This is a genomic window from Commensalibacter communis, from assembly GCF_947179015.1.
Taxonomy (GTDB): Bacteria; Pseudomonadota; Alphaproteobacteria; order Acetobacterales; family Acetobacteraceae; genus Commensalibacter; species Commensalibacter communis.
Genome location: NZ_CAMXCM010000010.1, coordinates 1 through 52,778, shown reverse-complemented (window position 1 = coordinate 52,778; position 52,778 = coordinate 1). Strand labels below are relative to the sequence as shown.

Below are 52,778 nucleotides of genomic sequence, written 5' to 3'. Positions count from 1 at the left end.
GTACAAGCATATTATACAGACATGCTTTACCACCGGGGTATCTGAGCGGGGAAACAAAGTTTCTCATTAGGTTATATCTTGTCGATGAAGAAATGTTTTTTAATTTTACACCATTTTATTTTTATTGGCCAGTAGAATTATTTTTAAGTTTTATAGCTTCTTCTATGCACTTTAAAATAACAGGTTCGATACAAGTGAGGTCATTATTAAGTTGGGTTGTGTTATAACAGGCATCAAGAGCACTATGTTTTGTTGCATTTCCAAGATCTGATATTATTTTAAATTTTTTTACATATTCTTTAGTTTGTTCTGTTTTGAAATTCCATTTATTCAATTTATCTTTATTTAGAAAACTATCAAAACTCGTTGTCTCTTTACGTTCAATATATGCAGTTAGTGTTTCAAGAAAAGCCCATAATCCTACGGTTAATAAGGGTGTATAATCATTCGTTATTGTGTCAATTTTTGTTTTCGTTAATGTATAATATAAATGTATGAGTTTCTGGTTTTCTAAATTATTAAGTTTCTTTTCTATTTCTTTATTAAAATGTAATTGATTGATTTGCTTGAGTGCTTTAGGTGTTGAATTGGTAACTTTTTTGGTTGGTGTTGAGGTTAAGGGTGTTGGTACTGTTTTTTGAGTAGAAATATTGCTGACTGTAGGTGATGGAGTGAGTGTATTAATTTTACTATCTTGTGGTCTGCTATGTAAGATAGGTTTTTGATTTATTCTTGGATGTTCAGTTGTATTTTGTAGTGTGTAATTATAAAAAAGTTCGGGGCTCTTTAAACTACTGCTATTTTGATTATTAGATAATAGTGATTTTATATAATCCTCTTGCTTAGCTGCTGTATTAATCAAACGGGTGTTGATTTTAGCGTTTTTAATATCTTTGACTATTACACTAAGCATATTGATTAATATTTCTGGATTTTTTTGAAATGTAGGGTGAGTAGTTGAATCAATTTGCTTAGAAGAAATTTGGAATGTATCTCTAAAAAATTTATTGCCTATAATATACTCCAGCGTAGATGCACCTTGTTCCCACAGATAGTCTTTAATCTCTAACCATTCATTATCTGGAAAGGTTGAATTTCGTTCAACAAATGAGATAACATCAACCAACGTTGCATCCCCTTGATACAATTGATTATCAATTGGTTTCCATGTTTGTTGTCCTGCCCCACCTGATTGACCTCCATGTCTTGCTAATAAAGTAGGTTCGGCTTCTTCTCTGGTCTTAAAAAGATAACAATCAATTTGCAAAGATTTTATGTTTGTTATTTCCTGCGTGGTAATATTATTTAAAAAAGTTTCGAGTTTATTTAAAAAGTTAGTGTCAAATGTAATTAACGCGTTATTTTTACAGATAATATCTTTGTTTAAGAGTGAGGATATAAGTTTAAGGCTGGTAATACGTCTATTTCCATCCAATGCTAGATATTGTTGTGAATTAGATGGCATTGGTAAAACGCATAAAGATTGTGCTTGTAACAGACCATTACGGCCTTTGATATCTTTCAGAAGTTCCAGAAAAGCAAGTGGATCTTGTTTAATAGTAGCCTTTGCTAAAATTTCTTGAGGTGTATTTACATCAAATTGATATCTTGTTTTAAAACGAGGGTTCGCATAGTCAAGGATAATACAATTTATCGGTAGCGTAATATAATTTGTTGCTGACATTATAAACCTCAAAAAATAAAATATATTGTTACGTACATAATATATAGGTTTATGATTGTTAGACAAATTTTTATTATAACCATTTTCGCCATACAACGAAATTGGTTAAATTATAATACTCAAAACAAACGGTATTAAATAAACAATAAAATCAGTTTTTCCTGCCATCAGGAAATAGGTTTTTACCTGAGGCGGTAAAAACTAACTACCCAATAAAGTACAGCCTCAAAATTATCATTAAAAATCATTATAGGAAATCATCATGAGTAAAGTCATGGGTGGAATTTATATTCTGCACTTAAAACAAGAAATTATCACCCCAGCATTGGATTATTTGGGTCTTGGTGGCGCGCGTGCCATTAACCAAGTCACAGGAACGTTCTTGGCAGAGGGATATGCTGGAGGTTGCACATATCTCAAGCAACTCGGCAATGGCCCTGCTGTGGGTGCCATGCAGATGGAGCCAGCAACCTATAATGATATTTGGAAGAACTTTCTGAGTAATCCAAAACGCAGCCATCTTGCAGCATTGCTTAAAAATATAGCTGGCACTTTTAATGCCGATAATAATGGTATTCCCAAAGCAGAGACAATGATTGGTGATCTATTCTTTGCAGCAGCAATGTGTCGTGTGTTTTACCTTCGTATCCCAGCAGAGTTGCCATTGGCCAATGATGCAAGCGCCATGGCTCAATATCACAAAAAATACTACAACACCGCTCTGGGCAAAGCCGTCTGGCAAGATAATGTCGACCGGTTTCAACAGGCGATTGATGGGTGAGTTGAATTATATAGATCTATATATAGATAATATATGTCGGTATTATTGTAGGTATCAAAAAAATATTTAACTAAAAATTATTATCATATAAGGTTTAAATAATAGAATTCGATGTCCGCCGTGGACACCATTAATCAATTGAATTAAAACAGAATATAAATATTTGTATATTAAAAAGAGTATTATTCAAACTATAGTTGTTTTGATCAAGTATGTATGGTAGTATAAGCAAGATGGTATTTTGTTGTTTATAGTAAATGATAAGATATAGTCCATCATATATTTATGGTTAACATTAGTTCAATAATGTTATGCAAAAGAGCAGCTATTTAAACAATTTAATACCTTGAATAAAAAGCGCATATTGCGCTTTTTTTGTTTTTCTGAGGCATTGTTTAATAAAGTAAGTAAAATATTGTAATTTATAAGAAAATTGATTTTAACAAGAGCTCTTAATAAATATATTTTTATTTTTTAAGAAAGAAAAAACATGACAGATGTAGCGAATAAAAATTTATCATTAGTAACAAGTGATAATGCAGGTCTAGTGATTAGCCATGATGCGCATAATGAGATGAATTCATTAACCTTAAAAACCGATGATGCAGGGTTAATGATCGATACCATTTTAAAAGAAGACGCCAAAAGAACAAGTTTGCAAAGTGGTTATTGTGTGGTTGATTTGAACTCTACCCCTCAATATAATCATTATCGTTCAATTGTACAAGCAAACCAAGCCCGTTTAGATATTACTTTTAATGATACGCCTAGCCACTATTATTCAGTAGTTAACTTGCAATCTTTAGGATCAAATTTAATTTTGAATGGTTCCGAGGGAGCTTCTGATACAGGTGAAGTTATTAATTCTTATCAATTTTTAGCATCAGCAGGTAGATGCTCATTAGAATTTTCAAGTATCATGTCCGATAATCCTTCAGACAGTTGCAGCGTGTTTATAGGTGATGGAATGCAATTGCAAATGATGAACCGTGCTGATGATCAATCTTTACAATTGTTAATACAAGGAGATCCTGTATTAACAATTGACGCCAAAGAGGGTATTTCTTTATCTGGGGTCGTTAAAGTTGATCAATTAGTTGTATCCCATAAAAACACAATCGAAACACAGGGGTTATTGGAAGGAACTCAAGCATGGGATCCAGTCTCTAAAAAACCTTGTTGGTGGAATGGGGAACAATGGGTTGATGCAACGGGTACTATATTGATTTAACCTGTTGAATTATTTGAGGCATGAAATGGGGCGCAACAGCGTCTTTTTTTATGCCTTTTTGATGGAGGATAAAATGAATCATTCCGACTTGATGATGCAGATTTTTCAAAGTTTCTTGGATGTTATTCCAGGGGATATTGCAGGGAATATAGTAGCTGTGGTCACGAGTGTTGCGACTATGTATAAGTTGATTGCTCGATATATGAAAAAGAAAACACTGCAAAAAAGAAGATTTAAACGGTTATATTTTTTATAAATATGGTATGTTTCAAACTTTATAATTTGTTCGTATTCATTCATGTTGTTTGTATTTATTTATGTTTAAACTGATTTGTTCTGTTATTATTTTATATTGTCTAGTAATGCTGTTTATTATTATGGGTGGGATGAGAGATTACTTATTCAAAACAGATTTGATGGTTGTTTTGGGAACCAAAGTGGAACGGGACGGTACCCCGAGCCGCGGGCTAGAAGCACGATTGAATAAAGCAATCAGCGTCTATCAACAAGGATATGCACCTGTTATTTTAGTCAGTGGTGGCACAGGGCTAGAGGGATATAATGAAGCCAGTGTCATGGCACAATATTTGGTGGATCATGGTATTCCTCAACAAGCGATTATTCAAGACAGTCAAGGTGTGAATACCCGAGCAACTGCCAAGAATACTGCTGAATATATGCAAACAAATCATATGAAATCCGTAATTATCATTTCTCAATATTTCCATATTCCACGTACAAAATTGGCATTTCAAGCGATTGGCATTGATAAAATTGGACAAGGTTCACCCAATTATACTTCTTGGCGTGATTTTTTCTCTGTTCCGCGTGAAATGTTGGGATATCCAGCCTATTGGTTAAATCTGAAATAAAATCAGTGAACAGATAGATTAAGAAATCCGATCAAAATGGAAACGGTGATAATCATGGTAAAAGTAGAAATTGCTAGAATGGATGCAGATTCTTCTTGATATTGTTTATATTGGTTGCTGAGTAAAATAATCATGGGACCGGAAGGCATGGCGCATAATAATAGCCCCTCATTAAAAATCGCTGTTCCTGATTTTAATAACCAGAGAGAGGCTATGCCAAAGAAAGCAGCAGGCAAAGCAATATCCTTGATTAGGGCAAAACCGATACATTCTTTTGTTAATCGAAACCGATTGACTGCCAATGTCATCCCTGCAACAAAGATGGCAATGCCAGAAGTGGCTTTGCCAATTAGAAAGCAGGTATCACTGATAAAACTGGGTAATTTGACCCCACAAAATAATAAAATAATCCCTAGTAAAGGCGCCCACACATAAGGACAATCTATAATTGCATGATAGATAGAGCTTCCGATAAGTTGATAGATTGGTTTTTGTTGTGTGGCACTTTGTTTTTCCAGTTCAATTTCGATGATGATGGTTGCCAAAGGAATTAATGCCAAATTAATGACCAAAGCAATCATGCTGATGGCGACACTGCTGTTATGTCCATATAAAGGATCCAGCAATGCGGGGCCATAGAATGGACCTGCTGAAAAACTGCCGCCCAGACCTGCTAATGAGGATTGAATAATATTTCTCTTAAAAACAATTCTGGCAACGAAAAACCCAATTAAATAAATCAATATGGTGCTTAGTAATAGAGCCAGAAATAGTAATAAAGCACCGTGTAGCTGTTCTTTGGAAACGCTGAGGGTTCCTGCAAATAATACAGGGGGTAATGTAATGGTTAAGACCAATTTGCTGAGAACAGAAATCGCATTGGCATTATCACCAAAAATATTTCTTTTTGCTGAAAAAAAACCAAAAATGAGGATAAATATAATGGGAATAATGATCCCAACAGATTGTAATAAATGATTCATAAAGCGCTTTTATCATTGAAATTAAGAAGGCAAAATAGTTTTATTAAAATTGAATATATAAATTTTGTTAAGACTGATAGTCAGTAAAATAATTTTTGTCTATTTGATCATAGTTGTTAAGATAGCGCTTTTTTAAGATTAAGGTAGAAACAGTAATATAATATAGGAACTCTTTCGGGGTGCAAGATCGGAAGTGAGGGCTTGTTTTCTGAAAGTCAGATAATGGCTGATTGACTGCCGATTTTTCAAAAAAAGAAGTATGGATAGGGTTGGGATCGCAATGATAAGGACACGTTCTTGAAAATAATTTGACAAATCGTAAAGCGCATAATCTGCAATCGCACATTTTTCTTTTGCTGGATCATATATTGATTTATTTTTATAGCAATTTTAATAGCTTGGGTGGCGTTATTGAGCCTTTGCCGACATATAATAGCAAGTATAAAATTCTCTGTTGTTGTTAATATTGCGTTGTTGGTTCTCAGAGTGTGATCTCGATCCCTTGCTGCATTAGGAAGTAAAATACAGAATGATATATATATCATTTTTAAAACATACATATTCAATCACATCGCATCCAGCCAATAACACGCTCTTGATGAGTATTCAAAGGTGCTATTTGCTTTGTTAAATTTAATATATATTTTCCTTGGTGATTGACCGATAATTGGTAAGGGAACAATCCATCTGCGGTCTTACATCTCAAAGATACAATAGATGGTAAGGGTAGCGCAATATTTCCTTGATTGACCAGCGTAATTTTTATTGCTTCAGGGGTGTTGGGATCAGGGATTTCTTTGACCATAATTTGTCCATGTAAATTTTGATGCTTAATCATTGCCATCCATGTATCAAGGCTCCAATTTCGTTGGTCGCTTGCGATTGGCAAGCGAAACCAAATGATTCCTCTAAGATTAATAGGTGTATTATGTTGTAATTGTTCAATTAACGCTCTGACTTGTTGAGGATTGCTGTATAATTCTTGACCAGATTTACCTGTTTTAAAGTCATTTTCTCCTTCTATGGCATAAATCGTTCCGGATGGTGTGGTTTGTATTTTTAGACCATAGGTTGGTAATGCGACATAAAATGGATGACGTGTTAACCTATTCATTTTCTGAATATACATAAGTGCAGTATTGTTATTAAATAATCCAATGTGGGGATTATCAACACTGTGGACTTGCAAAACAGGATAAGGGACTTGCTCTGTCAATTCTGGAAACACAGGCGACCGCATCCAATCTGGGATCATGGTAATATTTAACCGCACATCTTTGGGCAGTTTTGCTTTTAAAGAACGGAGCAATTGAATATATAAAGACAGTTTGGGCGTTGGCCAATCTAAATCAAGCTCTATGCGATGAATGTGGTGGATTTGATAGGCAGGAGATTGCTGAATGAGGGTTAAAACCTCGTCAACAGAAGGTAGCGGGCGCAAACGATCAAATCGATAGACAGCCGTCAAAGGTAAGTTCGTTTGTTGTAAATGATCAAATTGAATGGATGGATAAATGACTTGTCCATCAGGTTCAAACTCACCTGCTAAAAACCGCCATCCTATGACATAGGGCGTGGTTTGTTCTATGGCTGGTTGTAAATATTGATTCCATTTTTTCTGCCAAATATAGACTTCTTGTGGCAAAATACGGTGGCTGTGGGTGCTGTAGGTTAAGCAAAACAGCAGACAGATACATACAAATTGTATCAATCGATAACAATATTTTATTGTACAGTAATACAATTCATCCCTTTTTGTTTAAGCTGACGACAGGCTTGAATTGCTGATATTTGGCTAATCCCTGTTAATCGTGCGCGATAAAGTGTGGTTCCATTTTTATTGACGCTTTCTATAGATGGGTTGGCGAAAGAGAAACTATCTGCTATTTTTGATTGTGCTTTGGCGGTGGCTTGTTGTGCTAAACTGATTGAGGGATAGGCACCCACTTGAACACCCCAATTGCCTTTGGAAGCAGATGCAGTGGGGGCATAAGCAACTTGTACAATATTGGGGCGGGGTTGTGATTGGGTTGGATAAATAGGAGTCATCGGTTTATAAGTTGAGCCACTCTTTAAACTCCTTCTTTTCCGAGGCTGAACGGTATTTTGTGCAACCATTGTCGTCGGCGCATAGGATTTTGGAGTGTAATAGGCCTCTAGGGGTAAAGGTGTCTTTGATTTAGAACGTCTGGATGATCCACTAGCATATTTAGCAAAAGGCCCACTCATGGGAATGTCATTGCCAAGTTTAGCAGATACTGCGGTTAAATATTGTTTGGTTGCTTTGGGTAAAGAGGAACCGTGTTTTAAATGATTGCTGAGTGTGCCAGGTCCACCATGATACGCAGCAACAAATCCAGGCGCGCCAAATTGGTTATATAAAATACGAATGTACGCCGTGCCAGCCATAATATTATCTTGTGGATTATAGGGATCTTTGCCCAGCTTATATCGTTTTGCCATATCCCGATAGGTCGGGGTTTTCAATTGCATTAACCCTTTGGCACCATGAGGTGAGGTAATCGGGCGTTTATTATAATATTGATATCCACGGGATTCTTGCATTATTACGGCTCTGATCCATTGATCGGGGACATTAAATCGTTGTGAGGATTGATTAATATAAGGTCCCCAAGGATCAGCAGGTGGTCCTGGTGGTCGCCATTCTGGATGATTGTCCATGTAATTGCTGTAACGTGATGAGACAACGCCGCTTTTATTCTTATTACCGCCACCCCCACAAGCAGTTAATAAAATAAGTGCCAAAATTGGTGAAAAACGTAAGACATATAATAATGAATGATGTTGTATCTTGTGATGGATTGTCATTCTTATTCTAACCTTAATTAAGCAGTTATGTATAGGTATATCAGAGAATGATTGTTTTGTTAAAGTCATATTCAGTTTTTATAAAAGGAGATGATCTTGTATGATTATTAAAATGTCATTATTTGCAAGAATAAATTATGATATCGTGGCTAGGAAACGCCGTAATAAAGGATAGATGATGATTATTTTCGAGGGCGAGGAGCTGCTGTTACATTTTCATGAGGCAGAGAGTGATTATATTATCATTAGTTTTGCATCAGCAGATCAAACAGAACAGGCATATAATCGCTATTTTCTACAACCGATTGTCGAAAAATATCATTTATCTTGTTTAGGAATTACAACGAAGATTGATAATTTTTATCAGCATTCTGATATGCATCATATTATTCCTTTGTGTAATGAGATTACACAATATTACAAAAAAATCATCATCATTGGTCTATCTATGGGTGCTTATGCTGCGTTAAAATTCTCAGCAGCTCTGCACGCTAATATTGTTTTTGCAATGGGTGCTCGATACACGTTGGATGCAGAGATTGCGCCTGTCTGCCCGATTATGCAACGAACGGTTGATCGGTTGGAGCCATATTCTATTCAGGAAACCACGATTCAACCCGATGAAGTTACAGGGAAACTCTATATTGCCCATGATACTTACCATGGAATACCAGGCTATAACGATATCGATCATCAACATGCCAATAAAATTATAGAAAATTTACCCAATAGCGTGCTTGTGCCTGTGCCATTTGCTCATCATTTAGTTGTGAATAGCTTAAAAGGATCAGAAGAATTTAAATCTATTTTGGATATGTTAGTGACAGAAGAAGACCATCATGTCATTCGTAGAGTGGCTGAGGTTCGCAGGCATCATATTTATAATATTTATAGCAAGATCCTAATACTTAAAGATCGTTATCCTTTGTTGATTTATAAATTATTGATTAGCAAGGCTTTAGCGCAAGTGAAAAATAATCATATTGTCTATGACGATTACGTCCGTCATTTATCCGTCACTTACCAGCTAGCAATGCGTGGGTATATAAAAGAAAGCCGTTCATTGTTGCAAAGTTGTTTTTTAAGAGGTTTTTTGTATTGCAGTTTATATGAAGCCAATCAAATCAATGAACAATTTGAACTTCATCCTAATCCATTGTTGAATCAATTGCATTACCTAGTGGCGCATAGCGGTCGTTTACTTGCTTTTGATCAAATTCAGAAAAAAATTACGACAACACATATATTTATGCATGACACTCATCTTGTTCCTTTACGGCTATATAAAAATCAGCTTGTTTGTGTGTGGAAAGAAATGATGTTTGCATTGAGATATAATGAGCAAGCAATCTCTTTGGTGCCTTTTGATGCTGATAACCAAGCGAATGATATGCTGGCGATCGAGAAACAGGATCAAACAGTGATTATCTATACCCCAGAACGCAAATCATGCTTTCATGTAGATCTTGAAGGTAACAGCGAGTTCTGTCATGTCGAACCAAGAGAGTGGGAAAAATTCGCAGTAATTTAGAGGAAAATTTTAAATTTACCTCGTGATGATGCAAGACATCTGTTGTTGTTTTAATTCAGTACATGCTTGAGAGGCATAGTTTGCTGTTAATCCAGAGAGTTTCACACGATATAAAGACTGACCATTTTTGGGGATTGTATCAATTTGTGTTGTTGCGGAGGAAAGCAAAGAAGGTGCCTTTTGACGGGCTTGGCTGGCAGCACGATTGGCAACTACTTCAGATGAAAACGCCCCTATTTGGACGGCGTAATTGCCTTGGCTGGTGGCCGTGTTGCTGGTGCTGTAAGAGGATGAAGGTAAAGATGCCTTTTTCTTTACTTTACGCGATGTTGAATTATTGCTTGTTGGCGTATACGCCCCAGTGTTACCCGAAGAGGGTGACAAGATAATAATCGGTGGCTCTTTTGGAGAAGATGAGGGAACAATACGTTCATTAGGGGTTACCTTCAACGGTTCCGACGCGGGGTCTTTTTTACCACAGGCTGCAAAACTTAACAAAATCATCAAAGGAAGAAAGCGAGCGAAGTATAATGGACGAGCAAGACTAAATCTGTGAATAAGAACCATTATGATACTCTTTAAAATAAAGAAACGATTATTCATATATATCAGAAAATAACGAAGTGCTTCAATTTATATTTATGGTTTCACCTTATAATTTTATAGTAAGGCAAGTTCTTCTAATTCCTTGCGAAGTTTGACTGGAATATCAAGCAGTTGAGCTCCATTAGTAATCAAGTCAATCGGAGCATCTTGTGGCTTTAAATATCGCCATCCTTGAAAAGGACGCATGGCAATGGATTGCGTGCGAATAATTTCTGGTTCTAACAAAATTATTGTGCATGGATTGCCGTTATCTCTTTTGCTGGGGATAAAATCTTTGATGAGTTGACGACAGCATAAAGAGCCTTTGATGACCCGATATAAGGATCCACCTTGTAAAATATCTTCAACTTGTTTAGGAGGGAAGCGGGTTAACGTATAAGGATAGCCATTATTGTCCTTAGCTAGTCGCAGGTTAATTTGTTGTAATTCTTCAACATCTGTAACACCAACAGCAACTTTCGTGATATGCAGCATTAAAAACCCCTTTCGTTACACATATAGTGTATATTATTTCAGGAGAGCCTCCAAGATCGCATTCAGGCGTAAACGGCCTTGAGGTGTCGTTTTAAGACACTCTTGATCCCAAGAGAGAAAATTTTCTTCAACCAATGCACTTAACATGGACATATTCACTGCATCTGTTAAAGCCATTCCACACCTTCTTTCAAATTGCTGTGCTTGAACACCCTTTATTAACCTTAACCCCATAAGCAGCATTTCTTGTGCTTTTTCGGCGGGGGTCAATGCCTCTTTGACTGACAAAGCATGTCCGTTCTGTTGCACATGTTCCAACCATTTAACAGGATTTTTATGACGTTCTGTGGCATATAAAGTTTGATCCAAAGTCACCCGACCATGTGCCCCTGGCCCAATGCCGATATAATCTTTATATTTCCAATATGTTAAGTTGTGACGGCTTTCTGCACCAGGTTTGGCATAGTTTGAAATTTCGTAAGCCTGTAACCCATATTGGTTCGTAATCATTTCCGTAGTGGTCAGCATTGCTGTGCTGAGTTCTTCATCAGGTAACGTGATTTTTCCTTGGCGATATTGTTTGGCAAAAATCGTGCCTGGCTCGATGGTTAATTGATACAAAGACAAATGATCGTGCGTCAAAGCCAAGGCTTCTTGTAATTCACCTTCCCATTCTTGAATGGTTTGACCTTCACGCGCATAAATGAGATCAAAAGAAATCCTAGGGAAAATTTTCTTGGCGATGGTTAATGCTTCAATCGCTTGCCCAACAGAATGTTCTCTGCCCAATGCTTTGAGGGCAGTGGGGTTTAAACTTTGAATACCCAACGATGCGCGGTTAACCCCTGCATGATAAAAATCTTTAAGCTTTTGATTTTCAACACTGGTTGGGTTGGCTTCTAGGGTTATTTCCAGATTTTCAGATACAGGTAGTAAAGAAGTTGCAGTATCAATTAATCTCTGGGCAGTGGAGGGTAACATTAGAGAGGGCGTTCCCCCACCAAAAAAGATAGAAGTCAGGGGAACTTTAGGAATTTCAGCTAAGGTTGTTTGCAATTCTTGCACCAAGGCTTTGGCATAAGCCTCTTGTGGGATTTGTTCAGCAACATAGCTGTTGAAATCACAATACGGACATTTGGCAAGGCAAAAGGGCCAATGAATATAAAGCCCAATGCCTTGTTGTGTATGTTGAATTGTTGCTTTCATCTCTATTAGATAGATACGCGCACGGCTAATTCAACCACACGATCCGCAGGAATGCGTAAGAAGTCTGTCACAGGGCTGGCATTTCTGTTCATGAACATGAAAATTGCCATCCGCCATTTGCTCATCTTTGGAATAGAAGCAGGAACGATTTGCTCTCTGGTTGTAAAGTAGGATGCTTGTAAGGGATCAAAGAAATCTAATTGAGGTTGAGATTTTAGCAGTTCCAAAACTTTTGGCAAATTAGGCATTTCCATAAATCCATATCGCACAATAATTTGATAAATATTGGGCGCAAGCTGACGCATGGCAATACGATGGCCGTATTCTGCCTCGGGTTGCTTTAAGTTTTCAATCGTTACGAATAGAACATGGTCATGCAAGACTTTATTATGCCGTAAATTATGAATCAAAGAATTCGGAATGGACATCGGGTCTGGCGTCATGAAAATCGCCGTTCCAGAAACGCGGGTAATTTTTCCTTGAGGTAAACGAGCTAAGAAAGAAGCAATCGGCATCGCATCTTGAGCACGTTTTTTAATAATGATATTTCGTCCTTTGTTCCAAGAGGTCATCATAATGGTTAAACAAATACCAAGGAGTAATGGTACCCAGCCACCTTCGGGAATTTTTAACGCATTGGCGGTAAAGAATGGAATGTCAATACAGAAGAAAATACCAAATATGATCGCAACTTTATAGGCTGGCCATTTGTACAGTTTATGGAACACAACGCAAGATAACGTGGTTGTACAAATAAATGTCCCAGTCACCGCAATACCATATGCTGCTGCCAAAGCTTCGGACGATCTGAAACTGACAATGAGTAATAGTGCACCAATCATTAAAGCATGATTCACGTCAGGAACATAAATTTGCCCTTCTTCATGAGCATTCGTATGTAAAATACGTAATCGTGGGAAATATCCAAGTTGGGTTAATTGTTTAGCAAGGGAAAAGCCGCCTGAAATTCCTGCTTGGCTGGCAATCACAGTGGCAAAAGTTGATAAAATAACCAAAGGTATATTAAACCAATGAGGGGCTAAATAAAAGAAAGGATTACTTAATGCATGCGGATTGGTCAAAACCAATGCACCTTGACCCAAATAATTTAAAGTCAATGCAGGCAGTACAAAGAATACCCATGCATATCCAATCGGTTTTCTACCAAAATGTCCCATATCTGCATAAAGCGCTTCGGCACCAGTGACCGCTAACACAACAGATCCCAAGGCCAAAAATGCCATCCATTCATGATGGATCACAAAAGAAACAGCGTAATATGGGGATAAAGCAACAAGGACAAAAGGATGTTGTATAACTTGCAACAATCCCAAAATACCAATCGTGCTGAACCACAGGAACATGACTGGACCAAATATCTTGCCGATGCGTTCAGTTCCTTTGCTTTGCATACAAAATAAACCAAAAAGAATGATTAGTGCCATTGGTACAATAAATTCTTGAACGCTTGGTAAAGAAACTTCTAGCCCTTCAATCGCTGATAAGACTGAAACGGCTGGTGTAATCATTCCATCCCCAAAGAAGAGACAGGTTCCAGCAATCCCAACCATACCCAAGGCGACTTTGCCAGTGGTGTTTTTGGTAACACGTTGTGCCAAAGACATTAATGCCAATATGCCGCCTTCGCCATTATGGTCGGCACGCATTACCAGCATTACATATTTCACGGTCACAATCAAAACCAAAGCCCAGAAAATCAAGCTGATAATCCCAAATATTTCCCAGCGTTGTAAATCAGCGTGATGATTGGAAACAACCCCCATTGTTGCACGGAATGCATAAATAGGGCTTGTGCCGATATCACCATATACAACCCCAAGAACGGTCATCAAGATCGCTGCATTTATGGGTTTCATTTTATGTTCTGGTTGATCTGTTCCAAATTCAGTGATTTGGCTTTCTTCATCCAGTGAAGGAAGAACCATAACATCGCCTTGTATCTCTTCTGTTGGTTCTGGAACAGCATCACCATCAGCAGAAATAATCACAGATTTTGCATCATCAGCTTTTGTCGACGATGATTCGTCTTTGTGATGATTATCCTCTTCGTTTGAAGAATCAGTCATGTAAAGAAACTCCACATATATTCATAATCGCTACAGATTATTCAACAATAACTGTAAGCCAAAACAAACGACACATATAGCTTTTTATATGTTTTGAAAAGTTTTTTATATTTTTACGGGACGATCCCCAAATATAGCAGAGCCCACACGCACGAGTGTGGCACCACACGTAATTGCGTCTTCGAAGTCAGCGGACATCCCCATAGAAATTTCAGGTAAGTCATAGTGATGGGCGAATTTGGCCAGTTGTTGGAAATAGGGAACAGGATGATGACCAACGGGGGGGATGCCCATCACACCTTGTATTTTGCAACCAAATTGTTTCAGACAGAGCTCTATGAATTCGTTTGCTTCCGAAGGTAAAATCCCTGCTTTTTGTGGCTCTTGTCCAATATTAATTTGAATAAATAAGTTGGGGCATCGCCCAGTTTTATCAATTGCTTTTTGTAAGGGGTTTAGCAACGCAACGCGGTCAATTGTTTCAATGACGTTAGCAATTTTAACAGCATCGAGGATTTTATTGGTTTGGATAGCGCCGATAATATGTAATTGAATATTAGGATGTGCTTCAATCAGAGGCGTGAATTTTTCCTTGGCTTCTTGAATACGGTTCTCACCAAAAGTAAAATGATGATGGTCAATTACTGATTGAATGGCTGTGATCGGGTTAAATTTCGATACCGCAACTAATTGAATATCGTTGGGTTGACGACCACAACGCAAAGCAGCTTGCTCGATATTTTGTATAATTTTATCAAGATTTTGTTGTATATTAATATCGTTCATTATAAAAATCAGTATAGATGGAAATTCTTTTTATACTAGAATGAACAGGATGCTTTATCCATCATTTTTTTCCCATAGATGTTCGCGCAACTGTGTGATGTTGGCTTTACGTGCTTGGAATTTTTTTCTTAGATAACTGTAAAAAAACCAATCTTTTAGGAAAAAAGGTGTGAATTCATAGAGCATCTTTTCAAGTTTATTCCACTGAACCTTTTTACGATCTGCTCGTCGTTCAGAAGGCATACACCAATGTTTAGCAGAATAATATGTCTTTCCAACTTTAAGTAAACGATGGATAACTTCGTGATCCATCAGGACATATGGCCATATATTTTGGTCAAATCCTCCGACTTGTCTTAAACTTTCTGTGCGGAACGTTTGGGCATATCCACCCGCATGGCATTGTTTGCTGAATATTTTTGATTTTCTGACAATTTTACGGCATCTTTTCTGGCTTTGATAGTCGTAATAAGGGGCATAAATATCACAAGCCATTACCCCAACGATTTCGGGATCTTGTTCAAAGATATGATTGCAAAACCAAAGATAATAAGGGGGATAATAAGTATCGGCATCAATCGTGGCGACATAAGGTGTGTTAACCGCTTTTAATCCTGTTTGTAAAGCAAGGGTTTTTCCAGGCTGGGCTTCATATAGATACACAACATCAATATCTGGATAGGCAGCTAATGTTTTCTTAGCAATCTCTTCGGATTCGTCATCGGATGCATTATTGATTAAAATTAATGTAAAATCTTTGAAATGTTGAGAGCAAATTGACTCTAGTGTGCCAGGCAAGAAATTTTTTTCGTTATAATAAGGCAGCAAGATAGACCATTTCTTCATGGTGAAAAGTAACGTTCCTTGTCGTGGTATATTAAAATAAAGATACTATAATAAGCAGAAATGTGGCATATTTAAGGGATGTAGGATTGAAAATATGTATTTAAAGAGTACAACAAAGAAAATCCCATCAAACCGAAAACTGTAAGATTAAGTCAGAAATAATGAATAAAGAAAAAGACGACACACGTCAAATCGCTTTTGAAGCACTTTGTCAAGTTTTGGAACGTAACCGTTCTTTGGATGCTGTTTTAGACCATCTATTATCTCGTCATGCGGATAGTCGCGACAAAGCTGCTGCTTATCGATTAATTGTGTGCTGTTTACGACAAAAGGGCGTATTAGAAGCCATTATTGAACCTTTATTACGACGAGCGCCCCCTCAGCCTGTTTCTGTCATTTTGTTGTTAGGTGTTGCACAAATTATATTTTTGGAAACACCAAGGCATGCGGCAATTAATACAACGGTGAATTTGGCTCGTAAAAACGGATTTTCTGGGTTTACAGGTTTGGTGAATGCGGTTTTACGTAAAGTCGCCGATCAAGGAAAAGAATGTTTAGAAGGGCTCGATCAAGAGCGTTTAAATTTACCATCTTGGTTATGGCAAGAATGGGATAAAGCAGGCTTTCATCCACGCCAATTAGCGCAATGCTTGAATTATGAAGTGCCTTTGGATCTTTCCGTAAAAGCGGGTTTGTCTGCTCCAGAGGGTGGAACATTATTATGCGCAGATAGCTATCGTTATCCCGTCGGCACAAAAGTCAATCATTTGTCTGGATTTGAAGAAGGACAATTTTGGGTGCAAGATGTGGCTGCTTCATTACCTGCATATTTACTGAATGTGCAACAGGGTGAAACAGTCGCCGATTTATGTGCTGCACCTGGTGGAAAAACCGCTCAGCTTGTGATGGCTGGCGGACAAGTCGTGGCTGTTGAAAAAGATCCAAAACGCATTAAACGCTTAAAAGAAAATTTGGCTCGCTTGCAGTTACAGGCAAAAATTGTGCAATCGGATGCTGCTCAATTGCAATATAAAGACGAATTTGATGCAATTTTATTAGATGCCCCATGTTCTGCCACAGGTATTTTTCGACGCCATCCAGACGTGTTACATATCAAAAAACCAAAAGAAATTAGCACATTGGTCAACGTGCAACGTCAATTAATCCAGGCAGCCCTAAACTATTTAAAACCAGGTGGGCGGTTAATGTATAGTGTTTGTTCGTTACAAACGGCCGAAGCGGAAGAGCAAGCACGATATATGTCTAGTTTGCCTGAATTATCCCCTTTACCATTAACCGTTGATGACGTTCCGTTTTTGCCCGAAAGTATTACAAAGGAAGGCTGGGTTAGGACATTGCCCTCTATGTGGTCAGAAAAAGGGGGATTGGATGGATTTTTTATGGCTAGATTTATTAAAAAGTGATTTACTATGATGTATGAACGCAATTTTGCTAAAAAAACAGAGAAATTGGCAAAATTGTATGAATATCATATTTCTTTTTATCTGATTTAATGTCATTTTATTGAACTATTACAATAAAGTGTGAATCCTTTTATCATTCGAATGGAGTTTTTATGCCAGCTTTAGCCGTTCCTCTCATTGCCCCAAGTATCCTTTCTGCAGATGCTGCTCGTTTTGGTGAAGAAATCAAGGCCGTTGATGAACAAGGTGCGGATTGGATTCATTTGGATATTATGGATGGGCATTTTGTGCCGAATATGACGTTTGGTCCTTCGGTTATCAAAGCGTTGCGACCTTACAGTAAACTCCCTTTTGATGTGCATTTAATGATTCAACCTGTCGATTTATTCATCGAGCCTTTTGCCAAGGCAGGGGCAGATCATATTTTATTCCATATCGAAGCAGGTCCACACGCACATCGTACGTTACAAACAATCAAATCTTTTGGAATCAAAGCAGGGATTGTATTATGTCCGTCAACCCCAGCACAGGCAATTTCTGAAGTCTTGGATATGGTGGATACAATTTTAGTTATGACCGTCAATCCAGGCTTTGGCGGGCAAAAGTTTATTGCAAGCCAACTGCCAAAAATACAACAAATTCGCCAAATGGCTGATGCCACAGGACGGGATATTCGTATCAGTGTTGATGGCGGTATCACAGAGGAAACAGCACCATTAGTGATTAAGGCTGGGGCAGATGTTTTGATTGCTGGCACATCGGTTTATGGTCAAAAAGATTACCGTCAAGCGATGAATGCATTGCGTGGAACAGATAGAAAATAACAATTATTTATTATCTGTTGAACAAGAAGGGGGCAGGTCAGGATGGCTTTACAAAGCATGCTACGAAAAATGCGGCTGTCTTTGGCACGTTTGCCCCCCGTTGGTTATGGTAAACTCCCGTTAAATCCAGCCTATTTCTTGCGTGATTTATGGAATGGAAATTCCATTTATGGAATGCATCTGACCAAAGGGGAATTGATCTACAAAGATTATATCATCCCTTTGCAGCCAGGATTGTGGGGTAAGCAAAATATTCCTGTTGATGGGTTATGCAAGATTTACGATTTTTCTTGGTTACGTGATTTACGGGAATTTGGCACTGATAATGCCAGATTATGCGCACGTGCTTTAATCGTTGATTGGATGAGCCGTCCACCCAATACTCAGCATAAGGTTGCTTATCGTAGCGATATTTTAGGAAAGCGACTAATAAATTGGCTGGGTCATTATGATTTTTTTGCCTCCTCGGCAGATGAGGCATTTAAACGGCAATTCATGCATCGTGTTCTAATAGAAGGGCGTTATATAACAGCCATGTTACCTCCAACCGCAGGCAGCTATTATGCATTTGCGATGTTGAAAGGGGTCATGGCTGTTTCATTGTGCTTGCCAGAACAATTTGATTTATCCGTAAAAATAACCCGATGTTTAAAAAATGAGCTGGCCAACCAAATTTTAGAAGATGGTGTTCATATAGAGCGTAACGCCGAAATCCAATTAATGGTGTTACAAGATTTGGTTGAAATCAAATTAATGTATCAACTTACTAAACAACGACCACCCAATGAATTAACTAGTGCTTTGGATAATCTGAGCAGAGCATTAAGAGCACTACGCCATGGTGATGGTGGACTGGCTCTATTTAATGGATCAAACGAATCAAATCCGCAATCCATTGATCGTATTTTATTTCATGCAACCCAAAAACGCGTTGCGATGACCAATATGACCAAAGGGGGATATATTCGTTGTTATGCCAACAGGGCGACTTTGTTGGTTGATAGTGGAACACCTGCGGACATTGGCCGTAGAAGTAAGCATGCAGGGTGTCTTTCTTTAGAATTCTCGGTAGGTAAACAGCGTGTTTTTGTCAATTGTGGGGCGGGTGAAACCAAAACATGGCGATCAATTTTGGGATGTACCGCTGCGCATTCTGTACTTGATTTGAATGGCACGGATTCAGTAGAATTCGTGCAGGGCAAAGTGGCCTCTCATTTCGAAGCCGTTGCTAAACACCATATAGAGGAGGGTGCACATCTTCTAGAGATGGGGCATAATGGCTGGTTAAAACGTTATGGTGTTATTTATCAGCGAATTATTTATTTATCGTCAAATGGTCAAATCTTGAAAGGCGAAGAGCGTATCGACGGCCCTCAACAATATCCTTTTATGGTGCGTTTTCATCTTCATCCTTCTATTGTCGTTGAAGAGGATTTTATTGAGTTTGTCAATGGTAAGCCCGAGCATGTTTATGCATTAATGGCCAATAATCCTCATGAAGGTCGACAAATTTGGTGGTTTCGGTTTTCTGGTGCAAATGCAAGAATAGAAGAAAGTGTTTATTTTGGTAGTGGTAGCCGTGTATTAAGCAAACAAATTGTGTTATATGTAACGGTTCCAGAGAAGAAAAATAAGGATGAGGTCGTTTCTGTTCAAACAGAATTATTATCCAAGACAGATGAAACACACGAAGTCGATACTCAAACGGTATTGGCTGAACAACCAGAGGAAAGTTCAGATTATGTGGCTATTTTTCATAATAAAAACAATGATCAAGGAAGTTGGCAGGAAAGCGATCCTGCTTTACATTCTGAAACAGTGCTTGAAACAACTGTGCCGCAAGAAACGGTAATATCAGAGCCGACAGAGAATCACGAAAAAGAAAAGCACGCTCTTGAAACGGATAACCCCATAGAAGAAGTTGATGCACCGCAAATTGTTCGCTGGGCGTTGCACCGTAAATTATAGATTGTCATTATGAAAATTCTTGAAGTCACTAATGTTGATTTTTCATTATATCAGTTCCTACTGCCCTTGATGCGCGGTTTAAAAGCACAAGGACATGAGGTCATTGGCGTTTGTGCAGAAGGGGATTTGTTAACCAAGGTTCGGCAAGAGGGTTTTGACATTCAGACAGTGCCCTTTATTCGTTCCTATGCGCCCATCGGTCAAATAAAGGCACTATGGGCGATTTATAAAATTATAAAACAGGAAAAGCCTGATATTGTTCACGCACATATGCCTATTAGTGGTTTTTTGACCAGACTGGCAGCGTTTTTCTGTGGTACGCCGATCATTGCTTATACATGTCATGGTTATTTATTTAATCAAGCAGGACAAGGGGTTAAATCTTGGATCAGACGCGGATTATCGTTTGCTTTGGAATGGTCTGCTGGACAAATTACTGATTTATATATGACGGTTTCTGCCGAAGAAGCCAAAGATGCTAAAAAATTAAGAATACATTCACAACCTGTTTATATTGGGAATGGCAGAGATCCTGTGAAATTTGCACCAGATTCAACCATTCGTTCTGCAATACGTCTAGAGATTGGGATTGATGACGATAAAACAGTGTTTCTAATTGTTTCTCGCTTAGTGCGTCACAAAGGATATCCTGAATTATTAGCAGCATTTATGGCACTTGCTGCACGAAATATGAATATCGAACTATGGATTGTTGGGGAAAGATTATCTTCCGATCATGGACATGCGTTAGATCGTGCATTTGACACCGCCAAAGAAAAATTAGGTGATCAGCTTCGTTTATGGGGATACAGAGACGATATTGACCAATTGATGAAAGCGGCGGATGTTTTTGTGCTACCCAGTCATTTCGAAGGGTTACCTATGTCTATTGTCGAGGCAATGTTGTCGGAATTACCCGTCATAAGCACCGCAATTCGTGGCCCACGTGAACAAGTAGAGCATAAAAAGACGGGGTTATTAGTGCCTGCTGGCTCAGTGCAAGAATTGGCAAAGGCGATGGCATGGATGATTGAATATTCAAAGGAACGTCAAGCAATGGGTCGGCTTGGTCGACAACGTGGCGTGGCGTGTTTTACTGAAGAGCAGCAATTACAAAAAGCAATGCGGACATTATTACCCCATTAACGCTTTATGAGTGTTTTTGTAAATCCTGTATTAACCATAATTGAATGACGGATAGAATATAAGTTTGCTCATCTGAGGTCAAAGGACGTTTTTGAGCAATCTGATACCATTTTTGCAGGCATCCTCGACAACAAGTTGCCGTAGCGTGTTGGGCGATAAAGACAGGATGTCCTTTCCAAGGGGTTTGCTTGCCATCATTTTTAGGCTCGGCTGGAGCAAGTCGCTGCGCGATAAAATCATGCGCGTGAGACATAATTTTATCCATTCCTTGCTGATCTAGATACGCAAGTTCATTGTCTTTTAACGTAAAACGAGCCCGAAAAGTAGAATTATGTAATCGTTTCAAAATATCATGAGGTGAGGGAAGAGGCATGTTTGCGAGTTTCTTGTTATATTTTGTGGGGAGTTTCCTTGTCGAAAGGATCAGTGCGTTAATGCATTTCAGAATATAATTTTTTTTATCGAACCATACATTCCCTCATGCTCGATTTCCCCAAAATGAGGATTCATCATTAATATAAGAGATAATACCAGAATATGATTTTTAGGGCATGTTGATCCATCGCCATCATGTTTTTTCAGGCAAAAGTAGGCTCAACGTCATCGGGTTTGACGTATTACCCCATGAACAGAATGGGCATTAGATCATGATTAATTTCATGTCCCTTTTTCAAGAATTTGAAATAAACTCCATTTGCTCTTCAGATATTATGAATTTTTATTACATTGATTTCATATTAAATCCACGCCAACTTTATTTCGTTTAACCACAAATAGTCTCAATTTTATCATACCGATATAATGTTTGTTATTTCTTACATCCTTCGGTAATACCTTTATAAACAGGATCAGCACCTTGCTGTAAATAAGCCAAGATTTGTGGGCTATTATAGATATAAAACCGTGGCATATCGCCCAATAATTGTAATCGTTTAACCACAGAGGCAAAATTTAAATAAGATTCAGTGCCACTGACTGGGATATTTTTATCAGCGATCACTTCTGAAGGTTTCCTATCTAATACAGAAAGATCCGCTTTTTTATCTTGGATCAATAGTTTGGCAATCGTGATATCCCCTAAGACGCACATATCGATGGTAACACTGGTATCTTTGGTATTTTCGTAACATTTTTCTACTGCCGAGCCCAATCCTTGTAACCCATTTTGACAGTAAGGAGGTGTGAATTGCTTAATAGCCGTTTCAATTGTCAAAGGCAGCATCGCAACAGGTGCAGGCACTGCATTAGCCGTCAAAGGGAAAAACAATAATAAAGAGATAAAGGGCAGGTATTTTTTGATCATAATCGTTATGTTTCAATTCATCGTATATAGGGTCAGAATAGTAAATTACTGTTTATTCTATGAAATATAAAGTTTTTTTACTCTTTATTTTTTATTCAACTCAGGTGAGAATACTAAATTTTTAGAGATATCTTACACAGCTAAATAAGTCGATGGTAAAAACCAACAGGATTATTACAAAATATTTCTATTCAAGTATAGCAATGATAACTGGAATGCAATGGCATAAATTGTGCACTTTGTATAATTCTTATGAACAAATATGGACTAAGTTTCATCAGATGATTGGATTTGCTTTCCTAGTACAGAATGCTTTCGACCATAGCTGTAATATCCAAAAAAACCAACCAATGCATAGGAAACTAATAAAATCATTGGAATAGGATTATGATGAAATATAGATGCAACCATATCAATCAATAGCGGAACAATCATCGTTAAACAACACATAATGCCTAACAACGGAATATATCCAATCCATACTCCTTTTATTTTAAAACCTCCAAAAGGTACTTTAAAAGGACGTGGTAAATCTGGATGTGCATTCCGTTGCCAGATAACGGTTAGGCATACAATACTAAACGCAGTGGCAGTCCCAAGGCTGACCAAATCGCTAATAATATCTATAGGCAAAAAAGCAGTGGCAACGGAAACGCATATACCTAAAATGAGCGTGCCTAGCCAAGGCGTTTTGTATCGAGAATGTAATTTACAAAATGCAGGGGGTAATAATCCGTCTTTCGCCATGATGAAAAAAATACGGGTTTGACCATATAATAATACCAACATAACAGAACATAGCCCAATAACAGCGCTGATTTTCAAGGTCCATGTTAAGAATGGAATATTGATATAATTGGTGGCAATCGCTAATGGATCGGAAACATTTAATTGTTTGTAAGGCACGACACCGACTAAAACAAAAGCAACCCCAATATAGATTAAAGTGGATATAACCAAGGAGGCAATAATGCCAAAAGGAATATCAGTTTGTGGTTTTCTTGCTTCTGATGCGGCGGTAGAGACGGCCTCAAAACCAATATAAGCAAAAAATATGGTCGATGCAGCTCTGAATATTCCTGTTGTCCCAAAATTCATAGTACCTGTTGATTCAGGGATAAAAGGGGTTAAATTCACAGGGTTAATATAGAAAATTCCAATGGCAATAAATAATATTAAAATCCCAACCTTTAATGTCACGATAATTCCATTGATTGTTGTAGATTCTGAAACACCAAATAATAAGGCAATTGAAGCAATAATAACCGAAATTGCACCAACCAAGTCAATCGATTTGGTAACCATAATTCCTTTGCCATATCCTTCGGGTGATGGTTGAAACATCGGATGATGGATAAAGGAAGGTAGGTTAATATGAAAATCTTGTAGCAAAGAGGCGCTGTAACTTGAAAAGCCAGAGGCTACGGAAACGGCTGAAATCCCATACTCCAACAGTAACAGCCATCCAACTGCCCATGCAAACTTTTCACCTAATGAAGTATAAGCATAACTATATGCAGACCCCGCAACGGGGATTGTAGAAGAAAGCTCACCATAAGAAAGTGCAGTAAAGAGACAAGCAATTGCGGCAATAATGAAAGATAATACAACAGCCGGTCCTGCGAAATTAGCTGCGGCAGTACCTGTCATAACGAAAATCCCTGCACCGACTGTGGCACCTACTCCAATGGTGGTAAGACGCCAAGGGCCTAAACAACGACGCAAACCGTGGGAGTTCGCTTCTTTTGTAATTTGTTCAAGGGATTTACGTTTTGAAATAAGGGACATACTTAAAATTTAATTGGCGGTAAAATCAGTTCTTCATTGAACAACTGATTTACTCGTGAAATGTAAAACAGTAATCGTCAAAGCACGCTGTTTAATAAGGCGCTCTTTGACGAAAAATATTAATCTGGTAGCGATTCTTTGCGTTGTTTAATGATGTCCTGGACATGTTCTTCAATCGCTAGACCAATTTTATCTGCTTCATTAGCAAAAATATGATTGGCTTTTGGTAAGATACGGTAGTCTACATCAATGCCTTTTTGTGCATTCAGCTTTTCAACAAGTTTATCGATTTCCCCAACAGGTACTATTGTATCGGCTTCACCTGCAATCATTAATCCACCACAAGGACAAGGAGCCAAAAAGTTAAAATCATAATGGTTAGCAAGCGGAGCGACGCTGATCCAGCCTTGGATTTCAGGGCGGCGCATCAAAAGTTGCATCCCAACGAACGCACCAAAGGAATATCCGCTGATCCAGAGTTCATTGGAGTTTGTATTGGCCATTTGCAACCAATCCAACGCAGCGGCTGCGTCAGAGATTTCACCAATGCCACCATCATATTCCCCCTGAGAGCGTCCAACCCCCCGAGAATTATAACGTAATACAGAAAAACCCAAATTTTGAAACGTTTGATACATCGTATAGGTAATACGATTGTTCATCGTTCCCCCTTGCAAGGGATGTGGGTGAAGAATTAACGCAAGAGGGGCGTTAGGTTCATGAGAATGATGATACCGCCCTTCAAGACGACCTGCAGGACCTGCAAACATTACCTCTGGCATATAATTATCCGTTAGTTAGATATAATGATAAACTGGATTGTTGGAAAATAATCACAGAGCTTACTTCTATAAAACGATTTTATATAAAGGAAAAGCATTTTTAAAGAATTTAATCATCTCACTGTGATTAAATTACATAATATTCGTCTTATTTTGTCATTTTATAATAAGTTATGAAATTATCCTTTTTTTCCTTGAGAAAATATTGGTAAATTTTGTAAACTAACTGACCATTTTCCTATATTGAAGATTTAAAATGAATAAGCCTGTTTATCTAGACGCGAATGCCAGCGAACCTGTTCGAGATTCTGTTATATCAGAGATGGTCAAAGCGTTGCATATCACGGGCAACCCTTCTTCTGTTCATGCGATGGGGCGGCGTTGTTATCATATGATCGAGGATGCACGTGAAGTGGTTGCAGATCATTTCGGTGGCGATGTTCAAAATTGTATCTTTACCTCTGGTGGAACAGAAGCCGATATTTTGGCGATTCATGGACAAAAGCAAGATCGCCCCCTATGGGTTGGTGCAACGGAACATCCCGCAATCAGTCAAATTGATTATCCTAAAACCATTTTACCCGTGACTCAGCAAGGTATTGTTGATCTGGGCTTTTTAGAGCAATCACTCCAACAGGCGGAAACGCCACCGTTGGTCTGCTTAATGCTGGCGAATAGTGAAACGGGCGTACTGCATCCTATCCAAGAAGCAGCGGAACTGTGTCATCACTATGGTGCTTTGCTGCATGTCGATGCGGTTCAGGCCGCAGGGCGTATAAAAATTGATCTGTCAGAACTGGGCGCAGATAGCTTGGCGATTTCTGCTCATAAAATGGGTGGGCCTAAAGGAATTGGAGCTTTATTATTGGCATCAGGAAATATCAGAGGGGCTAAACGATTAGATCCTTTGTTTGTTGGCGGTGGTCAAGAACAAGGACGTAGAGGCGGGACACAAGCACTACCAATGATCGTCGGAATGGCGGAAGCTGTAAGGGCTTCTTATATTCAAGATCGAACGGCTATTATTAAAATGCGTGATGCGATTGAAGCAGCAGCGAAAAAACACGGTGCTGTGGTTTGTGGAGAGGGTGCCAAGCGGTTGGATAATACGTCTTGTTTAGCATTCGAAGGGAAATCAGCCCAGCAACAGTTGATGGCCTTGGATATGGCAGGGTTTTGCGTGTCGACGGGATCGGCTTGCTCTTCGGGTAAAGTGGCAAAATCCCCTGTGTTAATCGCCATGGGATTACAGCATTTGGCTGGCTATAGTATTCGTGTTTCTTTGCCTTGGAATAATAACGAACAAGAAACAGAACAATTTATAGAGGCTTATTGTCGAATGGTTGCTTCATAGAGATTTGTAAAGGTTGAGATATCTTGGATCAATGTATCTATTTAGATTATCAAGCGACTACCCCTTGTGACCCACGAGTCGTGGAGGCAATGTTGCCTTATTTCACCAATTCTTTTGGCAATGCCCATTCGGATCATGCGTTGGGGCAACAAGCCCAACATGCGGTTGAACACGCACGAGCGCAAGTAGCTGGATTATTAGGCGTTTCACCAACCGAAATTATTTTTACTTCTGGTGCGACGGAAGCCAATAATATCGCCATTCAAGGGGCTGTTAAATATTTACTAAAACAAGGTAATCCAGCGCGCAGAGTTATTACGGTTTGTACAGAGCATAAAGCTGTCTTGGAAACCATTCATTCTTTGGCTGAATGGGGGATTGAAATTGTTATCTTGCCCGTTGATGATGAAGGGTTGATTGATCCAGAGCATTTAAAAAAAGCTTTAGAAACGCCAACATTATTGGTCAGTATTATGGCTGCGAATAATGAAACAAGTGTATTGCATCCAATTGAGGAATTGGCTCAAATCGCGCATGAATATGGGGCTTTATTTCATTGCGATATGGCGCAAGCGATTGGTAAAATTAGTCCTTTGTCATTCCAACATATTGATCTTGCATCACTATCAGGACATAAACTTTATGCCCCCAAAGGGGTTGGTGCCTTATATATCAGCCGTAAACCCAGAGTAAGGGTGTCCGCTTTGTTTCATGGTGGTTATCAAGAAAGAGGGATTCGTTCTGGGACGCTGGCTGTGCCTTTGATTGTTGGGTTAGGGGCTGCGTGTGAGATTTTAAAGCAAGAAGGAAAGCAAGAAATTTCAGGCTTGGCACAGTATAAACAACAATTTCTAGAGGGACTACGCAAGGCAATTCCAGCAATAAGATTAAACGGTTCTTTGGAAAAATCTTTGCCAAACAGTATGAATTTATGGTTTCCTGGGGTGCAAGCTCTTGATCTTTTCAAGAAAACGCCTCATTTATATTTATCAACAGGATCTGCTTGCACGATGTCTTCTTTGATGCCGTCTTATGTTTTATTGGCGATGGGTAAATCAAAAGAACAAGCATTACAAAGTTTGAGATTATCGTTTGGTCGGATGACAACGTACCCTCAAATACAGCAAGTTATTGATGCTTTATCTTGTGCTTATGAAGATATTATGGCAGGAAGATAATCATTTTATTTAAAGGAAGTTAAAAATGCCTCGTATGACATTTATTGAACGTGACGGCACAGAACGTGAAGTTGATGCGCCTGTTGGATTGTCTGTTTTGGAGATTGCTCATAAAAATGATATTGATCTAGAAGGTGCTTGCGAAGGTTCTTTGGCTTGTGCAACTTGTCACGTTGTGGTTAATGCTGAATGGTGGGATAAGCTGAAAACTGCAGCGGAGGAAGAAGAAGATATGTTGGATATGGCATTTGGGTTGGAAAAAACCTCTCGCCTTGGATGTCAAATTATTATGACCGAAGAATTAGACGGTCTCGTTGTTCGTTTACCAAGATTGTCATAGAATAATGCGTATTATGGTTGCCATGTCTGGCGGTGTTGACAGTTCTGTCACTGCGGCTTTGTTAAAAGAGCAAGGACATGATGTTTTTGGGGCTACATTACAGTTGTATGATGCACGTGGTGTGGTGAAAAAAGGATCATGTTGTGCAGGACAAGATATTCGTGACGCCCGCAGAGTTTCTGATCAACTCGGAATTCCTCATTATGTGATTGATGCTGAAGATCGTTTTCACCAAACGGTGATAGATCGCTTTGCACAATCTTATACACGGGGGGAAACGCCAGTTCCTTGTATCGAGTGTAATCAAGGGGTTAAATTTACTGACCTGTTGAATATGGCTCGGGAATTAGGCGCAGATGCAATGGCAACTGGACATTATGTGCGTCGGATAGAAGGTGCCAATGGGGCGGAACTTCATCGTCCTGTGGATATGAGCCGCGATCAATCTTGGTTTTTATTTGCGACAACCTCTGAACAATTGGAATTTTTACGTTTCCCTTTGGGTGCAATGCCGAACAAAGATATTGTTCGTCAAGAGGCTGAACGTTTTGGATTAACGGTTGCACAAAAATCCGATAGCCAAGATATTTGTTTTGTTACGGATAAGTCTTATATTCAGATCGTTGAAAAACTATCTCCTGAAGGATTGGAAAAAGGAGAGATTGTGAATGAAACAGGCGAAGTTCTGGGACAGCATGAAGGGATCGCCCATTACACAGTAGGGCAAACCAAACGCCTGGGGAATCTTGCAATGCGTCAAGGCGACAAGCAAATGGTATTGCGTATTGATTCTCAGACCAGACGGATTGTTATTGGTCCAAAACAAGATGCGGGTCGTAAGCAATTTTATTTGCGTGATTTAAATTGGTTGATGCCTATACCCGAACAGGAAATGCGTTGCAATGTTCAAATTCGTGCGCGCGAACAAGAACGTTCTGCGACTATAAGAATATTACCAGACCAACGGGTGCAAGTTGAATTAGATGAAGTGGGTAATCCTGCCCCTGGCCAAGCATGTGTCTTTTATCAGGGCTCTCGAGTTTTGGGCGGTGGGTTTATTACTTTGGCATAATATCAAATAATATTTTTCTTTTCTTCTATAAGTTGCTGTTGTATTACAGAGGATGCCTGAGAGATGGCTTCTTTGGGTATTAGCAATGAATCGTTACATATTAGGATACCGCAGTTGTTTTTAAAATCATCTTTGACCCATATAAAATCTTATATTTTGTGTGTTCTTGCGTTATTAGTGGTATCTATTTGTTGTATCTTTGATCAGACCGCTCATGCTGCGATTAGTATTGGGTGGACTAATCAAGTTGACTTAGCAAAAATTGCACAAGTCAATGGTGCTTATCGCAAAGCATTAGGGGAGCGGATTTATTGGAAACAATATGATGATGATTTCCAAATGCTTCACGATTTGGCGATTGAAAAAATTGATTTTGCCCCTGTTGGATTAATTGCCTTGACCTCTGCGGTGACAGCGGGTCTACAAGTACGCATTATTGCCATTAGTTCGCAATATGGCACAGGTAGTGGATTGGTTTTGCGTAACCAAAGCCATATTGATAAACCAGAATTTTTGGTTGGAAAAAAGATTGCTGTGCCTTTTCTTACTTCTGCTCATTATAGTTTGTTAAAAGCATTAGAACATTGGAAAATTGACTTTCATCAAGTTCAGTTAATTAATATGCCTGCTGATAAAATCGAAGATGCTTGGAAAAAAGGGGATATAGACGGGGCTTATGTTGATGGGATTACGTTGCTACATTTCCAAAAAGATGGACATGTATTGGTAACATCGCAACAGCTTGCGGATTGGGGAAATCCCACCTATGTTTTTTGGGTGACAATGGATAATAAGATTGCTGAAAAGCCTTATAGTGTTGAACCTTTTGTCAATACAACGTTAAGTATGATTAAAGGATTTAACCAACGAAAAGACCAATTAACGCCGCAGTCTAAAGATGTTGTAGATGTTTCGAAATTATTAAAAATTTCTCCAGAAGAAACATTGACCTTATTAAAAGGCAATCTTTATATAGGACAAAGAGAGCAATCTTTGATATTCGAGCGTCGTTTACCTGTATATCTAGGAAATGTTGCTTTATTTTTACGTAGTTTAAATGTGATGAATAATGTTTTATCAGATTATTTGATTTACATTTATCCAAGTTTTGTTGATGACGCAAAGATCAAATAGTTATTTACATTCTATTAATCATTAAGAAGGAGAACGTTCTGTCATGATGGATAAAACATCAAGGATAATGACAGTGCTGCCTCCTAAAGAAGGATTTTCGGCTGATTGTGTTGGTGCGGTTGGGTTGCTGGTGCGTCGTTTAGCACAACCTAATGATTTAATCGTCGGTAGGGCGCTGACCAGCTTACCATTCCCAGGGTTGCGTTATTTAGAGATTTCTAAAAACTGGTTTTCAATCTTTATAAAAAACAAAGCATATCGTTATGGTGTGGCTAGTGTGGTTAGAAAATATCGCCCTTGTTTGATTGAAATTCATAATCGTCCTGAAATAGCTTTGTTTATTGCTCAAAGATTTCCAAAAATACCCGTAACCCTGACATTGCATAACGATCCATTGTCGATGAGGGGACTAAAGACTAGTATAGAACGCAAAAGAATATTGCGTAAAGTGCATGTTGTTGCGGTATCTCAATGGGTGAAAGAACGTTTCTTATCGCGTCAAGTTGTGGGTAATATTACTATATTGCCCAATAATATCGATCTTCAAGAAATTCCTGAATATGTTCCAATTCCAGAGCGAGAAAAAAAAATTTTATTCGTTGGTCGTGTGGTTGCAGATAAGGGGGCGGATTTATTTGTGCAGATATGTGAACAGTTTTTGCAAATAGATCCAACATGGACAGTGGAAATTATCGGTGCGGATCGTTTTGATATGAATAGTCCTGAAACGCCTTTTATTCAGCAATTGAAACATCAAATTAAGTCAAAACAGATCCATATGACGGGATACTTGCCCTACGATCAAGTATTGCAAAAGATGGCGCATGCCTCGGTGGTTATTATGCCCAGCCGATGGTCTGAACCTTTTGGTATGACGGCTTTGGAGGCAATGGCATGTGGAACTCCTTTGTTGGCGTCCTTCGTGGGGGCATTGCCTCAAATCGTGGGGCAGGGTGGGTTGTTGATAGATCCTAAAAAGCCCGAACATGCGGTGCTATTATTATCTAAATTACTTAAAAATATGCAATTACGACAAGAGTTATCAGTAAAAGCGATACAACAAGCCTCTGTGTATAATAAACAAGATGCATTTCAAAGATTGGTCGCATTCAGAAAAAGAATATGCTCTGCTTTAACCGTTGAGCATTATTAATAAAAGTTTTTTTTACGCTGCGATTATTATAGAATACGGCATTATGCTGGGTTATATGGAATCGTTATTAGCATTTATATGTTGAGTGGTGCAGTTTTTATATGGTTACAAGTAAAAAAATGTCAGATTTTTTTCAATATACTTCAATTGGTGCAACGCTTATTTTGCCACTCTTTTTGACGCATTTCAGAGGGATCGCAGATGGATTAATCAGTTATGTAGCTATTTGTTTTATATTGAATTGTTTGATTAACAAAGAATGGGAGTGGACGAAACAAACTTGGGTAATGCTGATGTTTGCTTGGTGGGGATGGTTGTTGATTTGCACCATCCCTTTTGGTTCATTTTCAGGCTATGCAACAAATGGCAGCTTCTTTCAAGCGATAGGTATTGTGCGCTTCTTGTTTTTTATTATTGCTCTTCAACAATGGGTGTTAAGAGAAGTAAAATATCGCAGATGGTTGGCTTATGTGATTATATTTTGTACCGTTTACATTTTACTTAATATGCTAGCTCAGCTCATTATCGGGTATAATATTTTAGGGATGCCACGTTATCTTGATGGAACTTTGACGGGTCCTTATGAACATCCTCGGGCTGCTGCACCATTATCACGTATTTTATTACCGGTTACTTTGGCTGGTTGTGCTTATTTATTATGGGAATATAAAAAACCTAAAGGTCAAATTTATACATTATTATGCTTGCTATTTGTGATTGGAATGATGGTCTTGGCAGGACAAAGAATGCCTTTTGTTTTATTTGTATTTGGTTTAGCAATCGCAACGATTTGGTTAAAATATCTGCGCGTTGTCGCATTGGCAGCGCTGGTTGCAATTCCTATGTTGATACTTGTGACTGCTTTTACCTCTCCTGAAAGTTTTAATCATTTGGTAACGCATTTCATAGACCAAATGTCCCATTTTTCATCCAGCCCTTATGGGTTAGTGTATGTCAGAGCATTCGTTATGGGGATTATGAATCCGTGGGCAGGGTTAGGGTATGATGCGTTCAAGCATGCTTGTGGTAATCCAATTTATTTTCATGGCTGGCCATTTTGGGATCCAAGCTCTGGAAATGGTGGGGGAGCAATTATTTGTTTAACGCATCCTCATAATCATTATTTACAGATTTTTATTGATGCGGGTATTCCTGGATTACTATTATTTATTTTAACGATTTGCAGTTTATTGATTGAGCTGACAAAAGGATTAACAATCACAGTAACAACCAAAAATCAAGCCATTCAAAAAGCATGGTGTGTGGGATTATTTGCAGCAGTTTTTATTCATGAATGGCCTTTATCCTCGACGAGCAGCTTTTTTAATATGCCTTTGGGGGGATGGTTTTTCTTATTACTGGGCATGGGTCTAGCATATAGTTGGGATTATCAAACAACAATCAAAGAAAGAGAGAGTAGAGATGTCTGAAATTAAAGATACAGTGCCAGTGACGGTTCTGACAGGATATTTGGGTGCAGGTAAAACGACTTTGTTAAATCATATTTTAACGCAACAACACGGTAAGAAATATGCGGTGATTGTGAATGAATATGGTGAATTGGGCATTGATAATGATTTGGTCGTTGATGCAGACGAAGAAATCTTTGAAATGAATAATGGCTGTGTTTGTTGTACGATCCGTGGGGATTTGGTGCGTATTTTAGGCACATTGATGAAACGCCGCACGAAATTTGATGGGATTATTGTGGAAACGACGGGTCTGGCTGATCCTGCGCCTGTGGCACAGACTTTTTTTGTCGATGAAGATGTAAAGCAAAAAACCAGACTGGACGCGGTGATTGCTGTGGTTGATGCTCAACATGTGACGCAAACCTTGGATGATAGCAAAGAAGCGGTCAATCAAATCGCATTTGCTGATGTGATTTTGCTGAACAAAACTGATCTTGTGGATGAAAAGACCTTAAAAACAGTCGAGCAATGGGTTAAAGCGATTAATCCTTATGTGGCTTTATACCATACGCAAAAAGGTCAAATTGCATTAGATAAAATTTTAAATCGTGGTGGGTTTGATCTAAAAAAAGCCTTGGAACTCGCACCAGATTTCTTGGATAATCATCACGATCACGATCACGATCACGATCACGATCACGATCACGATCACGATCATAAGCATGACCATGACCATGATGCACATCATCATCATGGGGATGGCGTGACTAGCATTTCTTTATTGGAAGATAAACCTTTAGATTCAAAACGCTTTGACCTTTGGATAGGTTCTGTTTTGCAACAATTTGGTGTCGAGTTGTTACGTACTAAAGGAATATTAAATTTCTCTGATTCCAAAGAATGTTTTGCGTTTCAAGCCGTCCACATGATGGCTGATGGGGATTTTATTCGCCCTTGGAAAGAAAATGAAAAAAGATGTTCTAGGTTGGTCTTCATCGGTCGCCATTTAGATGAAAACAAACTTCGCGATGGCTTTAAAAGCTGTATTGCTCAGTAAGAGAAGATAGGAACAAACATGCAAGCACCACTTCAATTAATTGACAGCCGAGGACAATTTAAAGAGGTTGAAGGCAATATCATTGGCTGTGTTCATTCTCAAGACGGTCAATATATTGCTTTTGCGACTGCGGATGGGGATTTATGGTTGGTTGCTCGTAAAGACTTGCAACAACCTAACAATTGGCAAAAATTACAGCCTCATGAAGGGGGAATATTATGTCTATCACAAGATATGACGCCCTCTGGCTTTATTACTGCGGGCGACGATAATAAAATTTTACGCACTATTCCAGGAAAAGAGCCTGAATTATTGCTAAAAACCAAACGATGGGCAGAGCGTATGGTCACTTGGTTTGATGAAACCAATGTTGGCATAATGGTTGCTTTTACAGTCGGGAAAGAGGTTCATATTTATCAAGATCATTTTGATGAACCGAAAACCATTATAGAACATGAATCAACCGTCAGTGATTTGGTGTTTAACCAAGATGGTCAAAAGTTGGTAACTTCTTATTATAATGGTGCTACTTTATGGTCTTTGAAAGACAATACCAAGGTTAAAGAGTTTACTTGGAAAGGCAGCCACTTGGTTGTTGCATTGCATCCACAGGAAGAGGCGATTGTAACCTCTATGCAAGACCACGATCTACATGGGTGGCGTGTTTCTGATGGTCATAATATGCGCATGAGTGGGTATCCAGTGAAAGTACAATCACTTAATTTCTCTAAAGAAGGTAAGTGGTTGGCAACCAGTGGTGCTGAAGCAGTGGTGATGTGGCCTTTTTTTGATGGGGGGCCGATGGGCAAACCACCTGTTGAATTGCCTGGTATTCCTGGTGGATATTGCACGATTGTGCGGTTTCATCCTGTTTATGGGGATTTGCTGGCCGCAGGGTTTATTGATGGCAGTGTTCTATTAATCAGCCCAGATGGGGAAAAAGTATTGCCAATCAGCTTGGGGCAAGACAAAGCATTTGGCGCAATTACTGCTTTGAACTTTAACAATTCAGGTGATATCTTGTGCTTTGGTACTGAAAAAGGCATTATTGGATTGGTCGATTTGGCAGCATCAGCATAGGTAACTTCTGATGGTTTTCGAGCAAATTATCGACCTTGTTTTTGTATTTTATGAATAATTTTTCCTAATTCATATCGTTCATCACAAATTTGGAAAAGCTCTCTGTTTGGGGCGGCTTTTCCACGAAAAGACCCATGCCATAAGGTAACAAGAATACCTGATTGCTTAACCGCCTGGATTGCAGGGATCAAGTCACCATCCCCTGTGGCAATAATTAAGTGGTCAATCTGTTTCGTCAAAGCAAGTTGCATCATATCAACAACCATCAAGATATCGACGCGTTTTTGATGAAAGCTGAGCGAATTACCCTCTTGATCTTCATATTTAGACAAGAAACCAAGCCTTACTTCGAAATGAGGAAGGAATTTCAGCGCCTCGAAGAAATTCATTTTTCCTTCATAAAGGTTTCTATCGTCTTCAGCTGTTGAAAAATCCAAGCTGGGCAGACAATTATAGTAAAAAGTTCTGAATAAAGAATGGTCCGAAGTGATTTCTTTCACTAACTTTTCGTAGTTAATTTGTAAATTAGGAAATTCTTGCCGTGTAATATATTCAATATACCCAGCGTCAAGAAGAATTGCACAACGAGAAGGAATTTGCATATTTATAACCAATTTAATTCAGTAATGCCCGTATACTATGCGAATTCTGTTAAAAAATATATATTTTAATTGGAAAAAATCAAAAAAAATATAAATTTATCGAAACGTTAATTTTTGGTTATTTTGGAATCGTTATTTTTGCTTCGTTTTCAGGTTCAACATGAATATTAACGGAAATCAAACCAACTGCTTTTCTCAGAGCCATTTCAATTTTGTCACATATTTCATGGGCTTTGTAAACATTCATTGTGCCAGGAACAACCAAATGAAAATCAATGAACGTCATTGCACCGACTTGGCGAAAGCGAACCATATGGAACTCTAATGCTTCGGTGGCATTTGCTTTGATGATTTCGTAAATATGTTCTGTGACTTGCTTTGGCGGTGCTTGATCCATTAACCCGTTAAAAGAGTCAACAATCACGTGTAATCCCACGCGTAGAACATTAATAGCAATACAAAAGCCTAAGATCGCATCCAGCAAAGACCATTGAAACAGTGGGATTAAAATGAAGCCACAAATTAGCCCCACTGTTGTCCAAACGTCCGATAAAATATGCTCTCCACCAGCAATCAACGCAGGAGAACAATATTTTCTACCGACTTTGATCAGAATAATACACCAAAATAAATTGACGATACCCGCAGAACCATTGAATAATATCCCAATAAAAGGTGCTGTGGGCAGTTTAGGATGCTGCCAAGCTTCGACTGATTCATATAAAATTAATGCCGCCGTGGTTAATACGAGTAAACCTTCGATGGCTGCGGAAATATATTCTGCTTTATGATGACCATAAGGGTGTTGCTGATCGGCAGGGCGAGATGCAAAAATTAACGCAACACATCCCAAGATGGCAGCTGCAACATTAATCAATGTTTCCAGCATGTCCGAATAGAACGCAACACTGTTTGTAGTATACCAAGCTATGTATTTTAGAGTAAATACGAGGATACTGATAAAAATGCTGCCAATACTAAACAGTATTTTTTTATCTTGGATCACTTTGACAATCATAGAGGTAATTTCTATTGTTATGTTGAAATATCATACGGTTTCAGCGTGCGCTAAAAGACAAATCTCGGCTTCATGCTGTAATTCAATTTGAATGGTTGTATGTCCAATTTTAAACTGATCTTTTAACTGCTGAGAAGTAACAGATAGGAAATCATCTAAACGATGGTCAACATTACTGACCAAATGAACGGTCAACGCTGTTTCTGTGGTGCTCATTGCCCATATATGCAAGTCATGTAAATCAACGATACTGGGCAATGCACGTAAATATTGTTCGACATTTTTGCGATTGATATTGGTAGGCACGCCATCCACCGCCAAAGTCACAGAATCCTTAAGTAAAGACCAAGTTCCCATAATAATAACAATTGAAACAACAAGGCTGATAATTGGATCCAATAGGTTAAAGTTGGTAAAGAGAATAATAATCCCTGTAATGACAACCCCCAAAGAAAGCAACGCATCATAAGCCATGTGTAAAAATGCGCCTTTAATATTCAGATCTTCTTTGTGTCCAGAGGCAAACATCATGGCGGTTACGCCATTGACCACCACACCAATTGCTGCCACAATAATGACTGTCCATCCAGCAACAGGTGCGGGGTGAAAAATACGTTCGATGGCTTCTAAGATAATACCACCTGTGACGATCAACAAAATCACAGCATTGGTCAGGGATGCGAGAATAGAAGTCCTGCGATATCCATAAGTGAAGTTATCAGTTGGTTTTTTTTGCCCCAGAATTGCGGCAATCCAAGCACATGCCAACGCAAGAATATCCGAAAGATTATGTCCAGCATCGGCTAATAATGCCAAAGAGTTACCCCAAAACCCCCATGCTGCTTCGGCGATCACGTAAATCAGGTTTAACGTAATACCGACCGCAAAAGCAGTGCCAAAAGATTTTGGAACATGGTGATGTCCATGTGCATGCGAATGCGAATGTGTATGGGAGTGACCATCGCATCCATGATGGTCGTCATGTGAATGGTCATGTTCATGATGATGAGTGGAATGATCGGACATGACAGGCGATCCTTTGGGGATGAGGGTGGGATTTTAATTGATAAAATAAGAAGGATATATAAATATGTATTTAATTTTCATATTATATACTCATTTTGGTGATAAATATAAATAGTTTTCTATGCTATTTATAAGGTATATCCTGAAATAAACTTGCTTAACTATTTTATTAATATTTTTCACAGTTATAAAGCCGATGATCCGAATTACAGAACTTAAACTTCCTCTTAATCACAGTGATGCAGATTTAAAAAATGCACTCCACGAACGCCTTGCAACCCATATTATTGATTACCACATTGTTCGTCGTGGTTATGATGCACGCAGACGGGGTCATATTTTATTGGTCTATACGATTGATTGCACTGTCGAGAATGATACGGATTGTTTGAATGTTCACACGCAAGATAAACATATTCAAAAAGCACCCGAAGTGAAGTATCAATTTGTTGTTGATCGTGCTGATGGTGAACAATTATCCAGCCAGTCTTCCTATCAGCGACCGATTGTGATTGGGGCTGGGCCCTGTGGATTTATGGCTGGGCTTTTATTAGCACAAATGGGACTACGCCCATTGATTTTGGAACGTGGTAAAGCGGTTCGGGAACGCACAGTGGATACTTTTGCGTTTTGGCGTAAAACGAATTTTAATCCAGAAAGTAACGTGCAATACGGCGAGGGTGGGGCTGGAACATTCTCTGATGGAAAATTATATACGCAAATCAGTGATCCGAATCATTATGGATATAAAGTTTTAACGGAATTTGTCAAAGCGGGTGCGCCTGAAGAGATTTTATATCTCTCCAAGCCCCATATCGGAACATTCCGCTTGGTCAGTATGGTAGAACAAATCCGTGCTGAAATTGAATCTTACGGCGGATCTTATCAATTTAGTGCGCATGTTGATTCAATATTGATGGATAAAGACCGTCAAATTATGGGGGTCAAGTTGACGGATGGCACTGAAATCGCCAGTCGTCATGTGATCCTCGCGACAGGGCACAGTGCCAGAGATATGATGGCATCTTTATACAAAGATGGAGTTGCTATTCAAGCCAAACCTTTTTCTGTTGGGGTGCGTATAGAACATCCTCAATCCATGATTGATAAAGTCCGCTTTGGCCCTCAGGCTGGTCATGAAAAGCTGGGGGCAGCAGATTATAAATTAGTGCATCATGCAGGCAATGATCGTGGCGTTTATTCTTTTTGTATGTGTCCTGGTGGAACAGTGGTAGCCGCTGCTTCAGAAGAGGGGGGCGTGGTAACCAATGGAATGAGCCAATATTCCCGTGCGGAACGCAATGCCAATGCGGCATTGGTGGTCAGTGTCGACCCTCAAAAAGATTATCCAGATAATCCTTTGGCCGGTATTGATTTTCAAAGAGCATTGGAACGCAAAGCCTTTGTCTTGGGTGGATCAGATTACAAAGCTCCTGTCCAACGTGTGGAAGATTTCCTTGCTGGTCGAGCAACAACTGCATTGGGGGAAGTCATTCCTTCTTATAAGCCAGGCATCACCCCCAGTAATTTGATTGATATATTACCGAATTTTGTAGTGAATGCTATCAAAGAGGCTCTACCTTCTTTTAATCGTAAATTGTCCGGTTTTAGCTTTGCCGATGCAGTGATGACAGGTGTTGAAACCAGAACCTCTTCGCCTGTTCGTATTCCCAGAGAAGAAAATGGTAACAGTATCAATACACAAGGTCTGTATCCTGCAGGCGAAGGGGCTGGCTATGCTGGCGGGATCATGTCTGCTGCGATCGATGGAATAAAAATGGCCGAGGCTGTGGCAAAGGATTTAATGTGTAAATAATACTTGTTACGAACGTGGGGCGAATAGAATAATACTTGCCCCGATTAAACAAATTGCTGCACCTGTGATATCCCATTTATCAGGTGGGGTATCTTCGATCGCCCATAACCATATCAAAGAACAAAGAATATAAATTCCACCATAAATCGCATAAGCACGTCCAGCAACATCTACATTAACTTTAGTTAACATCCATGCGAAAAATAACAAAGAGAACGTGCCTGGGATGATCCATAACGGGGTCTTGCCCAAACGTACCCATGCCCAAAATGAAAAACATCCCGCAATTTCTGCAAAAGCAGCCAAGAAATAAAAGATAAAAGATATCATTAATTTATCCAAAAAAAAGCGCTGATTTTTTAATAGAGTTTCCGCTATAAATGAGTTATAAAGGAATAATCAAGTTGATGTAAAGCGTAACTGAATGGCAATGAATTTGTATATGGTATAACAGATATACCATATAGAATTAATTTTCGATCGATATATAACAGTTTCTTTATTATTTGTTATAGTTTTTATTTTATTTTTTGTATCTTACCTTTTTTTTATACATTCGCATCATTACATTCTTGATAGTCTTTGTGCAGCATCTTCATTAACAAAGTGTATAGGGTGTAATTATGTTCTTTGGTCTTACAGCATTGGAATTGGCGCGGTTACAATTTGCATTTACCGTTTCGTTTCATATCATATTTCCAGCGACTTCTATTGGTTTAGCCTGTTTTTTGGCGATTATTGAATGGAAGTGGCTGCGTACTGGACAGAAAATTTACTTAGATATGTTTAAATACTGGTCTAAGATATTTGCTGTTGCATTTGCGATGGGAGTTGTGTCGGGTATTGTGATGGCGTACCAATTCGGCACGAACTGGAGCGAATTTGCCCGTATTGCAGGGGGTGTTACTGGACCTTTGTTAGCATATGAAGTGTTAAGTGCATTCTTCTTAGAAGCAGGTTTCCTTGGGATCATGTTGTTTGGGTGGGGACGTGTTGGCCCCAAAGCCCATTTTGCAGCGACTATGATGGTGGCACTGGGAACATGTATGTCGATGTTTTGGATTTTATCTTCGAACAGCTGGATGCAAACGCCCCAAGGGTTTACTGTTGAAAATGGAATTATTGTTCCACATGATTGGTTGCAAATTATCTTTAACCCAAGTTTCATCCATCGATTACTTCATATGGGAACAGCTGCTTTTTTAGTGTCTTCTTTATTAGTGGTTGGGGCATCAGGATGGCAGTTATTACGTGGTCATCGCTCGCCAATGACAATGAAAGCATTTTCCATGGCGTTATGGATGGTTTTAATTACGTGTTGTGCTCAAGTTTATTTCGGGGATGCACAAGGGTTAAATACGTTAAAATATCAGCCTGCTAAATTGGCAGCTATTGAGGCACATTGGGAAACCAATACAGATAATCCAATGGCTTTGATTTTATTTACTATTCCAGATATGAAGCAGGAAAAAAATTATTACACTGTTTCTCTCCCTTATGTTGGTAGTTTGATTTTAACCCATCGTTGGAATGGTGTTGTTAAAGGGTTAAAAGAGTTCCCAGCACAAGATAGGCCCAATTCTTTAATTGTTTTTTGGACTTTTCGCTTGATGGTTGGCCTATGTTTCTTGATGATTGCGATGTCTTTTACAGCATTGTGGTTGAGGTATAAAAAACGATTATATACCAGCAAATGGTTCAGTTATTTTGCATTATTTATGGGGCCCACAGGATATATTGCGTTATTAGCAGGTTGGGTAACCACAGAAGTTGGTCGTCAGCCATGGGTTGTTTATAATATGTTACGCACAGAACATGGGTTTTCGAACACAGTTGTCGCAGATCAAGTCGGATTAAGTTTAATTATTTTTGTCACTGTTTACACGGTCGTCTTTGGTAGCGGAATATACTATATTTTCAAATTAATCAATCAAGGACCCAAAGAATATCCTTTGCATGCTTCACCTGCAAAACTGAATAGTAAGGATGAGTTATTATGATAGATTTAGCAGTTATTTGGGCGAGTATTATCGCTCTTGGTGTGCTGATTTACATTGTTCTGGATGGTTTTGATTTGGGAATAGGGATTTTATTTCCTTTTGTCAAAAGTCATAAGCATCGTGATGTGATGATGAATACGGTTGCCCCCGTTTGGGATGGCAATGAAACGTGGATGGTGTTGGGAGGGGCTGGATTATACGCGGCCTTTCCATTGGTCTATGCTACGGTTTTATCAGCCTTATATATTCCGATTATTCTGATGCTAATATGTCTTATTTTCCGAGGGGTGGCTTTTGAATTTCGTTTCAAAGCACATCGCAGTAAATATCTTTGGGATTGGGCATTTATATGGGGATCAACCCTAACCAGTTTTTTCCAAGGGGTTATTTTGGGCGCATATATCCAAGGGATACATGTGGTAAATAACGCCTATGCTGGGGGTCCTCTTGATTGGTTAACACCGTTTTCCATTTTTACCGGTGTGGGTGTTGTGATGATGTATGCTGCTTTGGGATGCGCTTGGTTAGTGATGAAAACCAAAGATGATTTGCAACAAAGTATGTATCAATTAATGCCTAAATTACTCATTGGTTTATTAGTCATTTTTGCAGGTGTCAGTTTTTATACGCCTTTTATTCATCCAGAGATCGCATCACGCTGGTTTAAGATGCCCAATTTAATGTATCTTTCACCAGTACCTGTCTTAGTGTTACTATTTTCTTGGTTGATTTTGCGTGCATGTCGGACACAAAGTGATAAGCAACCATTTCTATGTATTCTATGTTTGGTGCTGATTACTTATGCTGGTTTTTTGATTAGTTTATGGCCAAATATTATTCCACCTTCTGTCTCATTATGGCAGGCGGCAGCGCCCCATAGCAGCCAATTATTTGCTTTGGTTGGTGTTGCGATTTTACTACCGATAATTATTGGTTATACGATATTAACGTATTGGGTGTTTAAAAGTAAAGTGGGGGTAGATGATGAAGGGTATCATTAATCGTACAAAAAACTTACAATTAAAACAATGGCAATGGTTTGTTGTTTTATGGTTGTCTGGAGTGTTGTCTTTGGGTGTTGTGGCACAGTTCTTTCGAGTCATATTATTAATGGCCAAGAACAGCATTTATCATTAGAGTCTGAGATCTCTTATTATGGTGCTACTTGTATTTTATGATGTTGAGATCGATGTATAAATTTAGACAACTTGCTAAAAATATTCAATTTTTGATCGAAAGTGGGTCATGGCCTGCACATAAAAAATTACCGTCGTTAAGAGCGCAGGCTCAAAGCTCCGGATATAGCTTGATGACAGTATTAAATGCATATCAAGAATTGGAAGCAAAAGGATGGATTTATACAAAGCAAAAATCAGGATATTACGTTTCTGGGGATATAAATATATCTCCAGAACATACCAACAAAGTAGCATTAAACACCAATATTGAAATTAATTCATTGGTATTCGATCATCTAAAGAGGTTGCAACAAGATCATGTCATTCCACTAGGATCGGCCTTTCCATCGGTTCCACTATTATGCAACACTCATTTTATGAAAATTCTTTCTCAACATGCCAAACTACCCAATAGCTCGCTCAGCACTGACAGCATGCCACCAGGGTCTTTGCATCTCAGACAAATCTTAGCCAGTCGATACAGTTTAAATGGGATTTCGACGCAACCAGAAGATATTGTGATTACTTCTGGAGCATTGGATGCATTAAATTTATCTTTGCAAGCATTGACTAAACCTGGGGATTTTATCTTATTACAACAAACAATCTTTTATGGGGCTTGGCAAGCAGCAGAAAGATTGGGTTTAAATGTTATCACGATACCCGAGCACCCCGAGCATGGGTTTGATGTGAATGCGTTTGAGAGTGCTTTGAAAAATTATCCAATCAAAGTTTGTTGGTTAATGTTAAATGCACATAATCCCATCGGATTTACCGTCAGTAATGAAATTAAATTAGTGATTGCAGAGTTGTTGCATCGATATAAAGTCTATTTAATCGAAGATGATGTTTATCAAGAGCTATTTTACGAAAAACAAAAACCTTTATCAGTAAAATATTTTGATAAAGAAAATTATGTATTGCATTGTTCATCATTCTCGAAAATATTAGGCGCAGGTGTTCGGGTGGGGTGGGTGCATTCTCGACCATTTTCCAATGCAATTCAACATTTGCAATTGATGAGCACTGTTTCAGCCAGTAATTTAATGCAGCATGCATTGGTAGATTTTATCGGCACACATCATTACGAAAAACATTTGAGACAATTACGGCTAAAATTACAGAAAAATAAAAATACGTATTATAAATTATTAAAAGAAATACTACCCAAAAGTTGCAAGATTTATTTATATGCGACAGGTTATTTTTTATGGATACAATTACCCATAAATGTTGATAGCACCGTTCTATACCAACATTTGCTAGATAAAAAAATTGTAATCGCCCCTAGCATTTTGTTTCAACAAGATAATTTACCTCGAAATTATATAAGGCTTAATTGTTCTTTTAATCTTACTGAACCTATAAAAAGGGCTTTATACACCGTTGTCGAGATGATTAAAATGCTAGAACAAAATGCAGGTGCTGATGGTTCGTAAATAGTTTAATTAATTTGGTAATGCTGAGGTAAGAAACACTCCATATATGTTGCATTTTCTCCGTAAGTTTTAAGTTTTTTCTGTAAATATGAATCAGCAGAAACAACCTTAAACCCATATTTTTCCCAAAATGGTACTGAATTTTGGATTGAGATTAACGAGGCATGTTCGAATTGTTTTTGAAGTGCAATTTTGGCAAAATGTTGGATTAATAATTTCCCCACTCCCATGCCTCTGGCATTAGGATGAATAGCCAGGTCATGCAAATATAAACAATTTGGGTTGGGTTCTGTTGTTTGTGTATTGCTGTGTAATTGGGGGGGATTCCCAAGCGAGGAAGGCAAAGAAAGTAAATATCCTCTGATGCCCTGGTTATCTTTGGCAATGAAACACGTGTCGGGGCTGGTATATATTTTTGAAGCGATCACTTCTGGAGATTCTGGTTCAATTTCATGGTAACAAAGATCTTGAATTTCTAAAATATTGTCCAATTCGCGATCCGTAGCGGGATAAATATACATCGTTATTTTTTCATAAAATCAATAGGTTAAAAAACGGCATTATCTATATCATTTTGTTGAATAAAGGAAAAGTATATAAAATATTTTCAGAGCATAAAGAAATTGTTACAAACTATAATTTTGGAGTTATATTGTAAAAAAATATTCTATGATATCAGTGATAAAGGGTAATAAAAATGAAGTGTTTATGGTGGTTATTATTTGTAATGCTTGGATGTCTTCCAATACATATAGCCATTGCCCAAACCAATATTATCGTTTCTCCAAATAAACCGAAGACCGATATATTGCCACATGCTTCGACTGATATTACGGATATGGAAAAACAAGCACTATCCGGACATATCAAAGCGCAATTTAATCTTGGAGTATTATATCTAGAGGGTAAAAAAATCCCCAAAGATTACCGTAAGGCTATACAATATTTCGAACAAGCAGCCAATCAAGGTGATGCACAATCCCAATTTAACCTTGGTGTCATTTACTTTCAGGGGGTTGCGACCTCTCAAGATTATATGAAGGCAATGAAATATTATCAAATGGCTGCATTTCAGTATATGCCCAAAGCAGATTTTAATGTTGGATATATGTATGAACAAGGCATGGGGGTAAAACCCGACATGCAACAAGCAATCATTTGGTATAAGCGGGCAGCAGAACTGGATGTACCAGAAGCGCAATATAATTTAGCACTGATCTATTATCAAGGAAAAGGCGGTTCTGTTGATTATCGTAAAGCGCTTGGATTATTTAAAGCAGCTGCTAAACATGGTCACTCGGACGGTGCTTATAATGCAGGATATATGTATGAAACAGGCAAAGGAACCGATATCGATAAAGAAAAGGCTAAATTTTATTTTAAGCAATCGTGTGATTTACATAACGCGGATGGATGTAAAGAATATAAAGAATTATTATAATCTATGTGTAACGAGGAAAAAAGTGATTTTCAGGTTGTGTTAGAAAATGCAAAAGAGGCTGCGTTCAGTCCCAATTTATTTTTTCAGTTCGTTGAGAATATTGAGCATTTACCTAACAAATTACTTTTTATGTCAGAACATCAAAGATAGAATTATCCAACATTGTGGTGGGGACTACAAGAGGCTCATTTGACCTCTTTCCCAGCATGGCTGTACGCAGGCGAACCTAAAGATTGGGCAGGGTTAGAAGATTATCAATTGAAAGCAGTTGAGGGTTTAACTCTATTTATATCGTTAATGCTTGGGAATTATCTGCTTGTCGTTCAAAGATTGATTGATATAATTTATTCTGCACTTAAGAATTAAACTGAAATGCTTGGTTTTGCAAAAAATATCTATCATTATGAATATCGTTTTAATCTTCTATCGGAACAAGATCGATATGAATTATTGGATATTTGTAATTGTACTAAGGGTTTCGGAGATGATGGTGGTGGTGCTTGAAATCTTTTTAGGATTGTTGATGAATGTAAAGATTTCATGACTATTTTAAAAAAACATAAAAGAGACATAGAGCATCAATATTGTCTTTAATGGTTACGATTCTTCTTATGAAAATTTCGATTAATCTTCTTCTAGCCCCTCGGCTCCACAGGCTTGAAATAAATAATTTAATGCTCCCTAAGGAAAAGGCCAGTCAAGGACGGTGATAAAGTCATAAAACTGACCAGGATCCTTATCAAAGGTGGTATCTCACCAAAACCAACTGATATTTTCTTCTTCGAATCAATAGAGCCAACTGGATAAACCCCACCCATCATAAGGCATAGAACATAGAAATCGACAAAATTGTTTTTCTTAATTGATATAAAGATTTGTGAGCATTGATCTCTTGGAGGGTTCTTTCTGGGGTTATGATATTAAACGGTCTTTCCAGCATCAATTTTTAATAGATCATGATCGTTATCGTTAATTCAAAAGAAAGATGGATTATTATATTATTATTTTGCAAGTTATTTTTCTTTATTTATAATTAACATAAATTTTAATCTGACTCAAACCTTGTGATAGCGAGCAAATATGTTAAATATCCGTTGTATTACCATGCAAAAAAACGAAACTTATTTACTAGACGCATGGATAAAATATTACGCATATTTGTTCGGTATCGAAAATTTATATATTTTGGATAATGGCTCCACCGAGGAAAAAACAAAAGAGATTTTATCTTCTTATATAAAACTTGGATGTCATGTGATTGATGAATATCATACCCATGAGGACTTTGAAAATAAAGGGGATATCATCTGTAATATCATTAAAGGATGGGATCAGAGAGATGAGTATGATTTTGTCATACCGATCGATATTGATGAGTTTATTATTTTACACCAAGACTATCCATCTTGTAATAAAGAGAGAATTCATGACTATTTTAAAAGTCTGATCGGTGTTCAAGATGCGTTTATCATGCAAGAATCATATTTGAATGTTCCTGGTGAAGTAGGGTTTTTCTCACCAATTTGTGTTTCTAAATGTTTTTTTGCAAGTAAAACAATTGATTCTTTGGATCGCGGTTTTCATCATCCTGTCTCTAAATATTCTTCGACATGTAAGAATACCCAATTGGGTTATTTGCACTTTCACAATCGCTCTTTCAAAGAAACCGTCGAGTTGGCTAAACAAAAACTTGCTCATCGTGTCGATGTTCATAACTTAGACGCATTAAAAAATTACGTAGGGGCAGGGGATCATTTGATTAAATATTTTTTAATGAATGAGTACGAATATTATCAGTTATATCGTAATCATGGAAATATTTATTTTTATGAGGCTATTTTATTATTTATATCTCTTTCTATTGATATAGAAGCGGTGTTTAATGGTAAATATAAAGAAATAAAGCCTTCACATGATACAAAAATTCTTATTCGCTATCCTAATATTCACAATACGGAAAATTACTTGTTTGGTTATTTTGATGTGACGAATTATTTATTTATGAACCAAGATGTAAAAGAGGCAGCTATTCATCCCATTCAACATGTTTGCCTACATGGATTTGTCGATGAAAAACGTATCGCTCATGCATGCCAATCAACAATTTCAGCTGCACGAGATAGTTTTGCAGAATATTTATCAAATCCAAATGATTTGTATATTTTTAACTTAAAACTATCTCAATTAAAGTAGCTAATTTTTAATCGAATAGCAGAGTAAAAATTTTATTATTTTTGAATGTTAATCATACATTAAAATATTTATGGTTTAGTGATTAAGGTCAATGAGGAATATTTTTAAATTCTGTAATATCTGATATCGTTGCCATCATAGATATAGGACAAGCCATCCCCGCTTTATTCAGTGGCTTGTCTGTCTTATCGATGTTGATCCACAATCAATTGTTAACTCATGATTTTATGATTGAAGTGGCTGGTGTTCTTTTGGATACAAGGAATCATATCGTATTGCTGAACGTAAAGGTCGTAATGTAAGTTTTTGGTCTTTGCTGGTTTTTTATTCAGCCCTGTCTTTGTCATTTTGTATTCTTGCCGATCAGGAAAGAGGAAGAAGTTACATTATTTTGGCATTCATCTTTTGTGAAAACACATAATTGAATAAGTTGTATTCTATTTTCTTTGTAAAAAAGACAAAACCTCTTATTTCTTTGATCTCATATTATGGTATAGAATAAAAGTAATAATCGAATTTACAAACTAAAGCACTATTGAAACGATGGGGGCTGAATTGACGGATAAAATATTGGATAAAAAAATTGTCCAACGTGTTGCTAAGCTTTCTTCTTTGGCGGTCAAAGAGGATGAATTGGCAATCTATGCTGCTGATCTTGGTGGTATTATCAATTGGATGGAACAATTAAACGGGGTTGATATTACCGATGTGCAGCCGATGGTTGGCACGGAAATTGCGCAATTACGCTTGCGCGAAGATGTGGTGACGGATGGGGACTGTAAAGAAGATGTTCTTTCCAATGCTCCTGAACGGATTGCTGATTTTTATGCTGTGCCAAAGGTGGTTGAATAATGTTAACGGGAATGAAAATTACAGAGGCAGTCGATGGATTGCGTCAAAAGAAATTTAGTGCCGAAGAATTAACCAAAGCACATGTAAATGCGATTAATAAGCTGAATGATCGTATTAATGCTTATATTACGGTGACTGCGGATGCTGCGATTGAACAAGCCAAAGCCGCAGATCAAAAATTGGCTGCTGGAGATGCGCCTGCATTAACGGGGATTCCGTTGGCAATCAAAGATTTATTTTGTACCAAAGGCGTTAAAACCACCGCTGCCAGCCGTATTTTGGAAAATTTTGTGCCTCCTTATGAAAGCACCGTAACGGCTAATTTATTGCGTGATGGTGCGGTATTTTTGGGCAAAGTGAATCTTGATGAATTTGCGATGGGTTCTGGCAATTTGAACTCTGCGTTTGGTGCGGTGGAAAATCCATGGAAACGTCAAGGTGAAGATACATTCCTTGTGCCTGGTGGTTCTTCTGGTGGTTCTGCTGCTGCGGTGGCTGCACAAATGGCAATGGGTGCGACTGGAACAGATACCGGCGGGTCTATTCGTCAACCTGCGGCTTATTGTGGGATCACGGGGATTAAACCAACTTATGGTCGTTGCAGCCGTTGGGGCATTATTGCTTATGCCAGTTCCTTGGATCAAGCAGGTCCAATGGGGAAATCTGTTGAAGATTGTGCGATTATGTTGCAATCAATGGCTGGCTTTGATCCAAAAGACAGCACCTCTGTGGATAAAGAGGTTCCTGATTATCGTGCAGCTTGTAATCGCTCTTTGAAGGGCATGAAAGTCGGTATTCCAATGGAATATCGTGTGCCTGGTTTATCCCCTGAAATTGAAGCTGTTTGGCAACAAGGGATTAATTGGCTGAAAGAGGCTGGTTGTGAAATTGTTGATGTATCCTTACCACATACAAAACATGGGTTAGCAACCTATTATATCATTGCCCCAGCTGAGGCTTCTTCAAACCTTGCTCGATATGATGGAGTTCGTTATGGTCGTCGTGTAGACGGTGCCAGCCTTGATGAGCTTTATGCTAATACTCGTGGTGCGGGTTTTGGTGATGAAGTTAAACGTCGTATTTTGATGGGAACCTATGTGCTTTCTGCGGGATATTATGATGCTTACTACTTGCGTGCGCAAAAAGTGCGTAAATTGATTAATCAAGATTTCATGAATGTGTTTGACAAAGTGGATGTGTTGTTAACCCCAACCGCCCCAACCGCAGCTTTTGCCAAAGGTGAAAATCAAGAAGATCCAGTGCAAATGTATTTGAATGATATCTTTACGGTTCCTGCCAGTATGGCTGGGGTTCCTGGTTTGGCACTTCCTGCGGGATTAAGCAGCCAAGGATTGCCTTTGGGATTACAATTATTAGGTCGCCCTTTTGGTGAAGAAACTCTTTTTGCCGTTGGTTCTGCGATGGAAAAAGCAGCTAACTTTACCCACAAACCCACTCTTCGCGCTGGAGGTTCCCTATGAGTTATATGATTGAAGGTTCAACGGGTGCTTGGGAAGTAGTGATTGGGTTAGAAGTCCACGCTCAAGTTATCAGTAAAGCTAAGTTATTTTCTGGTGCTTCTGCACATTTTGGTGCTGATCCCAATACTCATGTCAGCCTTGTGGATGCAGCTTTTCCTGGAATGTTGCCTGTTTTAAACCGTGAATGTGTGGATCAAGCTATTCGTACAGGACTTGGGTTAAATGCTAAAATTAATCTGATGAGTCGTTTTGACCGTAAGAATTACTTCTATGCGGATTTGCCTCAAGGCTATCAGATTTCTCAGTTCGAGTTCCCCATTGTTGGTGAAGGCAGCATTGAAATTGAACTAGAAGATGGTTCGGTTAAAAATATTGGGATTACCCGTTTGCATTTGGAACAAGATGCAGGGAAATCAATCCATGATTTAACACCTAAGGACACGGTTGTGGATTTAAACCGTTCAGGTGTGGCATTGATGGAAATCGTCAGTGAACCTGATATGCGTTCGCCAGAAGAAGCAGGTGCTTATCTTCGTAAAATCCGTGCGATTGTGCGTTATCTTGGCACGTGTGATGGAAATATGGAAGAGGGCTCTATGCGTGCAGACGTGAATGTGTCTGTGCGTAAACCTGGTGAAGACTATCGCACGCGTTGTGAGTTAAAAAATATTAACTCTATTCGTTATGTGATGCAGGCAATCGAGATCGAAGCCAAACGCCATATCGAGATCTATGAAAATGGTGGCGAAGTTGATCAAGAAACGCGTTTATTCGATGTTGCTCGTGGGGAAACTCGTACGATGCGCAGCAAAGAAAACGCGCATGATTATCGTTATTTTCCAGATCCAGATTTGTTGCCCTTGATTGTCGAGCAATCTCATGTCGATCATTTGAAATCAACTTTGGCTGAATTACCTGATGATAAACGTAATCGTTTCCAATCTGAATACGGATTGCCTCGTTACGATGCGAATGTGTTGGTTGCTGAACAAGATGTTGCTAATTTCTTTGAGAAAGTTGCCAAAAACCGTGATGGTCGTATGGCTTCAAACTGGGTCACGGGTGAGTTGTTTGCTGTATTGAACAAGCAAGGATTAACCATCCATGAAAGCCCTATCAGTGCCGATGCATTAGGTTCTTTATTGGATTTGATTGCGGATAATACGATTAACGGTAAAATTGCCAAAGAAGTCTTTGAAGATATGGTTGAAACGGGTGACATGCCTGGCGATATCGTTGAACGTAAGGGCTTAAAGCAAGTGACCGATACAGGCGCGATTGAAAAGGTGATTGCAGAAATCTTGGCTGCTAATCCTGATAAAATTGCACAATATAAATCGGGTAAAGATAAATTATTCGGCTTCTTTGTTGGGCAAGTGATGAAGGAAATGCAAGGCAAAGCCAATCCTGCGATCGTCAATGATCTTTTGAAAAAACAATTATCTTAAAGAATGATTGAGAGTCTCTTAATATCTGTTTTATTCAAGTGTATTAAGAGACTCAATAGGGTATTGGGATTGAAGGCAATGGCATATCCGTGTGTTTGTTGTGGCTTTTTAACTAGAGCTGAACCCAGTAACGGAGATTTTGATATTTGCCCAGTCTGCTTTTGGGAAGATGATCCTATATAAAACAATCAGCCCGATGCAGATGGTGGAGCGAACAGTATAACGCTTCATCAAGCACGGTTAAACTTTAAAGAATTCGGTGCAAGCGAACAAAGATTTATAAAAAATGTTCGAGCACCAGATCAGATAGAATACCCTATTTAAAATAATATTAAATGGCTAGTGTCAATAAAGATGATTAGGTTTTCTTAATGATAGAACCTATTTTTTTTGTTTATAGCCGATCAATGATTTAGAAAAATTATTTTTAAAAAATCAAAAAAGGAAATTGACAGTTCCTTAATAAACCATTAGAACCATATCAGAGCAAACGCCGTGTTACTAAGCAACTCTTCTTGCGGAGGGGTGGCCGAGAGGCTGAAGGCGGCGGTTTGCTAAACCGTTGTACGATGAAAGTCGTACCGTGGGTTCGAATCCCATCCCCTCCGCCATATATCCATACATTATCTTGCCATATGTGGACAAGGTATGACATAAAACTTGGGCATTTCAAGTAAACTACCATCTTTATTAAATTTTCAAATGGTTCCAACAGATTTTACAGAATTCGAAGGATATTACACTTTAATAAATAATGCTTTAGAAAATAAGCAATTAGAACAAGGTATTTTATTAAAACCATATAGTAATTTAGATTCATTGAATACGATCATTCCTGTATATATGAATGATAGTTCAAACAATATGGCTGCATTCAATGAAGATGGTTTATGCAAAGGCACTGGATTAATGACCACTGCTTTAGCTTTAGATATTTTTACTTTTGAATGTTATTTTAAATATAACTCTATCTATGATAATACTGCGACTTCCTCACGTAGATCAATTATAGGTAAGTTTGGTCTGTTTAGTATCGGTATTGCAGCGAATAGCAACTCTAAATTTACGTATAAAGATTATGCAGCAGATACAGAAACAACTCTGATTGATGATATTCAAAAAGACAGATGGCATACACTGGCAATTTCTTGTAAGAACAACATAGCTAGTATTTTTGTGGATGGAGTTAAAAAAGTTACTGTAGCGTTTAATTTCTCTTGGAATTATATATTTTTTAGAGGACTAGGATATAAAGATTATGTTCCTTTAGAAAATACGATAGTAATTAAAAATATTTCTATGATTGTCGGTCAAGCAAAATATTATAATGATTATGATTTATCCTTAACGCCT

At 38.3% G+C, this 52,778-nt stretch carries 50 protein-coding genes, 1 tRNA gene and 1 pseudogene; 33 read left to right on the top strand and 19 right to left on the bottom strand.

Features of this window, described 5'->3' with window-relative positions:
• Nucleotides 1-121 precede the first annotated feature (121 nt).
• A complete protein-coding gene (locus tag PQG54_RS11255; RefSeq protein ID WP_271790646.1) occupies nt 122-1,684 on the bottom strand; it encodes a hypothetical protein in 1,563 nt (520 codons plus the stop codon).
• 262 nt (nt 1,685-1,946) lie between these two features.
• Between PQG54_RS11255 and PQG54_RS11250 the strand changes: the two genes are divergently transcribed.
• The 4 genes from PQG54_RS11250 (at nt 1,947) to PQG54_RS11235 (ending at nt 4,568) form a co-directional block, all read left to right on the top strand.
• Nucleotides 1,947-2,465 carry a hypothetical protein gene (locus tag PQG54_RS11250; protein ID WP_271790645.1) on the top strand — a complete coding sequence of 173 codons (519 nt, stop codon included), beginning with the start codon at nt 1,947-1,949 and terminating at the stop codon, nt 2,463-2,465.
• A gap of 490 nt (nt 2,466-2,955) precedes the next feature.
• Nucleotides 2,956-3,696: a hypothetical protein gene (locus tag PQG54_RS11245; RefSeq protein ID WP_271790644.1), complete on the top strand. Its 741-nt coding sequence runs from the start codon at nt 2,956-2,958 to the stop codon at nt 3,694-3,696.
• 73 nt (nt 3,697-3,769) lie between these two features.
• Entirely contained in the window at nt 3,770-3,952 is a 183-nt protein-coding gene (locus PQG54_RS11240; protein ID WP_271790643.1) for a hypothetical protein, read from the top strand.
• Between the two features lie 130 nt (nt 3,953-4,082).
• Nucleotides 4,083-4,568 carry a YdcF family protein gene (locus PQG54_RS11235; protein ID WP_271807725.1) on the top strand — a complete coding sequence of 162 codons (486 nt, stop codon included), beginning with the start codon at nt 4,083-4,085 and terminating at the stop codon, nt 4,566-4,568.
• 2 nt (nt 4,569-4,570) lie between these two features.
• Here PQG54_RS11235 and PQG54_RS11230 read toward each other — a convergent pair whose 3' ends face one another.
• From PQG54_RS11230 to PQG54_RS11220, 3 genes are all read right to left on the bottom strand, one after another.
• Entirely contained in the window at nt 4,571-5,551 is a 981-nt protein-coding gene (locus PQG54_RS11230) for an AEC family transporter (RefSeq protein WP_271790641.1), read from the bottom strand.
• Nucleotides 5,552-6,113: 562 nt separating this feature from the next.
• Nucleotides 6,114-7,262 carry a DUF3142 domain-containing protein gene (locus PQG54_RS11225; RefSeq protein WP_271790640.1) on the bottom strand — a complete coding sequence of 383 codons (1,149 nt, stop codon included), beginning with the start codon at nt 7,260-7,262 and terminating at the stop codon, nt 6,114-6,116.
• A gap of 14 nt (nt 7,263-7,276) precedes the next feature.
• Nucleotides 7,277-8,380, bottom strand: coding sequence for a lytic transglycosylase domain-containing protein (locus PQG54_RS11220; RefSeq protein ID WP_271790639.1), 1,104 nt, complete (start codon nt 8,378-8,380; stop codon nt 7,277-7,279).
• A gap of 175 nt (nt 8,381-8,555) precedes the next feature.
• Between PQG54_RS11220 and PQG54_RS11215 the strand changes: the two genes are divergently transcribed.
• Nucleotides 8,556-9,911 (top strand): hypothetical protein, encoded by a 1,356-nt coding sequence (locus PQG54_RS11215; protein ID WP_271790638.1) that lies wholly within the window; start codon nt 8,556-8,558, stop codon nt 9,909-9,911.
• A gap of 15 nt (nt 9,912-9,926) precedes the next feature.
• Here the strand turns inward: PQG54_RS11215 and PQG54_RS11210 are convergent, their stop codons facing one another.
• From PQG54_RS11210 to PQG54_RS11185, 6 genes are all read right to left on the bottom strand, one after another.
• The gene (locus PQG54_RS11210; protein WP_271790637.1) at nt 9,927-10,478 is read right to left on the bottom strand and encodes an SPOR domain-containing protein; all 552 of its coding nucleotides are present in this window, start codon (nt 10,476-10,478) and stop codon (nt 9,927-9,929) included.
• A 93-nt stretch (nt 10,479-10,571) separates the two neighbouring features.
• Nucleotides 10,572-10,991: a DUF1489 family protein gene (locus tag PQG54_RS11205; RefSeq protein ID WP_271790636.1), complete on the bottom strand. Its 420-nt coding sequence runs from the start codon at nt 10,989-10,991 to the stop codon at nt 10,572-10,574.
• Between the two features lie 33 nt (nt 10,992-11,024).
• Nucleotides 11,025-12,197 (bottom strand): radical SAM family heme chaperone HemW, encoded by a 1,173-nt coding sequence (hemW, locus tag PQG54_RS11200; protein ID WP_271790635.1) that lies wholly within the window; start codon nt 12,195-12,197, stop codon nt 11,025-11,027.
• Nucleotides 12,198-12,202: 5 nt separating this feature from the next.
• Nucleotides 12,203-14,143, bottom strand: a complete 1,941-nt coding sequence (locus PQG54_RS11195) for a potassium transporter Kup (RefSeq protein WP_271790647.1) — start codon at nt 14,141-14,143, stop codon at nt 12,203-12,205.
• A 246-nt stretch (nt 14,144-14,389) separates the two neighbouring features.
• Nucleotides 14,390-15,070, bottom strand: coding sequence for a YggS family pyridoxal phosphate-dependent enzyme (locus PQG54_RS11190; protein WP_271790634.1), 681 nt, complete (start codon nt 15,068-15,070; stop codon nt 14,390-14,392).
• A gap of 54 nt (nt 15,071-15,124) precedes the next feature.
• Nucleotides 15,125-15,916: a glycosyltransferase family 2 protein gene (locus tag PQG54_RS11185; RefSeq protein WP_271790633.1), complete on the bottom strand. Its 792-nt coding sequence runs from the start codon at nt 15,914-15,916 to the stop codon at nt 15,125-15,127.
• Nucleotides 15,917-16,077: 161 nt separating this feature from the next.
• On the opposite strand from PQG54_RS11185, the gene PQG54_RS11180 reads away from it, so the two are divergent.
• From PQG54_RS11180 to PQG54_RS11165, 4 genes are all read left to right on the top strand, one after another.
• Nucleotides 16,078-17,340, top strand: coding sequence for an RsmB/NOP family class I SAM-dependent RNA methyltransferase (locus tag PQG54_RS11180; protein ID WP_271790632.1), 1,263 nt, complete (start codon nt 16,078-16,080; stop codon nt 17,338-17,340).
• Between the two features lie 152 nt (nt 17,341-17,492).
• Complete coding sequence (rpe, locus tag PQG54_RS11175; protein ID WP_271790631.1) at nt 17,493-18,164, top strand: ribulose-phosphate 3-epimerase; 672 nt, start codon at nt 17,493-17,495, stop codon at nt 18,162-18,164.
• 42 nt (nt 18,165-18,206) lie between these two features.
• Complete coding sequence (locus PQG54_RS11170; protein ID WP_271790630.1) at nt 18,207-20,132, top strand: heparinase II/III family protein; 1,926 nt, start codon at nt 18,207-18,209, stop codon at nt 20,130-20,132.
• A gap of 9 nt (nt 20,133-20,141) precedes the next feature.
• Nucleotides 20,142-21,278 carry a glycosyltransferase family 4 protein gene (locus tag PQG54_RS11165; protein ID WP_271790629.1) on the top strand — a complete coding sequence of 379 codons (1,137 nt, stop codon included), beginning with the start codon at nt 20,142-20,144 and terminating at the stop codon, nt 21,276-21,278.
• A 4-nt stretch (nt 21,279-21,282) separates the two neighbouring features.
• Here PQG54_RS11165 and PQG54_RS11160 read toward each other — a convergent pair whose 3' ends face one another.
• The 4 genes from PQG54_RS11160 to PQG54_RS11145 all read right to left on the bottom strand — a co-directional run bounded on the left by PQG54_RS11160 (nt 21,283) and on the right by PQG54_RS11145 (nt 25,151).
• Nucleotides 21,283-21,651, bottom strand: a complete 369-nt coding sequence (locus PQG54_RS11160; RefSeq protein ID WP_271790628.1) for a DUF4186 domain-containing protein — start codon at nt 21,649-21,651, stop codon at nt 21,283-21,285.
• A 435-nt stretch (nt 21,652-22,086) separates the two neighbouring features.
• Nucleotides 22,087-22,581, bottom strand: coding sequence for a hypothetical protein (locus PQG54_RS11155; protein WP_271790627.1), 495 nt, complete (start codon nt 22,579-22,581; stop codon nt 22,087-22,089).
• Between the two features lie 267 nt (nt 22,582-22,848).
• Complete coding sequence (locus PQG54_RS11150; protein WP_271790626.1) at nt 22,849-24,369, bottom strand: APC family permease; 1,521 nt, start codon at nt 24,367-24,369, stop codon at nt 22,849-22,851.
• A gap of 119 nt (nt 24,370-24,488) precedes the next feature.
• Entirely contained in the window at nt 24,489-25,151 is a 663-nt protein-coding gene (locus tag PQG54_RS11145; protein WP_271790625.1) for an alpha/beta hydrolase, read from the bottom strand.
• 256 nt (nt 25,152-25,407) lie between these two features.
• Between PQG54_RS11145 and PQG54_RS11140 the strand changes: the two genes are divergently transcribed.
• The 9 genes from PQG54_RS11140 to PQG54_RS11100 all read left to right on the top strand — a co-directional run bounded on the left by PQG54_RS11140 (nt 25,408) and on the right by PQG54_RS11100 (nt 34,931).
• Complete coding sequence (locus tag PQG54_RS11140) at nt 25,408-26,505, top strand: cysteine desulfurase family protein (protein ID WP_271790624.1); 1,098 nt, start codon at nt 25,408-25,410, stop codon at nt 26,503-26,505.
• A 23-nt stretch (nt 26,506-26,528) separates the two neighbouring features.
• Complete coding sequence (locus PQG54_RS11135) at nt 26,529-27,683, top strand: cysteine desulfurase family protein (protein ID WP_271790623.1); 1,155 nt, start codon at nt 26,529-26,531, stop codon at nt 27,681-27,683.
• A 25-nt stretch (nt 27,684-27,708) separates the two neighbouring features.
• A complete protein-coding gene (locus PQG54_RS11130; RefSeq protein ID WP_271790622.1) occupies nt 27,709-28,023 on the top strand; it encodes a ferredoxin family 2Fe-2S iron-sulfur cluster binding protein in 315 nt (104 codons plus the stop codon).
• Between the two features lie 4 nt (nt 28,024-28,027).
• Nucleotides 28,028-29,095: a tRNA 2-thiouridine(34) synthase MnmA gene (mnmA, locus tag PQG54_RS11125; protein ID WP_271790621.1), complete on the top strand. Its 1,068-nt coding sequence runs from the start codon at nt 28,028-28,030 to the stop codon at nt 29,093-29,095.
• A 63-nt stretch (nt 29,096-29,158) separates the two neighbouring features.
• Complete coding sequence (locus PQG54_RS11120; protein ID WP_271790620.1) at nt 29,159-30,229, top strand: taurine ABC transporter substrate-binding protein; 1,071 nt, start codon at nt 29,159-29,161, stop codon at nt 30,227-30,229.
• A gap of 43 nt (nt 30,230-30,272) precedes the next feature.
• Nucleotides 30,273-31,382 (top strand): glycosyltransferase family 4 protein, encoded by a 1,110-nt coding sequence (locus PQG54_RS11115; protein ID WP_271790619.1) that lies wholly within the window; start codon nt 30,273-30,275, stop codon nt 31,380-31,382.
• 119 nt (nt 31,383-31,501) lie between these two features.
• Nucleotides 31,502-32,812, top strand: coding sequence for an O-antigen ligase family protein (locus PQG54_RS11110; RefSeq protein WP_271790618.1), 1,311 nt, complete (start codon nt 31,502-31,504; stop codon nt 32,810-32,812).
• Nucleotides 32,805-33,851 (top strand): CobW family GTP-binding protein, encoded by a 1,047-nt coding sequence (locus PQG54_RS11105; protein ID WP_271790617.1) that lies wholly within the window; start codon nt 32,805-32,807, stop codon nt 33,849-33,851. Before PQG54_RS11110 ends, PQG54_RS11105 begins: the two co-directional genes overlap by 8 nt.
• A gap of 18 nt (nt 33,852-33,869) precedes the next feature.
• Nucleotides 33,870-34,931 carry a WD40 repeat domain-containing protein gene (locus tag PQG54_RS11100; RefSeq protein WP_271790616.1) on the top strand — a complete coding sequence of 354 codons (1,062 nt, stop codon included), beginning with the start codon at nt 33,870-33,872 and terminating at the stop codon, nt 34,929-34,931.
• Between the two features lie 26 nt (nt 34,932-34,957).
• Here PQG54_RS11100 and PQG54_RS11095 read toward each other — a convergent pair whose 3' ends face one another.
• The 3 genes from PQG54_RS11095 to PQG54_RS11085 all read right to left on the bottom strand — a co-directional run bounded on the left by PQG54_RS11095 (nt 34,958) and on the right by PQG54_RS11085 (nt 37,577).
• Nucleotides 34,958-35,533, bottom strand: coding sequence for an NYN domain-containing protein (locus PQG54_RS11095; RefSeq protein WP_271790615.1), 576 nt, complete (start codon nt 35,531-35,533; stop codon nt 34,958-34,960).
• A gap of 118 nt (nt 35,534-35,651) precedes the next feature.
• The gene (locus PQG54_RS11090; RefSeq protein WP_271790614.1) at nt 35,652-36,551 is read right to left on the bottom strand and encodes a cation diffusion facilitator family transporter; all 900 of its coding nucleotides are present in this window, start codon (nt 36,549-36,551) and stop codon (nt 35,652-35,654) included.
• A gap of 30 nt (nt 36,552-36,581) precedes the next feature.
• The gene (locus PQG54_RS11085; RefSeq protein WP_271790613.1) at nt 36,582-37,577 is read right to left on the bottom strand and encodes a cation diffusion facilitator family transporter; all 996 of its coding nucleotides are present in this window, start codon (nt 37,575-37,577) and stop codon (nt 36,582-36,584) included.
• Between the two features lie 196 nt (nt 37,578-37,773).
• Between PQG54_RS11085 and PQG54_RS11080 the strand changes: the two genes are divergently transcribed.
• A complete protein-coding gene (locus tag PQG54_RS11080; protein WP_271790612.1) occupies nt 37,774-39,393 on the top strand; it encodes an NAD(P)/FAD-dependent oxidoreductase in 1,620 nt (539 codons plus the stop codon).
• A 6-nt stretch (nt 39,394-39,399) separates the two neighbouring features.
• Here the strand turns inward: PQG54_RS11080 and PQG54_RS11075 are convergent, their stop codons facing one another.
• Nucleotides 39,400-39,723, bottom strand: a complete 324-nt coding sequence (locus PQG54_RS11075) for a YnfA family protein (RefSeq protein ID WP_271790611.1) — start codon at nt 39,721-39,723, stop codon at nt 39,400-39,402.
• 293 nt (nt 39,724-40,016) lie between these two features.
• Between PQG54_RS11075 and PQG54_RS11070 the strand changes: the two genes are divergently transcribed.
• From PQG54_RS11070 to PQG54_RS11055, 4 genes are read left to right on the top strand one after another with little or no spacing between them, the layout of a single operon-like run.
• Nucleotides 40,017-41,393, top strand: a complete 1,377-nt coding sequence (locus PQG54_RS11070) for a cytochrome ubiquinol oxidase subunit I (RefSeq protein WP_271790610.1) — start codon at nt 40,017-40,019, stop codon at nt 41,391-41,393.
• Entirely contained in the window at nt 41,390-42,394 is a 1,005-nt protein-coding gene (gene cydB, locus PQG54_RS11065) for a cytochrome d ubiquinol oxidase subunit II (RefSeq protein WP_271790609.1), read from the top strand. The genes PQG54_RS11070 and cydB overlap by 4 nt, the downstream gene beginning before the upstream one ends.
• Nucleotides 42,375-42,530, top strand: coding sequence for a hypothetical protein (locus PQG54_RS11060; protein ID WP_271790608.1), 156 nt, complete (start codon nt 42,375-42,377; stop codon nt 42,528-42,530). Before cydB ends, PQG54_RS11060 begins: the two co-directional genes overlap by 20 nt.
• A 52-nt stretch (nt 42,531-42,582) precedes the next feature.
• Nucleotides 42,583-44,010: an aminotransferase-like domain-containing protein gene (locus PQG54_RS11055; protein ID WP_271790607.1), complete on the top strand. Its 1,428-nt coding sequence runs from the start codon at nt 42,583-42,585 to the stop codon at nt 44,008-44,010.
• 5 nt (nt 44,011-44,015) lie between these two features.
• Here the strand turns inward: PQG54_RS11055 and PQG54_RS11050 are convergent, their stop codons facing one another.
• Nucleotides 44,016-44,531, bottom strand: coding sequence for a GNAT family N-acetyltransferase (locus PQG54_RS11050; RefSeq protein ID WP_271790606.1), 516 nt, complete (start codon nt 44,529-44,531; stop codon nt 44,016-44,018).
• 176 nt (nt 44,532-44,707) lie between these two features.
• On the opposite strand from PQG54_RS11050, the gene PQG54_RS11045 reads away from it, so the two are divergent.
• The 10 genes and pseudogenes from PQG54_RS11045 to PQG54_RS11000 form a co-directional block, all read left to right on the top strand.
• On the top strand, nt 44,708-45,451 hold the full coding sequence (locus tag PQG54_RS11045) for a tetratricopeptide repeat protein (protein ID WP_271790605.1): 744 nt from the start codon (nt 44,708-44,710) through the stop codon (nt 45,449-45,451).
• A 162-nt stretch (nt 45,452-45,613) separates the two neighbouring features.
• Entirely contained in the window at nt 45,614-45,817 is a 204-nt protein-coding gene (locus PQG54_RS11040) for a hypothetical protein (RefSeq protein ID WP_271790604.1), read from the top strand.
• A gap of 6 nt (nt 45,818-45,823) precedes the next feature.
• On the top strand, nt 45,824-45,955 hold the full coding sequence (locus PQG54_RS11035; protein ID WP_271790603.1) for a hypothetical protein: 132 nt from the start codon (nt 45,824-45,826) through the stop codon (nt 45,953-45,955).
• 576 nt (nt 45,956-46,531) lie between these two features.
• Nucleotides 46,532-47,644 (top strand): glycosyltransferase family 2 protein, encoded by a 1,113-nt coding sequence (locus PQG54_RS11030; protein ID WP_271790602.1) that lies wholly within the window; start codon nt 46,532-46,534, stop codon nt 47,642-47,644.
• A gap of 543 nt (nt 47,645-48,187) precedes the next feature.
• The gene (gene gatC, locus PQG54_RS11025; RefSeq protein WP_271790601.1) at nt 48,188-48,496 is read left to right on the top strand and encodes an Asp-tRNA(Asn)/Glu-tRNA(Gln) amidotransferase subunit GatC; all 309 of its coding nucleotides are present in this window, start codon (nt 48,188-48,190) and stop codon (nt 48,494-48,496) included.
• On the top strand, nt 48,496-49,977 hold the full coding sequence (gatA, locus tag PQG54_RS11020; protein ID WP_271790600.1) for an Asp-tRNA(Asn)/Glu-tRNA(Gln) amidotransferase subunit GatA: 1,482 nt from the start codon (nt 48,496-48,498) through the stop codon (nt 49,975-49,977). The genes gatC and gatA overlap by 1 nt, the downstream gene beginning before the upstream one ends.
• A complete protein-coding gene (gene gatB / locus PQG54_RS11015) occupies nt 49,974-51,425 on the top strand; it encodes an Asp-tRNA(Asn)/Glu-tRNA(Gln) amidotransferase subunit GatB (RefSeq protein WP_271790599.1) in 1,452 nt (483 codons plus the stop codon). Before gatA ends, gatB begins: the two co-directional genes overlap by 4 nt.
• Before the next feature lie 3 nt (nt 51,426-51,428).
• Nucleotides 51,429-51,749, top strand: a pseudogene (locus tag PQG54_RS11010) (CPCC family cysteine-rich protein).
• 195 nt (nt 51,750-51,944) lie between these two features.
• Nucleotides 51,945-52,036, top strand: a tRNA-Ser gene (locus PQG54_RS11005).
• Between the two features lie 49 nt (nt 52,037-52,085).
• Nucleotides 52,086-52,778 (top strand): hypothetical protein (locus tag PQG54_RS11000; protein WP_271807724.1); only part of this gene is annotated, 693 nt, incomplete at its 3' end.

Coding starts and splice junctions, on each gene's coding strand:
- PQG54_RS11255 (WP_271790646.1), bottom strand. CDS start 1,684: ATGTCAGCAACAAATTATATTACGCTACCGATAAATTGTATTATCCTT.
- PQG54_RS11250 (WP_271790645.1), top strand. CDS start 1,947: ATGAGTAAAGTCATGGGTGGAATTTATATTCTGCACTTAAAACAAGAA.
- PQG54_RS11245 (WP_271790644.1), top strand. CDS start 2,956: ATGACAGATGTAGCGAATAAAAATTTATCATTAGTAACAAGTGATAAT.
- PQG54_RS11240 (WP_271790643.1), top strand. CDS start 3,770: ATGAATCATTCCGACTTGATGATGCAGATTTTTCAAAGTTTCTTGGAT.
- PQG54_RS11235 (WP_271807725.1), top strand. CDS start 4,083: ATGAGAGATTACTTATTCAAAACAGATTTGATGGTTGTTTTGGGAACC.
- PQG54_RS11230 (WP_271790641.1), bottom strand. CDS start 5,551: ATGAATCATTTATTACAATCTGTTGGGATCATTATTCCCATTATATTT.
- PQG54_RS11220 (WP_271790639.1), bottom strand. CDS start 8,380: ATGACAATCCATCACAAGATACAACATCATTCATTATTATATGTCTTA.
- PQG54_RS11215 (WP_271790638.1), top strand. CDS start 8,556: ATGATGATTATTTTCGAGGGCGAGGAGCTGCTGTTACATTTTCATGAG.
- PQG54_RS11210 (WP_271790637.1), bottom strand. CDS start 10,478: ATGGTTCTTATTCACAGATTTAGTCTTGCTCGTCCATTATACTTCGCT.
- PQG54_RS11205 (WP_271790636.1), bottom strand. CDS start 10,991: ATGCTGCATATCACGAAAGTTGCTGTTGGTGTTACAGATGTTGAAGAA.
- hemW (WP_271790635.1), bottom strand. CDS start 12,197: ATGAAAGCAACAATTCAACATACACAACAAGGCATTGGGCTTTATATT.
- PQG54_RS11195 (WP_271790647.1), bottom strand. CDS start 14,143: ATGGTTCTTCCTTCACTGGATGAAGAAAGCCAAATCACTGAATTTGGA.
- PQG54_RS11190 (WP_271790634.1), bottom strand. CDS start 15,070: ATGAACGATATTAATATACAACAAAATCTTGATAAAATTATACAAAAT.
- PQG54_RS11185 (WP_271790633.1), bottom strand. CDS start 15,916: ATGAAGAAATGGTCTATCTTGCTGCCTTATTATAACGAAAAAAATTTC.
- PQG54_RS11180 (WP_271790632.1), top strand. CDS start 16,078: ATGAATAAAGAAAAAGACGACACACGTCAAATCGCTTTTGAAGCACTT.
- rpe (WP_271790631.1), top strand. CDS start 17,493: ATGCCAGCTTTAGCCGTTCCTCTCATTGCCCCAAGTATCCTTTCTGCA.
- PQG54_RS11170 (WP_271790630.1), top strand. CDS start 18,207: ATGGCTTTACAAAGCATGCTACGAAAAATGCGGCTGTCTTTGGCACGT.
- PQG54_RS11165 (WP_271790629.1), top strand. CDS start 20,142: ATGAAAATTCTTGAAGTCACTAATGTTGATTTTTCATTATATCAGTTC.
- PQG54_RS11160 (WP_271790628.1), bottom strand. CDS start 21,651: ATGCCTCTTCCCTCACCTCATGATATTTTGAAACGATTACATAATTCT.
- PQG54_RS11155 (WP_271790627.1), bottom strand. CDS start 22,581: ATGATCAAAAAATACCTGCCCTTTATCTCTTTATTATTGTTTTTCCCT.
- PQG54_RS11150 (WP_271790626.1), bottom strand. CDS start 24,369: ATGTCCCTTATTTCAAAACGTAAATCCCTTGAACAAATTACAAAAGAA.
- PQG54_RS11145 (WP_271790625.1), bottom strand. CDS start 25,151: ATGCCAGAGGTAATGTTTGCAGGTCCTGCAGGTCGTCTTGAAGGGCGG.
- PQG54_RS11140 (WP_271790624.1), top strand. CDS start 25,408: ATGAATAAGCCTGTTTATCTAGACGCGAATGCCAGCGAACCTGTTCGA.
- PQG54_RS11130 (WP_271790622.1), top strand. CDS start 27,709: ATGCCTCGTATGACATTTATTGAACGTGACGGCACAGAACGTGAAGTT.
- mnmA (WP_271790621.1), top strand. CDS start 28,028: ATGCGTATTATGGTTGCCATGTCTGGCGGTGTTGACAGTTCTGTCACT.
- PQG54_RS11120 (WP_271790620.1), top strand. CDS start 29,159: ATGGCTTCTTTGGGTATTAGCAATGAATCGTTACATATTAGGATACCG.
- PQG54_RS11115 (WP_271790619.1), top strand. CDS start 30,273: ATGATGGATAAAACATCAAGGATAATGACAGTGCTGCCTCCTAAAGAA.
- PQG54_RS11110 (WP_271790618.1), top strand. CDS start 31,502: ATGTCAGATTTTTTTCAATATACTTCAATTGGTGCAACGCTTATTTTG.
- PQG54_RS11105 (WP_271790617.1), top strand. CDS start 32,805: ATGTCTGAAATTAAAGATACAGTGCCAGTGACGGTTCTGACAGGATAT.
- PQG54_RS11100 (WP_271790616.1), top strand. CDS start 33,870: ATGCAAGCACCACTTCAATTAATTGACAGCCGAGGACAATTTAAAGAG.
- PQG54_RS11095 (WP_271790615.1), bottom strand. CDS start 35,533: ATGCAAATTCCTTCTCGTTGTGCAATTCTTCTTGACGCTGGGTATATT.
- PQG54_RS11090 (WP_271790614.1), bottom strand. CDS start 36,551: ATGATTGTCAAAGTGATCCAAGATAAAAAAATACTGTTTAGTATTGGC.
- PQG54_RS11085 (WP_271790613.1), bottom strand. CDS start 37,577: ATGTCCGATCATTCCACTCATCATCATGAACATGACCATTCACATGAC.
- PQG54_RS11080 (WP_271790612.1), top strand. CDS start 37,774: ATGATCCGAATTACAGAACTTAAACTTCCTCTTAATCACAGTGATGCA.
- PQG54_RS11075 (WP_271790611.1), bottom strand. CDS start 39,723: ATGATATCTTTTATCTTTTATTTCTTGGCTGCTTTTGCAGAAATTGCG.
- PQG54_RS11070 (WP_271790610.1), top strand. CDS start 40,017: ATGTTCTTTGGTCTTACAGCATTGGAATTGGCGCGGTTACAATTTGCA.
- cydB (WP_271790609.1), top strand. CDS start 41,390: ATGATAGATTTAGCAGTTATTTGGGCGAGTATTATCGCTCTTGGTGTG.
- PQG54_RS11060 (WP_271790608.1), top strand. CDS start 42,375: ATGATGAAGGGTATCATTAATCGTACAAAAAACTTACAATTAAAACAA.
- PQG54_RS11055 (WP_271790607.1), top strand. CDS start 42,583: ATGTATAAATTTAGACAACTTGCTAAAAATATTCAATTTTTGATCGAA.
- PQG54_RS11050 (WP_271790606.1), bottom strand. CDS start 44,531: ATGTATATTTATCCCGCTACGGATCGCGAATTGGACAATATTTTAGAA.
- PQG54_RS11045 (WP_271790605.1), top strand. CDS start 44,708: ATGAAGTGTTTATGGTGGTTATTATTTGTAATGCTTGGATGTCTTCCA.
- PQG54_RS11035 (WP_271790603.1), top strand. CDS start 45,824: ATGCTTGGTTTTGCAAAAAATATCTATCATTATGAATATCGTTTTAAT.
- PQG54_RS11030 (WP_271790602.1), top strand. CDS start 46,532: ATGTTAAATATCCGTTGTATTACCATGCAAAAAAACGAAACTTATTTA.
- gatC (WP_271790601.1), top strand. CDS start 48,188: ATGGGGGCTGAATTGACGGATAAAATATTGGATAAAAAAATTGTCCAA.
- gatA (WP_271790600.1), top strand. CDS start 48,496: ATGTTAACGGGAATGAAAATTACAGAGGCAGTCGATGGATTGCGTCAA.
- gatB (WP_271790599.1), top strand. CDS start 49,974: ATGAGTTATATGATTGAAGGTTCAACGGGTGCTTGGGAAGTAGTGATT.